The sequence below is a fragment of the Paracoccus sp. 22332 genome (assembly GCF_052045125.1).
Taxonomy (GTDB): Bacteria; Pseudomonadota; Alphaproteobacteria; order Rhodobacterales; family Rhodobacteraceae; genus Paracoccus; species Paracoccus haematequi_A.
In genome coordinates this window covers 1-55,824 of record NZ_JBQEOI010000001.1, presented here as the reverse complement: position 1 = coordinate 55,824, position 55,824 = coordinate 1, and the positions used below count along the sequence as shown (strand labels likewise).

Genomic DNA, 55,824 nt, shown 5'->3' with positions numbered 1-55,824 from the left:
CGTCCTGGATCTGGATCTCGATCCCCGTCCGGGCATGGCCGCAGGTGCCGATGCGGGCGGTGGGGCCGTCTTCGGCCTGATGCAGATGGGCGGGCAGGACGGTGATGTTGCCGGTCACCTCGCCCAGACCGAAATACTGGACCAGCACCGGACCCAGCGTGTTCAGCGCGCGCTGCTGGTCCACCCGGTACATCGGCGCGCCTGCATAGATCACATAGCGCAGCGACGATGTGTCGGCCCCGGCGGTCGAGGGGTGTTCGACCAGCAGCTTCAGGATCGTCGGAACGGTGAACATGGTCGACACACGCCATTCCCGCACCAGATCCCAGACTTGCGCCACGTCGAAACGCTCGGTCGGCAGCAGCACGGTCTTTACCCCCCGTGCCACCTGGGTCAGCTGATGGACCCCCGCGCCGTGCGACAAGGGCGCCACCACCAGCGAGGCGTCCGCCCCTGTCAACCCCGGCATCAGGTCGGCCAAGTGGTTCGTGACGACAAAGGCCATCTGCCCATGCGTCAGGACCGAGGCCTTGGGCCGCCCCGTGGTGCCCGAGGTGAAGAAGAACCAGCAGGGATCGTCGCGGTCCACGGCGGCAACCTGCGGGCGCTGGCCCAGGTGGTCGGCTGTGATCCCATCGACGGACGGCCCGAAATCCGCCGCGCCGAAGGCCAGCGTCGTCACGCCGCAGGCGGCCGCGTGTTCGGGAAAGCTTGCGTTGCAGAACATCAGCGTCGCGCCCGAGGCTTCGGTCAGATAGGCGACCTCATCCGGCGTCTGGCGGAAGTTGGCGGGCACCCAGACGCCGCCCGCGCGCCAGACCGCGAACATGGCCTGCATCATCTCCATGCAGTTCTGCGACTGGCACATCACCCGGTCGCCCTTGCGCAGCCCGAAGCGGGTCTGCAAGGCATGGGCCAAGGCATCGGTACGGGCGTCCCATTCGGCCCAGGTCCAGCGGGCATCGCCCATCACCAGGGCCACGCCATCCGGGTCGCGCCGCGCCGCCTGCGCCAGGAAGGTCGCAAGGTTCATCACGCGGGTGGAGACGGGGGCCAGCCCGCCCACGGGGTCGGTCATCGCGCGCGCTCCAGGATCGAGCAGTAGTTGGCGACCGCCGTGCCGCCCATGTTGAAGACCCCGGCCAGGGTCGCGCCGGGCACCTGCATCCCGCCCGCGTCGCCCATCAGCTGCATCGCGGCCATGACATGCTGGCTGACGCCGGTCGCGCCGATGGGATGGCCGCGCGATTTCAGCCCGCCGGACGGGTTCACCGGCAGCGCGCCGTCGATCCGCGTGGTGCCTTCGCGGATCACGCGCCAGCCCTGGCCGCGCGGGGCAAGGCCCATCGCCTCGTATTCGATCATCTCGGCGGTGGTGAAGCAGTCGTGGGTTTCCACCAGAGACAGATCAGAGATCGCCAGCCCCGCCTGATCCAGCGCCTGCCGCCAGACCCGGTGCGCGCCCGCGAATTCGGTTGGATCGCGGCGCGACAGCGCCAGCATGTCGCCCGCCTGCTGGCGCGCGCGGAAGCGGATGGCGCGGGTCAGCCCCTCGGCCACCTCGGGCGCGGCCAGCACGATCGCCGCCGCGCCGTCCGACACCAGCGAGCAATCGGTGCGCCGCAGCGGCCCGGCGACCAGAGGGTTCTTGTCGGACGGCGTGTTGCAGAAGGCCAGATCGAAGGCCTTCTGCATATGGGAATAGGGATTGCGCGCGCCGTTATCGTGGTTCTTGGCGGCGATCATCGCCAGTTCCTCGGACTTGTCGCCGTTTCGCTGGAAATAAGCGTCGGTGATGCGGCCGAAGACGCCCGCGAAGCCGCCCGGCGTGTCGCCTTCCTCTGCGACGTAACTGGCCGACAGCAGCACGCCCCCCACATCGGCGATGGGAATGGCGGTCATCTTTTCCGCGCCGATCACAAGCGCCACCTTGCCGCGCCCGGATGCGATGAAATCCGCCGCCGCATACAGCGCCGCCGACCCGGTGGCGCAGGCGTTTTCCGTGCGCATGAAGGGCACGCCCGCCAGTTCGGGGCTGCCCATGGCGACAAGCGCGCCCTGAAAGTCCTGGCGCTGGAAGCCGTTGTTGTAGACGCCGGTGAAGATGCCGTCCACGGCATCGGGGGCGATCCCCGCGTGGTCCAGCGCGGGCAGCGCGACCTCGGCCATCAGGGCCATGGTATCGGGCGCCTCGGCCTTGCCGAATTTCGTATGCGCCCAGCCGACGATCAGGGGTTCGTTCATGGCGTGGTCCTTTCGGTGTCAAGATCGGCAAGGCGTCGGGCGATCAGCCCGGCCTCGCGGTGCAGCGCGGCGGCCAGATCGGCCTGCCGCGCCGGGGTCATGCGGTTTTCGATGGCAGCGATGGACAGCGCCCCCGCCGGGCGGCCGTCGGGCCAGGGGATCGCCACGCCCAGGCCCCAGGAACCGGCGACGATCCGGCCGGGGTTCAGCGCGTGGCCCTGGGCGCGGGCATAGGCCAAGTCCTCCAGCAGCACGGGCATCAACTCGCCCACCAGCGGCGCGACGCGGGCCAGCAGCGCCGCCGCTTCAACCTCGGGCAACGCGGCCAGGATCGCCATGGCCCCCGCGCCGACGCCTGCGGGTTTGCGGTCGCCGCGCATCAGGGCATGGGTGCGGACCGGGAAATCGCCCTCGATCCGTTCCAGGCACAGGGTATGGTCGTCCTGCGGCACGGTCAGCAGCACGGTGTCGCCGGTATCCCCCGCCAGCCGGATCATGGCGTCGCGGGCATGGTGCAGGATGCCGTGGCGCTCGGCGGCGAAACCCGCCAGCAGATAGGTTTCCGGCCCCAGGTGATAGCGCCGGGTTTCCCGGTCCTGTTCGACCAGCCGTGCCGCGCCAAGCGCCAGCAGCAGCCGCCGCGCCGTGGGCCGCGCCAGGCCCGAGGCCGCCGCCAGCTGCGACAGCCCCAGGCCCTGTGCCCCGCCCCGCCCCACCAGGGACAGCAGCGACAGCGCACGCGCCACCGCCTGCGTTCCGCCAGTGTCAGCCGGGGCGGGTTCGTCGCGCATCAGGCAAGCTGCCGTCCGATGGCGGCTTCCAGGATGGCCCAGGCCTCGTCGCCATAGGTCTTCTTCCATTCGGCATAGAAGCCCGCCTCGCGCAGCTTGTCCTCGAAAGCCTTGGGATCGGCGTCGTTGAAGACGAAGCCCTGGGTTTCCAGGTCGGTCTTCAGCGTCGCGTTCATCGCGGCGATGTCCTCGCGCTGTTTCAGGGCGGCGGCGTTGAAGTTGTCGGCAACGGCGGCCTGAACGTCCTCGGGCAGGGCGTTCCAGGCGCGGCGGTTGCCCAGCATCCAGAAGCCGTCCCACATGTGGTTGGTCATCGAGCAGTATTTCTGCACCTCCCACAGCTTCGCGACCTTCATGATCGCCAGCGGGTTTTCCTGCCCGTCCACGATGCCGGTCTGAAGCGCCGTATAGACCTCGGCGAAGTTGATCGACGCGGGGGCCGACCCGAAGGCCGTGAACAGCGAGGTCCACAGCGGCGACACCGGCACGCGGATCTTGAAGCCCTCCAGGTCGGCGGGCGCGGTGATGGGCTTCGTGGAGGAGGTGATCTGCCGGAAGCCGTTGTCCCAGATCTTCTCCATCACCACGAGGCCCGCGCCCTCGATCTGGCCGCGCTCATAGGCGCCCAACTCGCCGTCCATGGCCTTCCACACGGTGTCGTAATCGGGGAAGGCAAAGCCCACGCCGTTGATGGATGCGTTCGGGACCAGCGTGGACAGGATGATCGGCGACAGCTGGAAGAATTCCACCCCGCCCGACCGCAGCTGTCCCAGAACGTCGGTATCCGCGCCCAGCTGGTTCGACGGGAAGATCTGCAAATCGAAGCGTCCGCCGGTGGCTTCCAGGATGGCCTTCTGCGCCTCGGCCAGGCGGACGTTGCTGGGATGGTCCAGCGGCTGGTTGTTCGCCACCTTGTAGCTGAATTCGGCGGCCATCGCCGGGCGGACCCGGATGAAGGGCGTGGCAAGCGCGCCTGCGGCGGCGCCCAGCATGATGGTGCGGCGGGTGATGGTCATTGGGGTTTCCTCCCTCCCAGAAGGTTCAGTTTGAAAGCAACGCGGTCGAGAACCAGGGCACGGCGGCGATGGCCAGCAGGCCCACCATCAGCGCGGCCAGATAGGGCCAGATCTTCGCCATCACCTGTTCGGCGGGCACGTTGGCGATCTTGCAGGCGATATAGAAGCCGATGCCGATGGGCGGGGCCATCAGGCCGATGTTCATCGCCGTGACGATCACCATGGCATAATGGATGTCGTGGATCCCCAGGCCGCGCGCGATGGGGAACATGATCGGCGCCAGCAGCACGATGGCGGGCAGGCCTTCCAGCACGCAGCCCAGCACCAGGAAGATCAGGATCGAGGCGCCCATGAACACCGCCCAGCCGCCCGGCAGGCCCGTCACCAGCACCATCAGGTCGCGCGCGAAGCCCGATTGCGTCAGCGCCCAGGCCATGGCGGACGCCGCGCCCAGGATCAGCAGGATCGCCCCCGACATGGCGGCGGTTTCCACCAGCATCGTGCCGGTGCGCCGCAGCGGGATGCCGCCATACAGCACCGCGCCGATGATGAAGGCGTAAAGCGTGGCGATGGTGCTGACCTCGGTCGCGGTGGCGACGCCGCCGCCGACCAGGCTGCGGATCATGAAGGGCAGCACCAAGGCGGGCGCGGCGATCAGGGCGGTCCTGCCGATCACGGACAGGGGCGCGCGGCGCACGCCCTCCATCCGTTCGCCACGGGCCTTCCAGCGGGCCAGCACGGCCAGCACGACCAGCAGCACCATGGCGATGGCGAAGCCGCTGGTGAACAGCCCGGCGATGGACACGCCCGCCACCGATCCCAGCACGATCAGCACGATCGAGGGCGGCACGGTATCGGCCATCGCCGCCCCGGTCGCCAGCAGCGCAGTCATTTCCGGCGCGGAATGGCCCCGGCGGCGCATTTCGGGAAACAGCGCGGGCGCGACCGTCGCCATGTCGGACACCTTGGACCCGGAAATCCCCGACACCAAGAACATGGATCCCAGCAGCACATAGCTCATCCCCGCCTTCACATGGCCGAACATGGATGCCAGGAAGCTGACGATGGCGCGGCCCATGCCGGTCGCGTCCAGGATGCAGCCCAGCAGCACGAAGACCGGCACCGACAGCAGGATCAGCGACGACATGCCTTCGTCGATTCGGCCCATCATCACGAAGACGGGCGCGTGGCTGGCGAAGGTCAGATATCCCAGCGTGGCCAGCGCGAAGCAGAAGGCGATGGGCACCCCCACCGCCAGCAGCCCGCCCGCGAACAGGCCCAGGAACAGCGGCAGGTTCCAGTTGCCAAGCGCCAGCACGGCGGGTTTCGCCCACCACAGCCCGGCCACGATGGCGCCCGCCACCAGCAGCGTGCCCAGGATCGTGCCCCATTCGCGGGTGCGGACCACGGACAGCACCATCAGCAAGGCCATCAGCCCGATCCCGGCGGGCAGGGCGGATGCGCGCCAGGACATCGGGATCTGCAAGGCGGGCGAGGTGACGAAGGATTCCTCGTAGGCGTATTCGACCGCGACCGGGAACAGCCGCACCAGCAGCACGCAGACCAGCACGCTGCCCGCGATCTCCAGCACGCGGGACAGCCGGTCGGGCAGCAGCGGCAGGAACACCGTCAACCGCATGTGTTCGTGCCGGTCCACGGCCAAGGCCGCGCCCAGCATCGCCATCCAGATGAAGGTGATCGAGGCGACCTCGTCCCCCCAGATCAGCGGCTTGTGCAGGACATATCGGAAGAAGACATTGGCCAGCACCATCACGATCATCACGACCAGCAGCCCGGCGGCGGCGATCTCGACCGGGCGCATCCAGGTCTCGGCGCGCTTGGGTTCGCTCAGCGCCTCGATGCCGCCAAGCGCCAGTTCGGCGTCCTGCGCCTCGGTATGGTGCATCTGTCGTCCCCCCTTCGCGGCGGTCGCAGCCCCTCCCGGCTGCATGGGAGTCCATATTGTGGACAGCCCTCGCCTTGTCTTTCATCAGGAAATAAGCAGGGTCCGCGGCGGCGGGCAACCATTATCTTGCGAAAGCCGCTGAAATTCCGACGCGCCATTCCATCACGTGGATATCCGCGGCGGCGTTCCTGTCCTGATGCGGAACGATATGGCGGATCAAGGCCTTATATGACCACCCCCCGGACCCTGGCGATCCAGTGAAGAGAGATTGATGACACACGGAAACCACCCTCCTGCCGAGCCGAAATGGAACCTTGTCGGCCCCGGCCTGGTCGTCGCCGCGACCGGCGTGGGCGCGGCGGATCTGATCGCCACCACCGTTGCGGGCAGCAAATACGGCTATGCCCTGCTGTGGGCGGTGGTCGCGGGCTGCATCATGAAGGTGATCCTGGTCGAGGGCGCGGGCCGTTACACCCTTGCCACCGGCAACACCATCTTTGAAGGCTGGTCCAGCCTGGGCCGTTGGACCCATTGGTATTTCGGACCCTATATCGTCATCTGGGGCTTCGTCTACGGCGCCGCCGCAATGGCGGGGACAGGGCTTGCGCTGTATTCGCTGCTGCCCTTCGGCAGCGTGGCGGCCTGGGGGATCGTGTCCGGCCTGCTGGGCCTGGCCCTGGTCTGGTCCGGCCGCTACGACCTGTTCGAGAAGGTGCTGACCGCCATGGTGATCCTGATGTTCATCACCATGCTGCTGGCCGCCATGCTGACCCTGCCGAACCTGGCCGAGATCGCGGCAGGCCTGGTCCCCGTGATCCCCGAGGGCGCGATGATCAACGTGTTGTCGGTGGCGGGCGGCGTCGGCGGCACGATCACGCTGGCGGCCTATGGCTATTGGCTGCGCGAAAAGGGCTGGACCACGCCGCGCTTCATGAGGGTGATGCGGCTGGACAATGGCATCGCCTATCTGGTGACGGGGATCTTCGTCATCTCGACCCTGATCGTCGGGGCCGAGCTTCTGTATTCCGCGCAGATCGCCATCGGCAGCGGCGACCAAGGCATGGTCGATCTGGCAGGCGTGCTGGCCGACCGTTACGGCGCCTGGATGGGCAAGCTGTTCCTGGTGGGCTTCTGGGCGGCGTCGATGTCGTCGCTGGTGGGCGTCTGGAACGGTGTCAGTCTGATGTTCGCGGATTTCTTCGGCCATGTGCAGGGCAAGCCGCATGACCATCCCGACCGGCTGTCGGGCGGGCGATACTATAAGTTCTATATCGTCTGGCTGACGATCCCGCCGATGGTCATGCTGTTTTTGGGCCAGCCGGTCTATCTGATCCTGGCCTATGGCGTGCTGGGCGCGCTGTTCATGCCCTTCATGGCAATCACGCTTCTGTGGATCCTGAACACCGCCCGAACCCCCGCCGAATGGCGCAACGGGCTGGTGGTCAACATCATGATGGGCCTTTGCGCACTGACCTTCGCCGCCTTGGCGGTAGACCAGCTGCGCGGCGCCATCATGCGGGTTCTGTAAGGGCTTGCCCCGGCGCGCGGGCGGCCGCGCGCCGGGGTTTCTCAGCCGTCGATGCGGGCCAGGGGGGCGCCGAAGCCCAGCACCTCGCCCGCCTTGGCGGTCTGGCTGATGCGGCCCGCGCGATGCGCCTCGACGCGGGTCTCCATCTTCATCGCCTCCATCACTGCGATCACCTGGCCCGGCTCGACCTCCGCGCCGTCCTCGACCTGCCAGGCGGTCAGGGTGCCGGGGACCGGGGCGGTCACGACGGCGGCGTCGGCCTGGGGCGCGGCGGCTGGCGCGGGATCGGTTGCGCGGGGGGCGGCGGCCATGATTCCGGCGGGCAGGCCCAGTTCATGGCGCTTGCCGTCGATCTCGATGGCGACGCGCAGCAGCGCCGGGGCCTGTGCGGGCGTCACGCGCCCATGGGGGGCCAGGGTGTCGGCGAAGTCGGTCTCGATCCAGCGGGTATGGACGGCGAAGCGGTCATCCTCGGCGCGGAAATCGGACGCTTCCAGCACGGCGCGGTGGAAGGGCAGGACCGTCGCCACGCCCTCGATGCGGAACTCGGCCAGGGCGCGGCGGGCGCGGGCGATGGCTTCGGCGCGGGTGGCGCCGGTCACGATCAGCTTGGCCATCATCGAATCGAAGCTGCCGGGGATGACGGACCCGGCGGCCACGCCGCTGTCCAGCCGGATGCCCGGCCCCGAGGGCGGATCGAAGCGGTCCACCGGGCCGGGCGTGGGCAGGAAGCCGCGCGCCACATCCTCGGCATTGATGCGGAATTCGATGCTGTGCCCGCGCGTGTCCGGCACGCCGTCATTGGCCAGCCTGGCCCCGCGCGCCACCGCGATCATGCCGCGCACCAGGTCGATGCCGGTGGTTTCCTCGGTCACGGGATGTTCGACCTGAAGGCGGGTGTTCACTTCCAGGAAGGAAATCGTGCCGTTGGCCGACAGCAGGTATTCCACGGTCCCCGCGCCGCTGTAGCCCGCATGGGCGCAGATCGCGCGGGCGCTGTCATGGATGCGCTGGCGCTGTTCGTCGGTCAGGAACGGGGCGGGCGCTTCCTCGACCAGCTTCTGGTTGCGGCGTTGCAGGGAACAGTCGCGGGTGCCAATCACCTTGACGGTGCCGTGGCGGTCGGCCAGCACCTGCGCCTCGATATGGCGGGGGCGGTCCAGGAACTGCTCGATGAAGCATTCGCCGCGGCCGAAGGCGGTCAGCGCCTCGCGCGTGGCCGAGGCGAACAGTTCCTCGACTTCCTCCAGCCGCCAGGCGACCTTCATGCCGCGCCCGCCGCCGCCGAAGGCCGCCTTGATGGCGATGGGCAGGCCGTGCCGGCGGGCGAAGGCCAGCGCATCGGCGGGCGTTTCGACCGGGCCGGGCGTGCCCGCGACCAGCGGCGCGCCGACCGCTTCCGCGATGCGCCGGGCTTCGATCTTGTCACCCAGGGCGGTGATGACGGCAGGGTCGGGCCCGATCCAGATCAGGCCCGCATCCTGCACCGCCTGCGCGAAACCGGCGTTTTCGGACAGGAAGCCATAGCCCGGATGGATCGCGTCCGCGCCGGCGCGCCGGGCGATGGCAATGATCTTGTCCCCGTCCAGATAGGTGTCCGCCGGGCTGTCGCCGCCAAGCGCGAAGGCCTGGTCGGCCATCCCGACGAAGGGGGCGTCGCGGTCGGCATCGGCATAGACGGCGACCGTTTCGATTCCCTCGTCGCGGCAGGCGCGGATGACGCGGACGGCGATTTCCCCCCGGTTGGCGATCAGCAGACGGCTCAGGGGCAGGGTCGGGCCGGTGGCGAAGATGGTCATGGCGTTGCCTCGATGTCCTGGAAGGGGGCGGCGGCGGTGAATCGGATCCGCGCGCCGGGGGGGATCTGGCCTGCCAGATCCAGCGCGGACGGCAGCAGGGTCGCGATCACCGGATAGCCGCCGGTCAGCGGATGGTCGGCCAGGAACAGCACCGGCTGGCCGGAATGGGGGATCTGGATGGCGCCTGTCTCGGTGCCCTCGGACGGCAGTTCGCGCGCATCGTTGCGGGTGACGGCGGTGCCCTCCAACCGGATGCCGACGCGGGACGATTGGGGCGTGACCAGCCAGTCCTGGGACAGGAACTGCGCGATCATGTCCGGGGTGAACCAGTCGGCGCGGGGGCCGAGGGTGACAGGCAACTCAACCGTGTCGCCGGGCTTCGGCAGCGCAGGCTGATCCTCGGGCGCGCCGATGGCGGCGGCGGAACGGTTCGCGGCATAGAGCCGCGCCCCGGCGGTCAGCGCCTGGGGACCGACGAAGGCCAGCGTGTCGGTCGCCGCCGACCCCAGAACCGGGGCCACGTCGAACCCGCCGCGCAGCGCCAGATAGCTGCGCATTCCAGAGGCGGGAGGCGGGATCAGCACCTCGTCCTCCGCATCCAGCGCGAAGGCCGTGGGCAGGGCCTGCCCGTCCAGCGTGGCCCGGCCCGCGCCGGTCAGCGCCAGCGTCACCGGCCGTTCCGCCCGCAGCCGCACGGGGCCCAGCGTGATCTCCAGCACCGGCGCGTCCGAGGGGTTGCCCACAGCGCGGTTCGCCCGGCGCATCGCCCCCATGTCCAGCGCACCGGATGCCGAGACGCCCTGCCCGCCCTGCCCCGGCCGCCCCTCGTCCTGAAAGACGATGGGAAAGGCGGTCTGCACCACGGTCAGCGCGGGTTGACCCTGCGGTTCCGGGATCGCGGCAGAGGGATGCACCTTTGCCGCCCCTTCGACGAAGCGGGCGCGGATGCCGGGGCGCAGCAGGGCGGGCGGGTCGCGGGACAGATCCCACATCGGCACCTTTGTCGTGCCGATCAGCTGCCAGCCGCCGGGCGTGTCCTGCGGATAGACGCCGCAGAACCGCGCGGCCAGCGCCACCGACCCCGCCGGGATCCTGGTGCGCGCCGCGGGGCGGCGGGGCACATCGAAACGCGGATCGTCGCCGGTCATGTAGGCGAAGCCCGGCGCGAAGCCGCAGAAGGCCACCTGCCAGGTGGCGGCCTGATGGGCGGCGATGACCTCGGCCACGGTCAGGTTCATGTGGGCCGCCACATCGGCCAGATCCTCGCCGTCATAACTCATCGGGATCTCGACCGTCTCGACCGGGCCTTCCGCGCGGAGCGTGCCCGGCGCGGGCTGGCGCGCCTGGATCGTCGCCGCCAGGGCGCCATCGGCGGCGAAACCCGGCGCTACGCGAACCATCAGCGTGCGGGCGGCGGGGATGATCTCGGCCACGCCGTCGATGGGATCGCCCAGCAGCGCGTCGAACAGCGCCAGCGTTTCGTCCAGGCCGGCCAGTTCCACCAGCAGCGTGCGCGGTCCCACGGGAAGGAAGCGCATCGTCACACCTGCCACTGGCTGTCGGGGATGTCGGTGACGAACATGTGTCCCGGCGCATGGGTGATGGCGAAGGGCGGTTTCGAGGCCATGACGGCCGCCTGCGGCGTGACCCCGCAGGCCCAGAAGACCGGCACCTCTCCCTCGCGGATCTGGACCGGATCGCCGAAATCGGGGCGCGACAGATCCGGGATGCCCAGGCCGCCGGGGTCGCCGACATGGACCGGGGCGCCGTGGACCGCCGGGAAGCGGCCCGAGATCATCGCGGCCTCGGCCACGCGATCCGCCGGGATCGGGCGCATCGACACGACCATCTGCCCGTGCAGCCGCCCGGCGGGACGGCAGGCGCGACTGGTCAGATACATCGGCACGTTGCAGCCCTGGGCGATATGGCGCACCTCGATCCCGGCCGCCTGCAAGGGCGTCTCGAAGGTGAAAGAGCATCCGATCAGGAAGGTCACCAGATCGGGATGCTCGGCCCAGGCCTCGGTCGCGTCGGCCACCTCATCGGCCAGAAGCCCGCCGCGCCAGATGCGATACAGGGGAATGTCGGTGCGCAGATCGGCGCCGGGCGCCAGCGCGGCCTGGTGGCTGCCGGGATCGGTCACGTCCAGCACCGGGCAGGGCTTGGGGTTGCGCTGCGCGAACAGCAGGAAATCCCAGGCCCAGTCGCGCGGCAGAGAGATCATGTTGCACTGCGTAAAGCCCGGCGCCATCCCGGCGGTGGGCGCGACGGTGCTGCGGCAGGCCAGGCGGGCGGCGGCGGCGCTTGCGGGATCGGGACGCATCAGACCGCCCCCGCGAAGGGGGCGATGGTGACGCCGCCCGCCACCAGCTCCTCTCGGATGCGGCGGGCCATGTCCACCGCGCCCGCGCTGTCGCCATGCACGCAGATGCTGTCGGCGGACAGGCGCAGGGTCGATCCGTCAACGGCCTCGATCACGCCCTCGGTCGCAAGGCGCAGCATCCGCGCGGCCACGGCATCGGCGTCGTGCAGCACCGCGCCCTGTTCCCGGCGCGACACAAGCTGGCCGTCCGGCGTATAGGCGCGGTCGCCGAAAGCCTCGGCCACCGTCGCCAGCCCGGCATCGGTGGCGCGCGACAGGATCGGCGCCCCGGCCAGCGCCATCAGCACCAGCGAATCGTCGATCTCGCGGATCGCGGCGATCACCGCATCGGCCTGGCGCGCGTCGTTGGCAATGGTGTTATACAGCGCCCCGTGCGGCTTCACATAGCTGACCCGCGTTCCCGCCGCCTGTGCTATCCCCTGCAAGGCGCCGATCTGATAGATGACATCGGCGGTCAGTTCCGCCGAGGTCACGTCCATGGGGCGGCGCCCGAAGCCCACCCGGTCGGGATAGGACACATGCGCCCCGACCGCCACGCCCCGCGCCGCCGCCTGCGCCACCGTGGCGCGGATGGTCAGCGGGTCGCCCGCGTGAAAGCCGCAGGCGACGTTGGCGGAACTGACGATGCCCAGCATCGCTGCGTCGTCGCCCATGGTCCAGGCGCCATAGCCCTCGCCCAGGTCGCTGTTCAGGTCGATGGTTCGCATGTGTTTCCCCCTTTTACAGGCCCAGGAAGGCGAAGATCGCGCCGAAGGACCGATAGCCCATGTACCAGGTCAGCGCGCAGACGATGGCGCTGAGGATCAGCAGCGGCCGGTTGTAGCGGTGCCCGCCCATCAGGTCGGATCGCGCGAAGCCGACATAGGTGAAGATCGTCAGGCCGATGGGCAGGATCAGGCCGTTGAAGCCGCCCACGAAGACCAGCAGCGCGGCGGGCGCGGTGCCGATGGCCACGAACACCGCCAGCGACACGCCGATGAAGATCACCGTGGCGATGTTGCGGCTGCGCTCGGTCATCTCCATGAAGGCCACCAGGAAGCTGACCGAGGTATAGGCCGCGCCGATGACCGAGGTGATGGCCGCCGCCCACAGCACCACGCCGAAGATCCGCATCCCCCAGTCGCCAAGCGCCGCGGCGAAGGCCTGCGCCGCCGGGTTCGCGGCCTGGCTGGACAGATCCAGCGTCACGCCCGAGGCGACGACGCCCAGGATCGCCAGGAACAGCACGAAGCGCATCACGCCGGTGACGGCGATCCCGGTCAGGGAGGCGCGGGTGACGGCGGCCAGGTGCTGTTCGCCGACCAGCCCCTTGTCCAGCAGCCGGTGCGCGCCGGAATAGGTGATATAGCCGCCCACGGTGCCGCCGACGATGGTGGTGATGGTCGGAAAGTCGATCACCGCCGGAAACACGGTCTGGCGCAGCGCCTCGCCCACCGGCGGGTTCGAGGTGACGGCGACGATCACCGTCATCACGATCATCAGGATGCCCAGCCCGATCAGCGATCGGTCCAGCAGCAGCCCGGCGCGCTTCGACAGGAACACCCCGATCGCCAGCAGGGCCGAGATGGCGCCGCCGATCTTCGGATCCAGGCCGAACATGGCGTTCATTCCCAGGCCCGCGCCCGCGATGTTGCCGACGTTGAAGGCCAGCCCGCCGATCATCACCAGCACCGCCAGCAGATAGCCCGATCCGGGGATCGCGGCATTCGCGGTCTCGGAGGCGTTCTTCCGGGTGAGCGCGGTGATGCGCCAGATGTTCAGCTGCACCACGAAGTCGATCAGGATCGAGGCTAGGATCGCAAAGGCGAAGGCCGCGCCCAGCTTGCCGGTGAAGGTCGCGGTCTGGGTGATGAAGCCCGGCCCGATGGCCGAGGTCGCCATCAGGAAGATCGCCGCCAGGAACCCGCCCCGCAGGGTGGCATTGGCGGCCGTGGGAACGGCGGTGGCACTCATCAGTCATGCTCCTGCTGCAAGGAAGGGTGGCGTTTTCGGAATGACTGAAAAGTGAAGCCAGGATGACAGGCTGTCAACGATTATCTGACATATCTGCCGTGATTGTTGAACAAAAGAACGGGAAAGAGCCTTCGAAATAAGCATCTGAACTGCCGGAGGGGCGGAATCTGTTCGCGGAACAGGCTTTGAAAAGCCCCCGATTCGGGCCGCATCGCCTTGCCTGTCCTGCCGGGGGCGTCCATCCTGCGTCTTGGGATATTGGGGCGGAAGATGACGACGGATCTGACCGGGCTTGCCGAGGAAACGGCCTCGCGGCTGCGCAACGACATCACCGGCGGCGCCCTGCCGCCGGGTCAGCGGCTGTCGGAAACCCGGCTGGCCGCCGAACTGGGCGTGTCGCGCAATACCCTGCGCGAGGTGTTCCGCCTGCTGACGCGCGAGGGCCTGTTGCGGCACGAACCCAATCGCGGCGTGTTCGTCGCGGTGCCGTCGATGGCCAGCATCGTCGACATCTACCGCGTGCGGCGGCTGATCGAGGTGCCCGCGCTTGCCCATGCCTGGCCCCGGCACGAGGCCGTGGCGCAGATGCGCCTTGCCGTCGAAAAGGCCCGCGCCGCGCGCGAGATCCAGGACTGGCGCATGGTCGGCAGCGCCAACATGGAATTCCATGCCGCCATCGTCGCGCTGACCGACAGCGCCCGGTTGCAGGGTTTCTTTGCGCAGATCATCGCGGAATTGCGGCTGGCCTTCGGACTGCTGGACAGTCCGGAACGGCTGCACGAACCCTATATCGATCGCAACGCCCGGATCCTGGACTTGTTGGTCGAGGGGCAACAGGACCAGGCAGCGGCCATGCTGGCGGGGTATCTGGACGAATCCGAACGCGTGGTGCTGGCCGCCTTCGCCCGGCTGGGCTGAGGCGCGTCAACCCGCGCTTGCCAGCATCGCCTTGTCGTCCGCCAGGGTTGCGGCGGCGGGGTCGGGCAGGCGAAAGCGCACCATCTGCCGCCCGGCGCCCAGCTTCGTGACCGCCCAGCCCAGCAACTGCCCCTGCGGCCCCGCCATCAGGCCGGTGTCGCGCAGTCCCGTCTCGGCCTGGGTCAGCCGCGCGCCCAGGGCCGCGACACCCGATCCCGCCTCGGCCCCGGCCTGCCAGCAGGCCAGCGCCTCGGGCAGGCTTTCGGCGCCGGGCCACAGCTCGCGATAGGGGCGGTTCGACATGATCACCTGCCCATCCTGGCCGAACACCGCCACCGCGTCGCCCAGGCCGTCCAGGATGCTGTGGCCCAGCGTCATTTCGGCTCGGAAGCGGCGCGTCAGGCTCATTTCCGAGGTGATGTCCTCGAACAAAAAGGCCACGGCGCCGTCGGGATGCGGCCTGCCGGTCACGCGATAGGTCTGGCCGCCCGGCAGGGACCATTCCTCGACATGGTGGCCGGTGGCGGCGGCGCTTTCCAGATCGCTCATCTGCTGGCGCCAGCTTCGGAAATCCTTGGGCTCGGGGACCATCCGCAATTCGCGCAGCTTGTCCAGGAGGTCGAACAGCGTCGGCCGCGCGGTCAGGAAGCCGGTGGGCAGGTTGGTCAGGTCGATCAGCGCCGGGTTGAACAGTTGCAGATGCCGCTGCCGGTCGAAGATCGCCAGTCCGATGGGCAGGTCGGCGAAGGTCTTGGTCAGCGTCTGCACGAATTCCCGCAGGGATCGTTCGGCGCGCACGGCGGCATCGGCGGGCAGCGCGAACATCATCGTCTGATCGCCGGCCGGGTGGCTGTGGCAGTCGTACCAGAACACCGCCCCGTTCTGGGTCAGCGAGGCGCGCCGCGTCCGCGTCCCGGCGCCCGGCACCGGGCGCGGCGAATCCAGCAGGCGCGGCAGTGGCCAGCCGATGGGCTCGTCCGCCTGCGCCTCGGCCTTGCGCAGATAGGCGGCGTTGGCCCAGGTCACGCGTTCCTCGGCATCCTGGCGCCAGACCAGCATCGGCGTCTGGTCCAGCGACCGGCGCAACAGGTCCAGCTCCTCCTCCATCGCCTGCTGGGACATCGAATCGACGACGATTCCCGCATATTCCGCCTGGGGGTCGGTGATGGTGACGCGCAGCAGATCCGAATCGATCTGTTCGACCAGCAGCCTCAGGGTGGCGCTGCCGGTGCCGGATTGGCCCAGGCATTCGAAGCGGCCTGCCCGGCCGATGCGCGACAGCCCGTCGATGGCGTCGGGAAAGCGCGGGCCGATCCATTGCAGCAGCCGCGTCCATTCGCTTTCCGGCGCCGAGATGCGGTCCAGAAGCGCGCGGGCGGGCGGCGTCGCGTCCATCAGGCGCTGGCCCCGGAACAGCAGCACCATCGGCTTCAGGCTGCCGTCCAGGCCCTGCGGCAGGCGCGCCCCGCGCCGCCCCGGACCCCTGTCCCACCACCGCAGCAGCGCGACCGCCAGCAGGACCGAGGCGGTGCCCGTCAACACCGCCAGAAAGACCAGCCCGATACCGTGCAGGGACATCAGAAGCTCCTTCGCGTTTGGACAACCTTAAAGCGAAGGGGCTTAACGAACAGTTAAAAACGTCATGTCATCCGGGGATTGTCGCCCAGGGCCACGCGCGCGTCGGCGGCGATCCGGTCCAGCGGCCAGCGGACGGTCACGACGGCGCCCGGCCCGCCATTGTCGAAATCCAGCCGCGCGCCCGACCGTTCCAGCAGCGTCTTGGCGATGAACAGGCCCAGGCCCATGCCGTCATAGCCCTCGCGCTGCGGCCCGCCGCGCTTGCTGGTCAGGTAGGGATCGCCGATCCGCGCCAGCAGCGCGGGCGGATAGCCGGGGCCGTCGTCGCGGATCGTCACCGCCAGCCAGCCGTCCCCGGCCTGCGATTCGATCACCACGCGGGCGGCGGCAAAATCGACGGCGTTCTGGATCAGGTTGCGCAGCGCGTGGATGACGGCGGGGTCGCGGCGGATCTGGGGCCCGTCGGCGCGGATCTCGACCACGGGGCCGCGTCCGGCATGAGGTTCGGCGGCGTCCTCCAGCACGGTGCGCAGGGGCGCGCTGCGCAGGTGCAGGTCGTCCTTGCCCGCCCGGCCCATGCTGCGCAAGATGTCGCCGCAGCGCACGGCGGAATCGCGCAGCGCGATGGCGTCGGCTTGCAGGTCGGGGCGGTCGTCCAGTTCGTCCGCAAGTTCGGCCGCGATCAGCTTGATGGTGGCCAGGGGGGTGCCCATCTCGTGCGCGGCGGCCGCCACGACACCGCCCAGATGTTGCAGCCGCTGTTCGCGCGCCAGGGCCATCTGCGTCGCGAACAGCGCGTTCGAGGTCGCCTGAAGTTCCGCCGTCACCCGATGCGCATAGCCCGCGAAGAACACCACCCCGATCATCAGCGCCGCCCAGTGCCCCAACGCCAGGACCGGCGCCAGGGCCAGTTCGGTCCCGTCCGCGTCGTGCAGGGGCAGCGCGAATCGCGACGCCAGCGACACTAGGATCATCGTCGCCAGGCCCAGGGCCACTGTCTGGCGGGTGTCCAGCGATGTCGCGGCCACCGTCACCGGCGCCAGGACCAGCAGGGCGAAGGGATTGGCCAGCCCGCCGGTCAGCGCCATCAGGGCGGAAATCTGGATCACGTCGAAGGCCAGATGCACCACCGCCAGCCGGGCCGAGGTGCGGCGCCGGGGCCACAGCCCCTGCCATAGGTTCAGGGCCGCGGCGGCGGCGATCAGCGCCAGGACGGGACCGATGGCGAAGCCGATGCCCATCAGATGCGCCACCACCACCGCCGCCGTCTGCCCGGCGATCGCGAACCACCGCAGCAGAATCAGGGTCCGCATGCGGATCGGCTCGGCCTGGGTGGCGGGACCGGAGGGAGGGGCGATGGGGCGGGGCATGGGGTCCAAGGGGGTGCGGCGTTGCGGACCTTGATACGCGCGGCGGGATGGGCGATCAATGCGCCGCTTCGGGCGCAATGAAGGAGTTAGATCATGGCCGACCGCAAGATCCTGCTGATCGGTTGCGTTGCAGCCCTTGCCCTGCTGGGCGCGGGCGGCGCCTGGCTGGCAAGCCGCGACGGCGGTGATCGCTTTGCCCAATGCAACGCCGGGGCGGTGGCGGGCGGCATGGACAGTTTCGGCACCGACTTCACCCTGACCCGCCAGGACGGGCAGCGCGTCACGGCGGAACAGGTTTTCACCAAACCCTCGCTGCTGTATTTCGGCTATACCTTCTGCCCCGATGTCTGCCCCCTGGACAGCGCGCGGAATGCCGAGGCCGCGGCCTTGCTGGCCGAACAGGGCAAGGACGTGCAGACGGTCTTCATCACCGTCGATCCGCGCCGCGACACGCCCGAGGTGGTGGCCGATTTCACCAGCCTGTTTTCCGACGACATGATCGGCCTGACCGGATCCGAGGATGAAATCGCCGCCGTCAACAAGGGCTGGCGGAATTACTACAAGGCCAATGACGAGGAGGACCAGGAATATTACCTGGTCGATCACATGACCAATACCTATCTGGTTCTGCCCGGAAACCAGACCGTCGCCTTCTTCCCCCGCGACACCTCGCCCGAGGCGATGGCCGAGCGCGTCGGCTGCTTCGTGGATGCCCTTGGCTGAGAAGTGATTGCCCCCGACCCGTCCTTGCGGCAGTGTTGCTGATCACGCAAGGTCGGTTAGGCATCTTATGGAAGACGATACCCTGTCCCGGACGAATCCCGGTTCCGATCCATCACTGCTGCTGGTGGACGACGATGAAATCTTCGTGACGCGGCTGGCCCGCGCGATGGAAAAGCGCGGCTTTGCCACGCGAACAGCCCTGAGTGTTGCGGACGCCCTGACGATGATCCACCAGGCGCCGCCCGCCTATGCCGTGGTCGATCTGCGGCTGGAGGACGGCAACGGGCTGGATGTGGTCGAGGCGCTGCGCGAGCTGCGGGCCGACGCGCGCATCATCGTGCTGACCGGATACGGGGCCATCGCGACCGCCGTGGCGGCGGTGAAAATGGGCGCGACGGATTATCTCGCAAAGCCCGCCGACGCGAATGACGTAACGTCTGCGTTACTGTCCAGCGGGGAATCCCTGCCGCCGCCGCCCGACAATCCGATGTCCGCCGATCGGGTCAGATGGGAACATATCCAGCGGGTTTACGAGCAATGCGACCGAAATGTCAGCGAAACCGCGCGGCGTTTGCATATGCATCGGCGCACCCTTCAGCGTATTCTTGCCAAACGCGGACCCCGTTAACAAACGCGGACCCCGTTAAAGATATTAAGCCGTCTTGTAATTGAAACGGACTTGTATCAAATTGCGAATTAGCAATTCAATACGGGTGTAGACGAAATGAACTTTGACCTGGACAAGATGACGCTTAAGGAACTGCGTGATCTTCGGGGGAAACTGGACCGCGCGATTAACTCTTATGAAGATCGGAAACGCCGCGAAGCCCTGGCGGCGGTCGAGGAAGCGGCGCGCGAGCATGGTTTCAACCTGTCCGACCTGACCGGCGCAAAACCCCGGCGGTCGGGCACGGTCGCCCCGAAATACGCAAATCCCAGCGATCCGACGATGACCTGGACCGGCCGTGGCCGCAAACCCCGCTGGGTCCAGGAAAGCCTGGATGGCGGCAAGCAACTGGACGACCTGCTGATCTGAATGCCTTTTCGCCAAGGCCGCCCGCCTTGCGGACGGCCTGGATCAGGCGGGATTGTCTGCCGTTTCCATCAGTGTGTGAAAGCGATCCAGAAACGCCGCCCGCGCCTGCGCCGGGGGGCGCAATTGGATATGCAGGACAGACATAATGGCGTCGTTTTGCAGGGGAAACAGGCGCCGGGCCTCGGCTTCGCTGAAACCGGCGATTTGAACGGCCTCCAGCCGGGCTGAAATCCGGTCGGCGGCCTTGATTTTCGTCTTGATTGCCGGGGGCAGGGCCGCTGGCAGGCCGAAACGGCGGTGAATGGCGGCGGCAAGGCGTTCGTCCATTTGCCCGTATTCGGCGCCAAGTGCCGCCTTGACCGGGGAAATCATGTCGCCGATCACATATTCGGGGGCGTCATGCAAAAGCGCGGCCAGTTTCCAGCGGGTTTCGATCCCCGGATTCAGGCGCCCCAGAATATCTTCCACCAGCAGCGAATGTTCGGCGACCGAATAAGGCCAGTCGCCCTGCGTCTGGCCGTTCCAGCGGGCGACGAAGGCCAGCCCGTGGGCGATGTCGGTGATCTCGATGTCCAGCGGCGTCGGATCCAGCAGATCCAGACGCCGGCCCGACAGCATCCGCTGCCAGGCGCGGCGCGGTCGGGCGGCCATGGCCGGTCAGGACAGCCGCTGATCCGCCGGAGCGCCCGCCTGCTGGGACTGGGCGCGGCGCGCCAGTTCCTGGCGGTACAGCGCCACGAAATCGACCGGGTCCATATTGAAGGGCGGGAAGCCGCCGTCGCGCGTCACGTCCGAAATGATCCGCCGCACGAAGGGGAACAGCAACCGCGGGCATTCGATCATCAGGAATGGGTGCATCTGGTCTTCCGGCACGCCCTCGATCAGGAACACCCCGCCGTAATCCAGTTCGGCCAGGAACAGGGTCGAGTTGTCGCCCTTGTTGGTCGAGGTGACGCGGAACTTCGAGATCACCTCGTACTGGTTGTCGCCCGCGCGCTTGCGGGCGTCCAGGCTGACCTGGACGGTGATCTCGGGCTGGACCTCGCCCTGCGGCGCGCCCTTGGTCGCCACCGCGTTTTCAAAGGACAGGTCGCGGATATATTGCGCCAGGATCTGCATCCGCACTTGCGGGGCTGCGGGCGCCGCGCCGTTCGGGTTGGTTTCGTCGGCCATGGGTCTTTCCTTGAAGGATCGCTGTCGACGGCTTTCTATCAGGCGCGAGTCATGGCCTCAATGCCGCGTCCAGCCGGAATTGCCGCGCGGCGCGGGGCGGCCGTCATCGTCGGCCAGATCCTCGGGCAGGTCCACGGGGGGGCGGCTGCGGGTGGGCGGCACGTCCTCGACCACGTAATCCGCGTCGATCACGCCGTCGGCGTAGGGCGGGCGATGGGTCTCGCGCCGGGTCATGTGGACGGTCGTGACCCGCATCCGCCGCGAGGCCTGGCGCATGATCAGGTCGCGCACCGGCGGGATCAGCAGCAGCAGCCCCACGATGTCGGTGAAAAAGCCCGGCACGATCAGCAGGACGCCCGCCAGGATCCGCATCATCCCATGGGCCAGCGGCCGGGCCGGGTCGCGCAATTCCGCCAGGCTGCGCTGCGCCTGCACCCAGGCCTGGTTGCCCTGGCTGCGGATCACCACCACGCCCAGCACGAAGGCCAGCACCACCAAGGCCAGCGTCGCCCACACCCCGATCAGCCCGCCCACCTGGATGAACAGCGCGATCTCGACGATGGGCAGCAAGATGAACAGCCACAACAACCACATGCGGATTCCCCTTCCGGGCCGGGGATAACTGGACTTGCCCCGCCCTGATCCCTACATAATGGCGCAGATCGCAGATACCAGCCAAGACGGATATGAGGCCAATCGCATGAATAACCCGCTGTTGCAGTTGCTTGTCCTGGCAGGGATCGCGATTTTCCTGATCCTGCGGCTGCGCAATGTCCTGGGCACGCGCGGCGGGTACGAGCCTCCTCAGGTCGATGCCCCCGAAGCGCCGCGCCCCCGCTTCGACGTGATCGAGGGCACCGCGACCGAGGAGGATCATGACATCCTGGACCACGCCCCGGCGGGCAGCGCCACCGCCCACGCCTTGGCCGCGATGAAGGCGGCCGAGCCGTCCTTCGGCGTGACGGATTTCCTGAACGGCGCGAAATCTGCCTATGAGATGATCCTGATGGCCTTCGAACGCGGCGACCTGTCCGAGGTGCGGGCGTTCCTGGCCGAGCCCGTGGCCGAGGCGTTCCAGTCGGTCATCGACGCGCGCGCCGCCAACGGCCAGACGGTGACGGCCCAGTATGTCGGCACGCGCGAAACCGCCCTGGCCGGGGCGGAATACGACCGCGACACCGGCATGGCCGAGATTTCGGTCCGGTTCGTCGGCGAACTGATCGCCTCGACCCGCGACGCCGACGGCAACGTCATCGAGGGCGATCCCAAGGCGCCGCGCAAGCAGCGCGACACCTGGACCTTTGCCCGCCGCATGGGCCAGGACGATCCGAACTGGCAATTGGTCGCGACCGGCTGATGGCCCGGCGCCGGGGCCTGACCCCCGAGGACCGAGAACTGTGGTCGCGCGTCGCCCGCAGCGCCGTGCCGCTGCATCCCGAACGGCCCCGGCCCGCCGCAGAGTCCGACATCCGCCCGGCCCCCAAACCCCCCGCGCCGCCGCCGCGCGCCCCCCTGGCCGATTTCAGCATCGGTCAGGCCGCCCAGTCGCGTCCTGCCGCGTCCCTTACACAGGTTCATTCGCCCGCGCAGCGGCTGTCGCAGCAGCCTTTGCGCATGGATCACAAGGTCCATCGCCGCATGGCCCAGGGCAAGATCGCCCCCGAGGCGCGGCTGGATCTGCATGGCCTGACCCTGGCCGCCGCCCATCCCCAACTGATCGGCTTCATCCTGTCCAGCCATGCCCAGGGGCGGCGGCTGGTGCTGGTCATCACCGGCAAGGGGCGCGGCGATCACGGCCCGCTGCCGACCCGCCCCGGCGCGCTGCGCCATCAGGTGCCGCATTGGCTGCACATGCCGCCGCTGGCGCCGGTGGTCCAGCAGGTGACGGCCGCGCATTACCGGCACGGGGGCGAGGGGGCCTATTACGTCTATCTGCGCCGGGGCGGCTAGAAGGCGGGCGACAGCACCACCTGGACCGCCTGTTCGACCCGGCTGACCGCGCCGCCGATCAGGTCGGGGCCGGACCCGCCCCGGTCGGGCAGGATCCGGTCCAGGTCGCGGGTTTGCGCCAGGATGCTTTGCAGGGCCGGGGAATCGGCCACGTTGAAATGCCCATAGCCGGTGTTGAAGGCGCCGGTATCCACCACGACGACATTCAGGTCGGCCACCGGACGCGCATCGGGGATATTGCCCAGCCGCAGCGGCTCGTCCGAGATCAGCGCCGACAGCTGCAAAGCCCGGTCGCGGGGCGAGGTCATGATGATGAAGGGGTCCGGCAGGCGCCCGATGGCGCGGACCTGGGACCGGAACAGCCGCAGATCCAGGTCGGGCGAGATCAGGATCACCGAATCGATCTGGTCAAGAAGGTCGCGCCGCCCCGACAGCGCCATCTGGCGCAACCCCTCCATCAGCAGCTGCCCGCCCATGGAATGCGCCATCAGCACGATCCGGCCCCGGCCCCGCGCCTGCGCCAGCAGATCGATCACCTGGACCAGCCCGTCGCGCGAATACAGCGCCGCGTCCCGGTCCCCCGAATAGGCATAGGGCTTCATCCGCGACGGCCAGGAAAAATGCGCGTGGATCCCCGGCAGTTGCAGGTCGTGCGCCAATTGGGCGGTGCGATAGACCCCCTCGGCGAAGCTGTAGTTATAGCCATGCACGAACAGGATGATGTCGCGGTCGTCCGGGGCATGGCGGGCCAGGTCGCGTTCGATGGCGCGGCGGAATGCCGTCGCATCGGCCAGGCGGCCGCCGCCGCTGATCAGGAACTGGCTGTCGGGGTCGCCGTCGGGCCGGGGATAGGCCAGATTGCCCGGCCCCCGGTCCACGGGAACCGACACGTCGAGGCGCGAATACCAGGGCTGCGGCATGTGTTCGCCCGACAGGCCGCGTTGCGAGGCGACCCAGATCGTTTCCGCGATGGGCGGCTGGAACCCCTGAGGCGCCATCACCAGGGCGCCGCGCGGCGCGCAGGCCGCCAGGATCAGGACGAAGGACAAAAGAAGATGCCGCACACGCCACCTCTACGGAAACGGTTGCGGCAAACCTGTCAGAGAAATGCGTGCTGGGCCAGTCCCCAAGCGCCTAGCCGTAATTGGCCTTCGGCCCCATGAAGTACCAGATGATCAGCCCGACCACCGGCAGAATGGCGATCAGCGCGATCCACAGGATCTTGGTGCCCAGACTGACATTCGTGTTGATGACCGAGGCGATGGCCCAGACATCCAGCACGAAGATGATGATTCCGAAGACGTAACCCATATCGCCCTGTCCCGTTGTTCCGCTTCGCTAACCCTAGACCGGGGCGCGCGGTTCCGTCAAAGGACGTAACGCGACAGATCCGTGGACCGCGCCAGGTCGCCCAGGTGGCGTTCGACATAGGCCGCGTCGACCTGGACCGTCTCGCCGCCCTTGTCGGGGGCGCTGAAGGACAGTTCCTCGAACACGCGCTCGATCACGGTGTACAGCCTGCGGGCGCCGATGTTTTCCACCGCCGCGTTCACCTCGGCGGCGATGCGGGCCAGGGCCGCGATGCCGTCGTCGGCAAAGCCCACGGTGACGCCCTCGGTCGCCATCAGGGCGGTATACTGGCGGGTCAGGGCGTTGTCGGTCTCGGTCAGGATGCGGATGAAATCGTCCTCGGTCAGGGCGCGCAGTTCGACGCGGATCGGCAAACGGCCCTGCAATTCCGGCAGCAGGTCGCTGGGCTTGGCCACATGGAAGGCGCCGCTGGCGATGAACAGGATATGGTCGGTTTTCACCGGACCGTATTTGGTGCTGACGGTCGTGCCCTCGATCAGCGGCAGCAGGTCGCGCTGCACGCCCTCGCGGCTGACATCGCCGCCGCGCGCATCGGCCCGCGCGCAGACCTTGTCGATCTCGTCGATGAAGACGATGCCGTTCTGCTGCACGGCGTCCAGGGCGGCGGCCTTGACGGCGTCGTCCTCCAGCAGCTTGTCGGCTTCCTCGGCGATCAGCAGGTCATAGCTTTCCGACACGGTGACCTTGCGCCGGACGCGCCGCCCGCCGAAGGCCTTCATCAGCCCCGACAGATCCATCATGCCGCCCAGGCTGGCACCGGGCTGGCCGGGAATCTCCATCGCGCCCAGCGGGTTCGAGGTGTCCTGCACCTCAAGTTCGATCACGGTGTCGTCCAGCTCGCCGCGCTTCAGCTTGTCGCGGAACATCTGCCGGGTGCCCTCGCGCGCGTCCTTGCCTGCCAAGGCCTCGATTACGCGATCCTCGGCGGACTTGTGGGCGCGGGCCTTGACCGCCTCGCGCATCCGTTCGCGGGTGTCGATCATGGCGGCGTCAGTCAGGTCGCGGATGATCTGTTCCACGTCGCGGCCGACATAGCCCACCTCGGTGAACTTGGTCGCCTCGACCTTGATGAAGGGGGCGTTGGCAAGCTTGGCCAGGCGGCGGCTGATTTCCGTCTTGCCGACGCCGGTCGGGCCGATCATCAGGATGTTCTTGGGATAGACCTCGTCGCGCAGGTCGTCGCCCAGCTGCTTGCGGCGCCAGCGGTTGCGCAGCGCCACGGCCACGGCGCGCTTGGCGTCCTTCTGGCCGATGATGAAGCGATCCAGTTCGGATACGATCTCGCGCGGGGTCAGGTCGGTCATGGGTCTGCCTTTGTGGTCTGTCCGGCAGATATAGGTTCAGGCCGGAAATTTGAAGGGCGGCGGAACGGCGCGGCGGCCGACGGGCGGATCAGGACGCCGGATCCGCCTCGTGCCGCATCAGCAGGCAGCCGCCGGTGCGGCCAAGGAATTCCGGGATCGGTCTGAACCCCGCCTTTTCATAGGCCCGCACCGCCCGCAGGTTGGCGGCATCGGGGTCGATCAGGATCGTCCGGTGCCCCTGGGACCGCAGCAGGGCGACGAAGGCCGCCAGCGCGCCAGAGCCGATGCCGCGCGACAGCAGGTCCGCCGGGCCGATGGACAGATCGACCCCCACGGCATCGTCGGGCAGGTCCATCACCCAGGGCGCATCCGTGATCCAGGGGTCCACCCGCGCATCCGCGATGCGCCAGACCTGGACATAGCCCACGGGCTGGCCGTCCAGCCGGAACAAGAACGGCCGCGTGCTGTCGCGGCCCTCGATCATGTCGCGGAGCGAGCCAAGCTCGGTTTCGGCGTCGTCCCGCCACCAGTCGCGCCAATGCGGCTGCGCCAGCCAAGCCGCCAGCAGCGGCAGGTCGGCGGTGGTGACCGGCGTGAAGGAGATGTCAGCCGCCAATGACCTCGACCGTCAGGTTGCCGTTGGTATAGACGCAGATATCCGCCGCGATGGCCATCGCCTTGCGGGCCACGGCCTCTGCGTCGCCGCCGCTTTCCAGCAGCCCGCGCGCGGCGGCCAGGGCGAAGTTGCCGCCCGATCCGATGGCGGCCACGTCATGTTCGGGTTCCAGAACGTCGCCCGCGCCGGTCACGACATACAGTTCGCGCCCGTCGGTGACGATCAGCATGGCTTCGAGGTTGCGCAGGTATTTGTCCATGCGCCAGTCCTTGGCCAGATCGACGCAGGCGCGCTGCAACTGGCCCGGCGCGGCTTCCAGCTTCTTTTCCAGCCGTTCCAGCAGGGTAAAGGCATCCGCCGTCGATCCGGCGAAGCCCACCACCACGTCGCGCCCGCCGGGGCTGAGGCGGCGAACCTTGCGGGCGGTGCCCTTCATCACCGTGGGGCCGACGCTGACCTGTCCGTCGCCCGCGACCACCACCTTGCCGCCGCGCCGCACCGCCAGGATCGTGGTGCCGTGCCAGCCGGGGAATCTGTCATCTGCCATCGGGATCTTCCTTACCGTTCGGCTTGCAGATATGGCCGCGCCCCCGGCTTCGCAAGCCATCGCCCCTTCGCCCGGTGCCGAGAGGATGCCGACGACCGGCCGTCGGAGGCCATGAAAAAGGGCGGCCGGCCCGTGCAAGGCCGCCGCCCCTTCACCGGCAGGGACAGGTCAGATCGATTCGTCGATCCAGCTTTTCAGCGCGGCCTTGGGGGCGGCGCCCATGCGGTTCGACACGACCTCTCCGTCCTTGAACAGGAACAGGGCCGGGATGCCGCGGACGCCCAGGGCGGCGGCCTGTTCGGGGTTTTCATCGACGTTGATCTTCACGATCTTCACGCGGCCCGCATATTCGGCGGACAGTTCTTCCAGAGCCGGGCCGATCTGCTTGCAGGGGCCGCACCATTCCGCCCAGAAATCCACCACGACCGGGGTGTCGGACTGACGGACTTCGCTGTCGAACTGGTTGTCGTTGACATGCACGGTGGCCATGCTTTCGCTCCTTCATGGGTGCCGGCGGGAATGCGGCAAGGCAGGTTCTACAGCTAGGAAGCCATGGCGCGCCGGTCAAGGGCGGCCATGACCTGATCCAGGACCGGGTCGGGGATCGGCATCAGGCTGCGGGCGGCGGTCCACAGCACCGCGATCCGCACCGGCCGTCCGGGCCAGATCATCCGCAGCGCGGCGCGATAGGCGGCCATCTGGCGCAGGATGCCTTCGGGCGTGTCCTCGGGGCGGCCGGGGACGACGGCGTTGGATTTATAGTCCACCGCCAGGATCCGGTCGTCGGTGACGATCAGCCGGTCGATGGCGCCATGGATCATTCCCAGGCCCGGCAGCGGCGCGGTCAGCGCGACCTCGGACAGGATCTGCGCGCCGGGACCGGGCGCCATGATCCCGGCCAGGTCGGGGGCGGTGATGACCGCCGCCGCCTCGGCCAGCAGTTCCGCCAGCTCGGCCGCGTCGGGCAGCCCGCCATCGGCCCCTGCCAGCAGGGCGCGGGCGCGTTGCGGCCAATCGGCGGGCGGCAGGTGCGGCAGGCGCTCCAGCAGAAGATGCAGGCGGGTTCCGCGCAGCATGGCCGCCGTCGGATCGCCGTCCCCGTCCGGGCCGCCGATCACCTTGGCCCCGCCCAGGGCGGTGGCGGCCACGGCCCGCTGGCGCGGCGGCGGCGGCGGGGCGGGGCGGTCGGACCAGTCGGGGCGGCGCATCTGCGGCGGGGTCGCGCGCGCCAGGCTGACCGGCAGATCGGGCCAGTCGCCGAAGGACAGGCGCTGCGCGGTGCCGATGCCCTCGATCTGGATGTCGGCGCGGGGCAGGGCGCAGCGTTCGGCGCCGGTGGCGATCATCGAATGCCAGGACTCCAGCCCCGATCCGCAATCGCCAGCCGCTGCCACGATCAGCCAGCTTTCCGCCCGCGTCATCGCCACATACAGAAGCCGCCGCCGTTCCTGTTCCTGGCGCAGTTCAAGATCGGTGACGGCGTCCGCCACCGGGTCGGGCCGATCGGCGGCGCTGCCGCGCCAGGCGGGCCGGTCGTCCAGGCGGATCAGCGGCTGGCCGCGCCCGGCCCGGCGCTTGCGGGTTTCCGGCAGGATCACCACCGGGCTTTCCAGCCCCTTCGATCCATGGACCGTCATCACCCGGATCAGCCCGCCGCCGCCGCCCGGCAGTTGCCGCTTGACCTGCACGTCGTCGCGGCCTAGCCAGACCAGGAACCCCGTCAACGAGGGCGTTTCCACCGCGTCATAGGCCAGGGCCTGCGACAGCAATTCGTCGATGCCGTCCTCGGCCTCGGGGCCAAGGCGGGCCAGCAGGGCGGCGCGGCCGCCGTGGCGCACCAGCAGCCGCGAGATCAGTTCATAGGGCCGCAACTGGTCGGCCTTCGACATCAGGTCGTTCAGCACCTCGTAGGCCGGGCGATGCGGCGATGCGCGCAGCCGTTGCCACAGGAATTCCCGGCCGCGCCCCGCCGCCAGCCGATACAGGTCGTCCTCGGTCAGCCCGAACAGGGGGGACCGCAGGATCGCGGCCAGGCACAGGTCGTCCTCGGGGGTCGAGACCACCGACAGCGTGGCGGTGATGTCGCGCACGGCCAGTTCGGCGGCCAGCTTCAGCCGGTCGGCGCCCGCCACGGGCAGGCCCGCTGCCTTCAATTCGCGGATCAGATCGTCGAACAGCCCGGCCCGGCGCTGCACCAGGATCTGGATGTCGCCCGGCCCGATGGCGCGGATCTGGCCGGTCTTGGCGTCGGTGATGGGCGTGCCGATGATGGCCCCGACCTCGCGCGCCACCGCACGGGCCAGTTGCGTGTCGGCGGCGTTTTCGGCGGGGGCGTCCACCGGCGTCGTCCAGTCGCCGCGGTCGGGCTTGTCGGGTTCCGGCAGCGGCGGCCAGATGTCCACGCGGCCGGGCAGCCCGTCCCGGAAGGCGATGTGGCGGGGCGGGTCGCCCAAGCCCTCGGCCGCGTCGCCCTGGAACACCGTATCCACCAGCGACAGGATCGCCGGGGACGACCGGAACGAATGGGCCAGCCCGCGCTGCTGCATGGGCTGGGCCACGGCCTCGAAATCCTGGCGAAAGCGGTCGCGCATCGATTCGAAGACCGCGATGTCGGCGCCCTGGAAGGAATAGATCGACTGTTTCGGATCGCCCACCACGAACAGGGTGCGCGGCCGGTCATGCGCGCCCTGACCGCTTGTGAATTCGTCGGTCAGCCGCCGGATCACCCGCCACTGTTCGGGGCTGGTGTCCTGCGCCTCGTCCACTAGGATGTGGTCGATGCCGCCGTCCAGCCGCCACAGAACCCATTGCGCCATGCTGGATTCCTCCAGCAGTTCGGCGGTGCGGCGGATCAGGTCGTCGAAATCCAGCCAGCCCTGCGCGGATTTTTCCACCGCCACCAGCCGGGTGAACCTGTGGGCGAAGCGGTGCAGGGCCAGGGTCTTCTGCGCCAGCGTCAGGCCTAGGGCCAGGGGGCGCGCATCGGCCACGCGGGCCATCAGCGCGTCCAGATCGACCATGAAGGGGGCGCAGGCGCCCTGGCGCAGCGCCTTGGTCGGGATATCGCCGATCTTGGGACCGAAGGGGGACTTGGCGGTCGCGCCGAACAGCAGGCATTTGCACAGCAGATGCAGGTCGGCCAGGCCCGGTTCGCGCCAGTTGCCCTTGGCAAGCTGTTCGGCCAGCTTGCTGTCCTTGGCGCCGCTGCGCGACAGGATCGGGATCAGCGCGCCCAGCAGGTCGCCCTCGGCCCCGTCGAAGGCGCGGGCCAGCAGCGCCGCCTGATCCAGGCCGGGGGGCAGGCCGAAGGACCGCCAGATCGACGCGGGATCGGGATCGCGGGCGAAATCGGCCTCGGACAGGCCGGACAGGAATCCGTCCAGGTCGTCGCCCGAGACAAGCGAGGTCAGGTCGCGGATCGCCGGATCGCCGTCGGCGGCCATCCGGTCCAGGATCTGCGCGCGCAGCACGCGGGCCGAGCGGTCGTCCAGTTCCCGGAACCCCATCGGCACGCCCGCCTCCAGCGGAAAGCGGCGCAGCAGGGCCGCGCAGAAGCTGTGGATGGTCTGGACCTTCAGCCCGCCCGGCGTCTCGATGGCGCGGGCGAACAGGCGGCGCGCTTCGGCCAGGTCGGGCTCGCGGTCCTCGCCCAGTTCGGCCAGTTCGCGGCGCAGAGCGTCCTCGGGCAGCATCGCCCATTGGCCCAGGCGGCGCAGAAGGCGGTTCTGCATCTCGGTGGCGGCGGCCTTGGTATAGGTCAGGCACAGGATGCGTTCGGGCGCCGTCCCCGCCAGCAGCAGCCGCGCCACCCGGTCGGTCAGAACGCGGGTCTTGCCCGACCCGGCATTGGCCGTCAGCCAGGTGGAGCGCAGCGGATCGGCGGCGGCGATCTGGTTCAGGCTGGCCTCATTCATGCCCCATTCCCCTGTTCGGCCCCGACCTTTTCCACATGCGGCGCATCGGCCAGCGACCATTCGCCGAACCGCGCCAGATGATCGTAATCGCCCACATAGCTGGTCTGTTCGGGCGCCCGCATCGAGGTGAAGCCCGTGTCCCCCGCCAGATAGGCCGCGATCAGCCGCACGAAGCCTTCCCAGTTCTCGTCCTCCAGGTCGGGGGAATGCTCGCGGATCTGGGTCTCGCCCTCTCCTCCCAGCTGGATATAGCGGATGCCCGCGACATCGACCGGGCCAATCGCGTCGAAGCCGCCGCGCCGGGCCATCGCGGCTTCCAGGATCAACTGCTTGTCGAAAGCCGCGATCTGCTTGTCGGTGGGCGGCTTGCCGGATTTGTAGTCATAGATCATCACCCGCCCGTCATGCAGCAGGTCGATCCGGTCGGGCTTGGCGGTCAGGGTGAAGTCCATCCCCCCCAGGGACACCTTGCCGCGCGTTTCGACGATCACCGGGCGGCCCTCGGCCAGGCGGACCAGTTCGTCGGCGACGATCCGGTCGGCGATCCGCTCCATCCGCGCGGCCCAGAAGGCGCGGGCGGCGGGCCAGGGCACGTCGCGTTCCAGGATCGCGGCGGTCAGGGCCAGGAACCGGGCCTTCAGCGCCGCGTGGGTCATGCCGGGATCCGGCCTGGTGCCCAGCCAGGCCTCGACGATGGAATGCAGCGTCTGGCCGCGCAGGGCGGCATCGGGTTCGGGACGCAGCGCGGGCAGCGGGCGCAGGCCCAGGACGCGCTTGGCATAGACCGCATAGGGGTCGCGGATCAGCAGCGACACATCCGTCACCGGCAGGTCGCGGAAGGGCGGCGCGGGCGGGATCGGCGCGGGCCGGGGGCAGGGCGGCAGCGCGCGCGCGGGCCGGGACACCGCCGCGGCCAGGGCCAGCCAGGCATCGCCCCGCGCCCGCATCGCCGCAAGCGCCTGCGGCCCGTTGCGTTCGGGCAGCCCGCCCATCAGGTTGGTCAGCCGGTTCAGCCAGCGCGAGGGGATCGTTTCCGCCTCGGCATCGCGGCGGGCGCGGGTCAGGATCACCTGGTCCAGGCCCATCGCCTGCTGGAAGTCATGCGCGGCCAGACCGATCTGGCGTTCCGGCAGCGGCAGCCCGGCGGCCAGCCGCATCTGCCGCGACAGCCAGGGATCGGGCGTCAGTTGCTGGGGCCAGCCGCCTTCGTTCAGGCCCGACAGGATCACCAGGCCGTGGCCGACGATCCGCGCCTCTCGCGGGCCGCGGATATGCAGGTAATGGGCGTCGCCGTCGATCCGCACGGATTGCTGGTGCAGTTCGTCCAGCAGCAGGGCGCAGAAATCCTGCGCGCCCAGATCCGGGCCTTGGGCCGCGTGTTCCGCCAGATGATCCATGGTCGATCGCAGCAGCGCGCCCTCTCGCTCCTGCCACAGCCGGGATGCGGCGGCATCGCCGCCCGGTCCCGCGGCAAGCGCGTCGGCCAGGCGGATCAGGTCGCGCAGCCGGTCGGGCAGGGGACGGGGCGCGCGGTCCTGGGCCAGCGGCGTGATCCGGTCCAGCATGTCGGCCAGCCATTCCGCCCAGGTCTTGCGCAGCGCGTCGCCCCTGGAGGCCCAGTTGCGCAGGCATTCGCCGTCCGGGAAGGCTGGGCCGTTGCGGCGCAGTTCCAGTTCCAGGTCGCGGGCCAGCAGCCGCGCCTCGTTCGCGCCCACCAGGGGCGATCCGGTCAGGGCCAGCGGATGCTTCAGCAGCACCAGCAGGCGGTCGATGCTCAGCGTCTCGCCGAACAGGGCGGCGATCTGGCGCAGGAACAACCCGTGCCCGGTCAGCGACAGGGGCTGGCCCGCGCTTTCGTCCGGGCACAGCCGCCAGCGGTCCAGGGCGGCGCTGACCCGCCGGATCAGGTTGCCGTCCGCCGCGATCAGCGTGGCGGGGGCGTGACGTTCGGCGGCGTCGCGCAGGATCAGGGCGATCACCTCGGCCTCTTGCCCCGGCTGCTCGGTCTCGATCAGGGTCAGCCCCTCGGTCGGCGCGATCAGGTCCGGCAGGCGCGGGCCTTCGGCGATCCACTGGTCGGTGACGGGCGCGGGGCGCAGCGCCAGCGACACCAGCCGGTTGCGCGCGGGCGCCGGCGGCGGGGTGGCGGTCCAGCGGGCCGGACGGCCCAGGGCGCGGATCAGGGGCGCGAAACGAGCCTGGGGATGATCCTCGGACGCATGGTCCAGGCCGTCCCAGACCGATTGGGGCTGGTCGAAATCGAAGCCCGGCAGCACCACCGCGCCCTCGGGCAGGCTGGCCACCGCCTGCATGAACAGCCGCGTGGCGCCGTGCGATCCGGTCGATCCGGCGACGATCACCGGCCCGTCGGGCAGGCCCACGCCCCGCGACCAGTCGTGCAGCAGGGTTTCCGCCGCCAGCCTCTGGCGCGCGGCGCGGTCCATGGGCGGGCCGTCCAGGTGGAATTGCGCGGCGATGCGCAGGAAGACCAGGGCGTTCTGCCAGTGCCGGGCGTGATCGCCGGTGTCGATGCCTTCCAGCGCATCGGGGGCCAGGCCCTCGGACTGCATTTCCTGCATCAGATCGGCCAGCGACCGGGCAAGCGCCGCGATGGAATGGCCCGATGCCAGATCCGGCCGGGTCTTCAGCAGCCCCGCCACCAGCCGGGCCAGTTGCAGCCGCCGGGCCAGGGGCGCGGCCTCGGGCTGGTCCAGCAGCGAAGGGATGTCCAGGTTCGTGACCGGCAGCAGGCGCGGCAGCAGCAGCGGGCCGCGCAGGTCGAAGGCGCATTTCAGTTCCGCAAGCGTGCGCGCGGCATTGGCATAGATGGTGACGCGGGCCATCGCCTCGGGCGGCTGTCCGGCCATGCGGTCCAGGAAGCCCGTCACGAATTCATGGGCGAAATCGACGCCCGGCGGCAGGGCGAAAAGGCCGCGGAAGGCAGGCTCACGCATCCAGCATCGCCTCGGCCAGGGGGATCGCTTGGGGATAGCCCACGTCGCACCAGCCGCCGGGATGGGCGATGCCGAAAGCCCGACCCTCGGCGATCAGCAGATCCCACAGCCGGTTCAGCGAAAAGACGGTATCGGGGATCCGGGCCAGCCGGTCGGGGCGGATGATCTGCGCGCCGCCATAGACGAAATCGCCCCGTCGGCTGATCCGGCCCGCCGCATCCAGGCTGAAATCGCCGGCCCCCTGCCGCCCCGTGGCCCGGTCCAGCGGCACCAGCATCAGCAGCGCCTCCATCTCGTCGCGCCAGGCGGCGTTCAGGGCGGCCAGCGGGTTCGGCCCGGTCCAGACCACATCGGGGTTCAGCGTCATCACCGGGCCTTGTCCCAGCAGAGGCAGCGCCTGGCGCAGACCGCCGCCGGTGTCCAGGATCGCGCCCGGTTCGTCGCTGATCGCTACGTCGCGATCCGCCAGATGCGCGGCGATCTGGTCCCCCAGGTAATGCGTGTTCACGACCACCGGCCCGGCCCCGGCGTCCCGGCCCAGATCCAGCGCCCGGTCCAGCAGGGTGCGGCCCGCCACCGGGATCAGCGGCTTGGGCAGGCTGTCGGTCAGCGGCCGCATCCGCGTGCCAAGCCCGGCGGCAAAGATCATCAGCGGGCGCATCGGGCGCGGATCCTTTCGATGACGGCGGCGTCCGGGGCGGGCAGTGCGGCGACCGCCCGCGCCAGGGGCGCAAGCGCCGGATGGGCCAGGTTGCGCTGCACATGGCCCCAGACGCGCGGCATGAAGTCCAGATAGCGCGGCTTGCCATCGCGGATGCACAGCCGGGTGAAAATTCCCAGGATCCGCAGGTTCCGCTGCGCCCCCAGCAGCGCATAGGCGGCGCGGAAGCGGTCCGGATCCAGCCCGGACGCGGCCAGATAGCGGCTGACGCAGGCGGCCTCGATGGCGGGGTCCACGTCGCGCCGCGCGTCTTGCAGCGCCGAAACCAGATCATAGGCGGGATGGCAGGACACCGCGTCCTGATAGTCGATCAGGCCCAGCGGCGCCTCGCTCCGCCAGATCAGGTTCTCGGCATGGAAATCGCGCAGGGCCAGCACCGGGGGGATGTCGGCGGCAAGGTCGGCATGAAGCCGGGCGATCAGGGGGGCGATGTCGTGGCCGCCCGTCGCGCCCGCCGCCTGGGGATACCACTCTGCGAACAGGCCCGCCTGGTCGGCCAGGGTCGGCCCGTCCAGGGCGGCCACGAAATCCGGCACCGGATGGCGGTGCAGGTCGACCAGCAGATCCGCGATCCGATCATAGATCGCGGGCGCCAGCGCCGGGTCGCGTTCCAGCACGCGGGCCACCAGATCGTCGCCCAGATCCTGGACCAGCAGCAGCCCGGCCGGATCCTGCGCCAGGATCGCGGGCGCGCCGAAGCCGTGGCCGCGCAGCCAGCCGGTCATCGCCACGAAGGGCGCGCAGCCGCCCGAGGGATCGTCCATCAGCACCGCGCGGCCCTGCGCCCCCTCCAGCCGGAAATAGCGCCTGGCCGAGGCGTCGCCCGCCAGCGGCAGGATCCGCGCATCCCCCCATCCCGCCTGCGCCACGAACCCCGCGCGGGCGGCAATGCGGGCGGCGTCCGGAGCGATCAGGGTGATGTCGCGCAGATCCGGGTCATCCTGGGTGGCGATGCTGATGGTGATCGCGCCGTCCGGCAGGCGTTCCAGCCGGTCGGGCCATTCGATCAGGCAGACGGCCTCTGTCAGCGCCTCGTCCAGGCCCAGTTCGGCCAGTTCGGACGGATCGGTCAGGCGATACAGGTCGGCGTGCCAGATCTCGGTGCCCAAGGGGTCGTCATAGGTCTGGACCAGCGTGAAGGTCGGGCTGGGCACGTCCTCGGCCGCGCCACCCTGGCGGGCGCGGATGAAGGCGCGGGCGAAATGGGTCTTGCCCGCCCCCACCGGCCCGTCCAGCAGGATCGTGTCGCCGGGCCGCGCCGTGGCGGCCAACATCCGCGCCAGGGCGGCGGTCAGGTCTTGGTCTGCGGTCAGGCGCGTCGTCATGGGGCCGTTCTAGCCGCTTCGGCGGGCGGGGGGAACCATCCGTGAACGGACCCCGGTGGCCTTTGGCGCCGAACCGGCTAGACTGCGCCGGACAGAACGGAGGCCCCGATGTTGCGCACAACCCTTGCCCTGACCCTGGCCCTGGCCGGTCCCGCCGCCGCGACGCAGGAATACATCCTGCCCACCCTGTTCGACGTGGCGGGCGTCGCCACCGGGGATGTCCTGAACATCCGGGCCGAACCGAACGCCCAGGCGACGATCATCGGCACCCTGGCTCCCGACGCCCGGCGGATCGAGGTTGTCGAGGAACGGCGCGGCTGGGGCCGGGTCAACACGGCCGAGGCGTCGGGCTGGGTTTCCATGCGCTATCTGGCCTATCGCACCGATGTCTGGCAGCCGGGCGCGCTGCCCGCCGGTTTCCGCTGCCTGGGGACCGAGCCGTTCTGGGACGCGAGGCCGGAAGCGGGCGACCTGGTCCTGCGCAGCCCAGAGGATCAGGCGGGCGACCGCCGCCCCGTTCAGACCGTGCTGGATACGGGCATCTTCCGCGATCCCGCGCGGGTGGTCGTGGCACGGGACGTGACGCTGTTTGCCCAGCCGCAGATCTGTTCGGACGGCATGTCGGACCGGCTGTTCGGCCTGTCCGCGACGATCGTGCTGCATGGCGACCAGCCCAGGCTGCTGTCGGGCTGCTGCACGATCCAGCCCTGACAGGCCCGCCCTGTCAGGGTTGCGGAGCGTGGCGGGGATGACGGCCTCTGTTCTGGTCGCCGCAAGGCGCTTCGCAGGCTGTTCGCGTCCGATCCCCTGTCGGCGGGCAGGCGGCGCGGTGCGGGACATCCGTCCAGAAGCGCCGGGACGGCAGAGATGTCGGCCTTGTTGCCATCGTGTCGATCTTTGGGCCGTGTCGTCAGCCTGTCCACCCGCAGCCCGCCGGTCGGCGGATGGGCGCGGCAGCCCGGTTTTTTCTTGACCTGGCCCGCAGCCGGTCCATCATTCCCGGACCCAGCGAATGAGGCCAGGGATGACGCGACTTCGTGTGAATGGCCGGGATCACGATCTGGACGTGGATCCCGAAACGCCGCTGCTGTGGGTCCTGCGCGACGAACTGCGCCTGACCGGCACCAAGTTCGGCTGCGGCATCGCCCAATGCGGTGCCTGCACGGTGATGCTGGACGGAATGCCCCGGCGGTCCTGCGTGACCCCCATCGGCATGATCGAGGGCAGCGAGGTCACCACCATCGAGGGCATGGAAGGCCCCGAGGTCGCCGCCGTGCAGGCGGCCTGGACGGCCATCGACGTGCCGCAATGCGGCTGGTGCCAGTCGGGGCAGGTCATGTCGGCCACGGCCCTGCTGCAACAGATCCCGCAGCCCAGCGACGAGGACATCGACAACGCGATGGCGGGAAACATCTGCCGCTGCGCCACCTATGTGCGGATCCGGCAGGCCATCCACGACGCCGCCCGGACGCTGGAGGGCTGACCATGTCCATTCTGACGACGCGCCGGGGATTTCTGGCAGGCGGGGCCGGGCTGCTTCTGGCTGTGACGCTGCCGGTCGGGCGGGGCCGGGCGCAGATGACCGTGGCCGGGCCATTCGCGCCCAATGCCTTTGTCCGCATCGGGACCGACGATCTGGTCACGGTGATGATCAAGCATCTTGAGATGGGGCAGGGGCCCTATACCGGCCTTGCCACCCTGGTGGCCGAGGAACTGGACGCCGACTGGTCGCAGATGCGGGCCGAAGGCGCGCCCGCCGACGACAGGCTGTATGCGAACCTCGCCTTCGGGGCGCAGGGGACCGGGGGGTCCACCGCCATCGCCAACAGCTTCATCCAGATGCGCAAGGCCGGCGCCGCCGCCCGCGCCATGCTGGTCGCCGCTGCGGCCGAGGAATGGGGCGTCCCCGCCTCTGAGATCACCGTCAAGGCGGGGGTCGTCGCGCATGAGGCCTCGGGCCGGTCGTCCGGCTTCGGCGCGCTGTCGACCGCCGCCGCCCGCCAGCCGGTGCCCGAAGACCCGCCGATCAAGGCCCCCGCCGATTTCGTGCTGATCGGCACCGACCGGCCCAAGCTGGACAGCGCGTCGAAATCCACCGGCACCGCGCAGTTCACCCTGGATGTCTATCGCGACGGGATGCTGACCGTGGTGGTGGCGCATCCGCCCCGGTTCGGCGCGACCCTGGCCCGCGTGGACGACAGCGCCGCCCTGGCGGTGAAAGGGGTCGAGATGGTGCGGACCGTGCCCTCGGGCGTGGCGGTCTATGCGACCAACACCTATGCCGCGTTGAAGGGCCGCGACGCGCTGATCCTGGAATGGGACGACAGCAAGGCGGAAACGCGCAGCTCCACCCAGATGTTCGCGGCCTTCGCCGAGGCCGCCGCCCAGGGCGGCGAGACGGTCGAGGAAGAGGGCGACCTGTCAGCCATCGACGGCGCGGCCAGGGTGCTGACGGCCGAATACCGTTTCCCCTATCTGGCCCATGCGCCGATGGAACCCCTGGATGCGGTGATCGAGACCAAGGGCGGCAAGGCCGAGCTGTGGTTCGGCAGCCAGTTCCCGTCCTTTGACAAGCCCACTATCGCGGGCGCCTTGGGCATCGCGCCCGAGGACGTGACGATCAACGTGCTGATGGCGGGCGGATCCTTCGGTCGGCGGGCGCAGGGCTCGGCCCATCTTGCGGCCGAGGTCGGTGCAATCGCCAAGGCCGCCGGGCGCGACGGCGCCTTCAAGCTGGTCTGGACCCGAGAGGACGACGTGAAGGGCGGCTATTACCGCCCGATGACCGTCCACCGCCTGCGCGCCGGCCTGGATGCGGACGGCACCATCGTCGCCTGGGAAAACGTCGTCGCCAACCAGTCGATCATGGCGGGCACGCCGATGGAGGCGATGCTGAAGGGCGGCCCGGACAACAGCTCGTTCGAAGGCTCCACCGGCCTGCCCTACCGCCTGGGCGCGCGGCGCATCGGCTGGGCGCGGATGGAAAGCCCGGTCAGCGTGCTGTGGTGGCGGTCGGTGGGGCATACCCACACCGCCTATGCGGTCGAGACCTTCCTGGACGAGGTTCTGGAGGCCGCCGGAAAGGATCCCGTGCAGGGCCGCCTGGACCTGCTGCCGCCCGAGGCCGCGCGCGAACGCGCTGTGATTGCCGAGGCCGCCCGCATGGCCGATTGGCAGGGACCGCGCCGCGACGGCAAGGGCTATGGCATCGCTTACGCGAAAAGCTTCGGCACCTATGTCGCCGAGGTGGTCGAGGTCGAGGATCGCGGCGGCACCCCGCGTGTCACCCGCGTCTGGTGCGCCGTCGATTGCGGCATCGCCGTCAATCCCAACGTGATCCGCGCGCAGATGGAGGGCGGCATCGGCTATGCGCTGTCCGCCGCGCTGCACAGCCGCATCACCCTGGCGCCGGGCGGCACGGTGGAACAGTCGAATTTCCACGACTATCCGATGCTGCGGATCGCAGAGATGCCCGCGGTCGAGGTCTCGATCATCCGCAGCGCCGCGGATCCGACCGGCGTCGGCGAACCGGGCGTGCCGCCGCTGGCCCCGGCGATGGCCAATGCCTGGCGCGCCTTGAACGGCGCCCGGCAATACCAGCTTCCTTTCGGCGGAGCGATTTCATGAGATCAGTCACGGCCGTTCTTGTTCCGGCGCTGTTCTGCGCCGCGCCGCTTTGGGCGCAGGACGACCTGGAAACCCCCGACGCCTTCGCTGCCATCGCCGACAAGGCCGAAAGGTCCGCAGCCCTGTTTCAGGAAATGGGCAAGGTGCTGACCCATCCGCGCTGCCTGAACTGCCACCCGGTCACCGGCGGGCCGACGCAGGGCGACGACATGCATCCCCACGATCCGCCCGTGGTGCGCGGAGAGGCGGATTTCGGCGCGCCGGGGATGACCTGCAACACCTGCCACGGGGCCGAGAATGTGACCCTGACCGGCGGCCAGGGCAGCATTCCGGGGCACGAGCCCTGGTCGCTGGCCCCGGTCAGCATGGGCTGGGTCGGCCTGTCCCTGGGCGAGATCTGCCAGCAGATCAAGGATCCCCAACGCAACGGCGGCAAGACGCTGGAAGAGCTTCACGAACACAACGCCCATGATGGCTTGGTCGGCTGGGGCTGGCACCCCGGCGCGGGCCGCGAGCCCGCCCCCGGCAGCCAGGAAATCTTCGGCCAGCTGACGCGGGCCTGGATCGACACCGGAGCCGCCTGTCCAGGGTGACGGTTGTCCCTTGACCGCCGCCGCGACGCGCAATCCCCTATCCATGTCGCGGAACTGGCGCTGTTCCTGTTCATCATCGGCCCGGATTGCAGCCCGCGCGCCTGGCGGCCCTGGTCGGGCCGGCTGTCGGATCCCCCGCTTCGGCCTGACCTCGACCGCGATCGTCATCATGGCCTCGTTCCGGGACGGGAATGCGCGGGCGGCAGGGTCTCAGGCTGGCCGATTGCCCGACGCCTGAAGGAAGCGGGCCAGGCGCCGTGCCTCGGTCCACATGTCGTGGTCGCGGGAGGCGCGGATTTGCCCTTGTCGGGCCATGGTCAGGGCGGGCAGCGGCATGGTCAGGCAGTCCCGCATCGCCCGCGCCAGTTGCCGTTCATCCCCGGCCTCGACCAGCCGCCCGGTGACATTGTCCTCGACCAGTTCGGGGATGCCTGCAATGTTGGTGGCGATCACCGGCAGGCCGGACGCCATCGCCTCCATGAGGACGACCGGCAGCCCCTCGGCGAACGAGGGCAGGACGAACAGGTCGGCCTCGGCCATCCGGGCGGCGACCTGCTGCTGGTTCTGGGCGCCGGTAAAGGCGATCCTGCCGTCCAGCCCCAGGCTTGAGGCCATCGCCTCAAGCCCGGCGCGGTCGGGGCCGTCGCCGACGATGGTCAGGACGGCATCGGGACAGTCGCGGGCAATCCGGCCGAACGCCCCGATCAGGACGGATACCCCCTTGACCGGCACCAGGCGGCCGACGAACAAGAGGCGTCGCAGGGGCGGCGTCCGGTCGGCCCGGCGATAGGCGGCGGGGTCGATCCCGCAGCGAACGATCTGCAACTTGGGCCAGTCCCGGCTGTCGCATCGCTGCCGGGCCTGGTCGCGGCAGAACGCGCTGATGCAGGCGACGAAATCCGCCGATGCGATTTTGGCGGCCATCTGCCGCGACGGGCCTTCCAGGAAGTCGTCCGGGCCGTGCAGAGTGAAGCTGAACGGAATCCCCGCAAGAACCGAGGCATAGAGGCTGACCGAGGCCGAGGCCATGCCAAGCTGGTTGTGGATCCGCGTGGCGCCGGATCGGTCCAGAAACCGCGCCAGCACCATCGCCTCGATCAGATAGGCCACTTGCCGGGCATGGCCGCCGATCCCCGTCGCGCCGCTGTGTCGCAAGATGCCTGCGGCCCGCGCCAGCCGCCGGGGCCTGCGGATTGCCCGACCCACGGCGGCCAGCAGGGTCAGCGGCCTGCAAGCGGCGGCCAGCAGATAGAAGGTGGTCCCCGCCGCCGTCCGTTCATCCGGGCCGATCAGATGGGCGGGTTGGGGCCGGTTGACCGAACAGGTCGTCACCCGCAGCCCCATGGCGCGCAGGGCGGCGACCTCGCGCAGAATGAAGGTATGCGACACGGCGGGATAAAGGCCCGTCAGATAAACGATGTGATCCGAAGGCAAACCTTATCCCCAGGCCGAAGCGGCGATTATCAAATGACAGTCGTGTTTTTATTCAATGCCGCCGTTTTTCCAAAGCTGATTTTTGCTGGTTGGTAAATGCGGGTCAGCCGCTGATTTGGTCGGATTTGTCTAGTCAAAACCGTTGTGAGGTTGAGGTCTATAATCACGCCACAACCAAAGCGGAATTAAAAATTGGTTAATTTTTAAGGAACTGTCCAAATGGACAGGTTTTCGGCGAAAGGACTGCCGATAAAGATCGCGTGATTTCCCTGTCGGCGGCCGCATGGCGATCCGGGGACAATAAGAGAAGCATGTTCTGCCGAATATCCGGGCTGTCGTTTTGTTGAGTTTTTTGGAGTGACATGTTATGAATCAGAATATCCGCATTCCGCGCAGCCTGTCGCCGGCCCGCTCCTATGAAGGCAGGGCCGCACCGGATTTCGCCACGACTGTCCGGCATCATGTCCTGCTTGTGGACCTGAACAACTTTTCGACCTTTCCGACCCTTGCCATCGGGCTGCTGATCGCCGCGCTTCGCAACACGGGGCAGACGGTCGAACTGCTGTCGCCGCTTGCCCATGACGTGCCCGCCGCCGCCCGCGAGCGGCAGGAAAACGTCTTCGATCATCTGCGCCGCCGGATCAGCCTGACGGACATGCCGCAGGCCTATGCCCTGCGCGACCTGTTGCGAAAGGCTTACCGCGCCCGGCACGAACGTCCGCATCCGACCGTCCTGAAGCAGGCGGCGCGCGCCATTGCCCGGCGGCCGGACGTGATCCTGATTTCGGCCTATCTGCAACATATGACGACGATCCGCGCCCTGGCCGCGCTGGCCAGGGAGGCCGGCATTCCGGTGATCGTGGGCGGGCCGATGTTCAACCTGACCCATGTCGCCCAGGAATGGCGCCAGGTGCCGGGCATCTCGATGCTGTTCGGGGGAGAGGCCGACCTGGTGCTGCCCGACCTGCTGCGGACCTTCCTGACCAAGGGGGACGTGCTGCAATATCCTGGCGTGACGCTGGCGGATGGCCGCAGCTCGTCCGTCGCGCCTCCTCTGCGGCCGCTGGACGCCACGCCGATCCCGGATTTCACCGATTTTCCCTGGGACCGCTATCCGGTGCGCATCGTGCCCCTGATGACGGGGCGCGGCTGTCAGTGGGACCGCTGCCTGTTCTGTTCGGACGTGATCTCGGCCTCGGGCCGCAAGTTCCGCACCCGCAGCATCGACAGCGTGCTGCTGGAAATGCAGGAACAGGCGCGCCGCCACAACACCGCCAGCTTCCTGTTCCTGGACCTGAAGCTGAATTCCTGGCCCGACATGATCCGCGGCATCGCGGGCCGGATCCAGGATTACGTCCAGGGGGCCGAATGGGTCGGCACCGTCCATGTCGATCAGCGCGACGACAACGGACTGTCGCGCCGCGATCTGATGGCCGCCGTGGACGGCGGGATGCGCCGGGTGTCCTTCGGCCTGGAAACGGGCAGCCAGGCCCTGCTGGACCGGATGCGGAAGGGCAGCAGCGTCGAACGCAATTCGCAGTTCATCCACGACGCCCATGCCGCAGGCCTGTCGATCCGCTGCACCATGTTCAAGGGCTTCCCCGGCGAGACGGCGCAGGACATGGAGGCGACCGAACGGTTCCTGGAAACCCATGGGCACATGCTGGACCGGGTGCGCTTCAACAATTTCAGCCTGTACACCGACACGCCCGTCTGGCGCGACATGGTGGGCACTGCGGAAAGCGGCGCCGAACTGGCGCTGACCACCAGCGATCACGCCCGCGCCCAGTTCGGCTATCGGCGGCTGCGGCCGTTCGGGCGGGATTACCGCCGGTCCAAGGCGCGGGTGCTGTCCATCGTCCACCAGATCAACCGGCGCCCCCTGCGCGATTCGGCACGGCAGTTCGACGGTCTGATGTGATGTGATGGCGCTGTTTCGCGGAGGCTGGCAGCGCGCCGATGCGCTGCACGGAAGCCCCTTGCAGCGACGGCTGCGGCGCCTGTCGGCCCTGGAGAGGAGAGAGGAGGCGCGCGCCTTCCTGGACGCCTTCCATGATGCCATGGGGGCGGGAAAGGCCGCCCGGCAGGCGCGCTGGTCCGCAGTCCGGCGAGAGCTTGCCAGGACCGGCCATTACGAACACACCCCCGACGAGCTGGCCTATGGCGCGCGCCTGGCCTGGCGCAACAACGGGCGCTGCATCGGCCGGCTGCTGTGGGAAAGCCTGGATGTCGTGGACTGCCGCCACCTGACGGATCCCGCGCAGATCGCCCAGCGGGTCTTTGCCCATCTGGACGAGGCGCATGGCGACGGGCGCATTCGATCGATCATCTCGGTCTTCGCGCCGGTCCGGGGGACGGACCTGCCGGCTTGGATCGAAAGCCCCCAGGCGATCCAGTATGCGGCCCATGTCCAGGCCGACGGGCGTGTGACCGGCGACCGGCAGAACCAGGAAATGACGCGCATCGCCATGTCGCTGGGCTGGCGGCCGCCACTGGTGCCGGGGGCGTTCGATCCCCTGCCGCTGATGATCCGGGACCGGGAGGACCGGCGGCACATCGTCGACCTGCCGCCGTCCTGCATCCGCGAGGTGCCGATCACCCATCCGGGCTTTCCCGCCGTCGCCGAATTGGGCCTGCGGTGGTATTCGGTTCCGCTGGTCACCGGCCATATCATGACCATCGGCGGGATCGACTATCCCTGCGCGCCGTTCAACGGCTTCTACATGGGGACCGAGATCGCATCGCGCGATTTCGCAGACAGGAAACGCTATGACGTTCTGGGCCATCTGGCCCAAGCCGTCGGGATCGTGCCCGATCAGCGGGCCGATCCGCTGTGGAAGGACCGGGCGCTGACCGAATTGAACGCGGCGGTCCTGCATTCGTATCGCCAGGCCGGGGTCACGATCCTGGACCATCACAGCGCCTCGGACCAGTTCATGACGTTTCACCGGCGCGAACAGGCGGCGGGCCGCTGCGTCGCGGCCGACTGGCGCTGGATCGTGCCGCCCCAGGCCGCGGCGGCCTGCGATGTCTTCCATCTGAAGATGCGGAATTTCCACCCGGTTCCGAACTTCTATCGCGACCGGGGCGACGAGGGGCTGCGGATGATGCCCTGGTACGGCGACCGGCATCGCCGCCGCAGCCTTGTCTGGCTGGACCGCTTTCACCGCCGCTGGAAAATCTGGAAGCGGATGGCGGGTTAAGGCCCGCCGCCCGCGTCGGCGGGAGGCGACGATCTCCCGGACCGCCCCGCTCCCCCCGGCTTGGACGGCGGGTTGCAGATCCAGGCCCAAGGCGCGTGTCGCGACCTTTAGCTTGGCGCGGGTCTTGGAACCGCGTTCGCGCAGGACCAGCGGATGACCGGAACGCTGATCCAGCCGCAACTGCCCGGCGCCCGCCAGATCGTGCGTGCGCGCCACAAAGGCGATGATGGGGACGAACCGAGAAGCTGGCAGTCGAAGCTCCTCAGGGTCGGCATCTGGCCCAGAGCGCCCAGGTCGGCCTCTCCTGCGCTGGTCGCGTCACCTGCTTGCGCATCCGGTTGAACAACAGAACGTCGTATTCTTCTTCCAGCTTGCGGACCTGATCGGAAATGTCAGGCTGGGTCGGCAGCAATTCCTGGGCCGCGCGGGAAAAGCCCCAGGGGTGGCGACGCAACTGGATACAGCGCCTCGCAGCCTCGGGAAATTCTATGATACCATCGGAAGTAACGATTTGATTTGTAAAACGCCGTGCGGCTTTCGTGAAGGTCCATACGCGGAGACCACGCCATGCATCCCATCCTGATCCTGATCCATCTGGCCGCCGCCGTCATGCTGTTGCTGTGGGCGGTCAGGATGGTGCGGACCGGGGTGGAACGTGCCTGGGGGCTGTCCCTGCGCCGCACCCTGCGACAGGCGAGGGGCGGATCGGCGGGTATCGCCATGGCCGGGATGATCCTGGCCGTCGTGCTGCAAAGCTCGACCGCGGTGGGGGTGCTGGCGGTGGGTTTTGCCGCATCGGGGATGCTGGGGGTGACGGCGGGCATCGCGGCGATGCTGGGGGCGGATCTGGGATCGGCCTTGGTCGTGAAGCTGCTGTCCTTCGACCTGTCCGAACTGATCCCGATCCTGCTGCTGGCCGGGGCGACGATGTTCCTGAAGTTCGAGAACCGCCAGATCCGCCAGATCGGCCGCATCGTCCTTGGCATCGGCTTCATCCTGCTGTCGCTGGGCATGGTGGCCGAGGCGACCGAGCCGCTGCGCGACAGCGCGGTGCTGCCGCAGGTCGCGGCCTATCTGCGCGGCGATCCGCTGACGGCCTTTGCGCTGGCGGCGCTGCTGGCCTGGGGGCTGCATTCCTCGGTCGCGGCGCTGCTGCTGTTTGCCAGCTTCGCCTCGGGTGGGCTGCTGCCGGCCCAGGCGGCCGCGCCGATGGTTCTGGGTGCCAATCTGGGCGGCGCGCTGATCGCGGCCTGGCTGACGCGCGGGACGGCGCTGCCCGAACGCCGCATCCCGATGGGCAACCTGATCTTTCGCGGCACGGGCGCGGTCGCCGCGCTGATCCTGCTGCAAGTCGTGCCGCAGCCGTTGCAATACCTGGGCGGCGATGCCGGGGTGCAGCTTGTCAATTTCCACGTGCTGTTCAACGCCGCGCTGCTGATCGTGGCATTGCCCCTGGCGGGGACGATGGACCGGCTGACCGCGCGCCTGTGGCCCAAGCCCGATGGCGCCGAGGCGATGCCCGGCTATCGCAGTTCGCTGGACCCGTCCTCGCTGTCCCAGCCCCGGCTGGCGCTTGCCAGTGTGCAGCGCGAACTGCTGCGCATGGCCGAGGCGGTCGAGGCGATGCTGCGTCCGGTCGCCGACGTGCTGGAGGGCGGCGACGCCCGCCGGATCGCCCAGCTTCGCGCCATGGATGACGAGGTGAACCAGCGTCACACGGACATCAAGCTGTTCATTGCCCGGATCAATCGCGGCGACCTGACCGAGGACGAGGCGAAGCGCAGTCTGGAACTGGCCGCCATGGCCATCGACTTCGAGGCGATCGGTGATCTGATCGCCAAGAACCTGCTGGCCCAGGCGGACGAGAAGCTTCAGCGGCAGCTGCGGTTTTCGGCGGAAGGATGGGAGGAGTTGTCCCGGATGCACGCCCGTGTCCTGGCCAACATGCAGCTTGCCCTGCATGTGATGGTCAGCGGCGACCTGTCCGCCGCCCGCCAGCTTGTGGCCGAGAAATCGGTGCTGCGCCGTCTGGAACGGGAAAGCCACGACCGCCATCTGGCGCGGCTGCGCAGCGGCCAGGCCGAAAGCATGGAAACCAGCGACCTGCACCTTGAGGTGGTCAGATCCCTGAAGGAAATCAATTCTTTGTTGGTGAAGGTGGCCTATCCCATCCTGACCCGGAACGGCGATCTGCTGGAATCCCGGCTGACGCGCGAAGAAACATCGAAGAATCTTATGATCTGATCCCTGGGACGGTGCGAGGCTTCGTCGTGGCAAACGATCAACGACCGCCGCCACGGCTGCCTTCCCGGACGCAGCGGTGGCCGGTGCGATGGCGTCGGCCATCCCACGGGTTGCGCCATGGCCCCCAAGCGCGCAGACTGGACCCGTCATGAAGGGGGGAGACGGGGATGAAATATCCGGCACTTGCCATCGCGCTGCTTCTGGGCAGCGTTGCCATGGGACAGGCCCAGCAGGCGACCGATGCCGTCGCGCCCGAAGGCGCGACCGAGGCGCCCGGCCGGGGCGACGCCTTCGGTCCCCTGACCGAGGCGGCGCGCGCGGCCCTGACCGCCAAGGCCGAGGGCAGGCCCGTCGCCGGCCAGGACTGGATGGTCAGCGCGGCCCATCCCCTGGCGGTCCAGGCAGGCGCCAGGATCCTGGCGGCCGGGGGCAGCGCGGCGGATGCGATGATTGCGGTGCAGGCGGTGCTGGGTCTGGTGGAACCGCAAAGCTCGGGCCTGGGGGGCGGGGCCTTCCTGGTCTGGTATGACGCCGAGACCGGCGAGCTGACGACGCTGGACGGGCGCGAGACCGCCCCCCTGGCCGCGACGCCCACGCTGTTTCTGGACGATGCCGGGCAGCCGATGGAGTTCATGGACGCCGTGGTCGGCGGCCGTTCGGTCGGCACCCCCGGCACCCCCGCCCTGCTGGAGGCCGCGCATCGCAGATGGGGCCGGGCGAATTGGGCGGGCCTGTTCGACGACGCCCTGCGGCTGGCCGAGGAAGGCTTCACCGTCTCGCCCCGCCTGGCCGATCTGGTCGCGGCCGAGGGTGACGCCCTGCAACCCGATCCGGCAACGGCGGCCTATTTCTTTCCCGGCGGAAAGCCGGTCGCGGCAGGGGCATTGCTGAAAAACCCGGCCTATGCCGAAACGCTGCGCAGGTTGGCGGACCAGGGCGCCGACGGGTTCTATCGGGGCGAGGTCGCCGAGGGCATCGTTGCCGCCGTGCGGGGCGCGGACAATCCCGGCCTGCTGGCCCTGGGCGATCTGGCCGCCTATCGCGTGGTCGAACGCCCCGCCGTCTGCGTGGAATACCGCGCCCACGATGTCTGCGGCATGGGGCCGCCCTCGTCCGGGGGGCTGACCGTGGGGCAGATCCTGGGGATGCTGGGCGGGTACGATCTGGCGGCACTGGGGGCGGAAAACCCGGACAGCTGGCGGCTGATCGGCGACGCCTCGCGGCTGGCCTTTGCCGACCGGGGCCGCTTCATGGCCGACAGCGACCATGTGCCGATGCCGACCGAGGGGCTGATCGATCCCGCCTATCTGGCCGAACGGGCCAAGCTGCTGGCGGGCGACGACAGCCTGCCCGAGGTCGCGCCGGGCCAGCCCGGCTGGTCCCACGCGGCGCTGTGGGGGCAGGACAGGTCTCTGGAACTGCCCTCGACCACGCATATCTCGATCGTGGACCGGCAGGGCAATGCGCTGTCGATGACCACCACCATCGAGAACGGCTTCGGGTCGCGGGTGATGGCGCATGGCTTCCTGCTGAACAACGAACTGACCGATTTCAGCTTCGAGACCCATGACGCCGACGGCTGGCCCATCGCCAATGCGCTGGCGCCGGGCAAGCGGCCCCGGTCGTCCATGGCGCCGACCATCGTGCTGAAGGACGGCAAGCCCGCGATGGTGATCGGATCGCCGGGCGGCAGCCGCATCCTCGGCTATGTCGCACGGGCGATCATCGCCCATCTGGACTGGGGCATGGACATCCAGAAAGCCGTGGCCGCGCCCAATCTGGTGAACCGCTTCGGTCCCATGGATGTCGAACCGGGCCTGCCCGCCGCCCTGGCCGACGGCCTGACCGCCCTGGGATTCGAGCTGAAGGAGACCGAGCTGACCTCGGGCCTGCAAGGCATCGTGATCGGCCCCGAGGGCCTGTCGGGGGGCGCCGATCCCCGGCGCGAAGGCATTGCCCTGGGCGGCTGAGCATGAAAAAGGGCGCGCCTGACGCGCGCCCTTTCCGTCGTGGGAATGCCGCCGCTTATTCGTCAGCCCAGGCGAATTCCGGGGCGTTTTCCAAGGCCGCGCGGTTAGCGGTGAAGACGATGAAATACTCGTTTTCCGAATCGCCGTCGCGGATGGTGCGCAGGTCGTCCATGGACACCGCCACCGTCCGTTCGCCCAAGCCCAGGAAGCCGCCGATATCGACCAGCACGGCCTTGACCTGGCCGTCCTGGCTCAGCACCAGGTCGCTGATCTCGCCGATGTCGTTCCAGTTCTGGTCGACCTCGGTATAGGTCGCGCCCACGTCCACCTCGGTTTCCGAGCTGTAGAGGCGCTTGCCGATGAAGGTTTCGGCCGACATGTCGCCCGCCATGGCGGTATAGCCGAAGCCATCGTCCGTGGCCGCGGTGGTCGTCGCGTCCGCGGCAGGCGCGGTGGTCGCGGTATCCGCCGCGGGGGCGGTGGTCGTGGTGGCATCGGCGGCAGGGGCGGTGGTGGCGTCGGTCGCCGTCTGCGCCATCACGGGCGAGGCAAGCATGGCGACAAGGGCGGTGGAAGCAAGCAGCTTGGTCATGGGCAATGGTCCTTCTTGTCTGCGTCTGTACGGGTCCGGCTGGGCCGGCTGTCCAGTCAACAGCCGGGACGGGACAGGGTTCCCACACGATTTGGCAAACTGAATGTGAAGCGGGGCGGTGGGCTGCGAAACCGTGGCTTTCTTTGCGTTCGATCAACGACGCCCCGGCCCGGCCGGGGAATTCTGAACGTCAGGATTTTGGGGAACGGACATGCTGGGCAAGGCGCTTTCCAGATGGACATTGGCGTGGTTCGCCTCGGCGCTGGCATTTCTGCTGGCGGCCCTGGTGCTGGCTTGCCTGGGCCTTGCCGGACCCGGCCGCTGGTCGGGGGCAGGGGCCCTGGCCGCCGTGCATCTGTTCGCGCTTGGATGGCTGAGCCAGATGATGCTGGGTTCGCTGATCCAGTTCGTGCCGGTGCTGACCGCGCGCGCGCTGATCCTGCCCCGGCTGGCGCTGCCCGCGCTGATCCTGTGCGGCCTGGGGACGCTGGAGCTGGCGGCGGGTTTGCTGACGCTGGAGGGCTGGCCCACGGGCACGCTGCTGGCGGCGGGGCCGGTGCTGCTGGGGCTGGGCTTCGCGCTGGCCTTGGCGATGCTGGGCGGGACGCTGGTCGCCGCGCGGGCCTGGCGCACCCAGGACGGCGCGACGGTGCTGACGGCGCTGCTGGCGCTGCCGGTCCTGTGGGGAACCGGGACGGGCATGGCCTGGGCCTTCGAGGGGGCGGGCTGGGCCGCCGCGCTGCTGCCCGACGGGCTGGCGCCGCATATCCTGCTGGGCGGGGGCTTCTGGCTGACCCTGGCGGCGATGGGCGTCAGCTATCGGCTGTTTCCGATGTTCCTGATCGCCCCGGATGGGGGCAGCCGCCTGCGCCGCGCGGCGCTGATCGCGGCGGGGGTGGCGCTGGCGCTGCTGCTGGCCGCGCTTGGCACCCTGCTGGCGGGCGGCGATCCCTGGCCCCTGGCCTGGGGCTGCGCCGCCGTCTGCGCCCTGGCGACGGGCCTGTATCTGGCTGAAATCCGCCGCATCTGGCGCAGCCGCCGCGCCCCCCGCCCCGAGGTCAACATGCTGTGGAGCCGCGCCGCCCTGGGCTTCCTGGCCCTTGCCGCCCTGCTGGCGATTCCCGCGCTGACCCTGGGCGGTGCCTGGGCCGAGGCGGCGGTCTTTGCCGCCCTGGCCGGGTGGCTGTCCACGCTGACGCTGGCGCAGATGGTCAAGATCACCAGCTTCCTGACCTGGATTCAGGTCTTCGCGCCCCGGATCGGGCGCGCGCCGGTGCCGATGGTCCACGACCTGACCGATGCCCGGACGGCCGGGCGGTCCTTGGCGTTGTGGGTCGCGGGCGCCCTGGGCGGCACCCTGGCGCTGGCCGTGCAAAGCCCGGCGGCCTTCGAGATCTCGGCCCTTGCGCTTTTGCTGGCGGCGCTGCTGCATGGGCACGAACTGATCGCCATCCGCCGCCTGCGCCACCTGCCCGGCCACCTGCGTCCCGACGCGCTGCCGCCGATGATCCTTCCCCCTTCCGACCGGAGTTTCGACTATGACAACCCCCGCCCCGCATCGGCTTGATGTCCGCCCCTCGCTTGCGCAGGGCCAGGATCCCTTTTCCCAGATCATGCAGGCCGTGGACGGCTTGCAGCCGGGTCAGCCGCTGCTGCTGATCGCGCCGTTCCGCCCGGTGCCCCTGTTCAACGTGATGGCCAATCGCGGCTTTTCGGCCAGCGACCGGCAATTGCCCGATGGCGGCTGGCAGGTGGAGTTCACCCCCATCGCGGGCGAGGCGGTCGAGGAGGGGCTGGCCCCCGGATCCGCGCCCGGCGCCGCGCTGTGGCCCGACCCGGCCCGCACGCTGGATCTGTCGGGGCTGATGCCGCCTGAGCCGATGGTCCGCATCCTGGAAACCGTCGACCGCATGGCGCCGGGCGAGGTGCTGTTCGCCACGCTGGACCGCGAGCCGATGTTCCTGTTCCCCGAACTGGCGATGCGCCATCACGAATGGGCGGGCAATTTCGCGGCCGACGGGGCGACCTATCGTCTGCTGGTGCGGCGCGGGAACTGAGGGGAAACGGCCATGGCCGACTTGCAGGACAGGGTCCGCGACAGGCTGCGGACCGTGCTGGACCCGGAAACCGGCCGCGATCTGCTGGCCATGGGCATGATCTATGGCATCCAGGCGGACGACCGCGGCCATGTCGGGATCCAGATGACCACCACCACGCGTGGCTGTCCGCTGGCGGATTTCCTGCGCCTGGGCGTGGAAACCGCGCTGCAATCGCTGGAGGGCGTGGCCTCGGTCGATGTGCGTCTGGTCTGGGAGCCGGCCTGGACGCCGGACCGGATGGCGCCGCTCTGATCGGAGAAGTTCCGACGGGGCCGGTTCCCGGCAGGATACTCGGCTTGGCACGGGCGGGATCGGGAAACGCACTGCGTTTCCCCGCCCTTCGCGCCGCATCGCGATCAAAGACGGCGCAGCCCCGAACCACGGAAGGCCCGGCGGTTCAGGTAGGGAGGTCGCGACGTGGCGAAGGCGATGGCCTTCGCCAATCAAAGGCCATCCTTCTTGCCGTCACCGCGCTACGCCCCCGCCTGCGCCCCGGCGGGCTGGCGGCGGCGCAGGATCAGCATCGCGCCATGCTCGGCCACGAACAGCCCGAAGGCCCCCATCCACAGGATGCCCGCGGCCTCCATCAGGCGGGGTGATCCGGCCAGATCGGCCAGGGGACGGGCCAGGGCCGCGGCGAACAGGAACAGATAGGACAGCGTGGTCAGCCGCGACGCGGCAAGCGCCCGTCCGGTATGGCCACGCGTGGCCCGCGTCATGACCGCCAGCATCATCGCCCCGATCACGCCCACCGTCAGCACATGCAGCGCCGAGACCGGCTGCACGACCCCCGCGACCGATGCCGCGACCGCCAGGAAACCCAGCGGCACGAAGCCATAGGACAGGTGCAGCACCCACAGCAGCGGCTCTGACATGATCGCCCAGCCGCGCCAGCGGGCCAGCCGGGCGGCGTTCAGCAGCGCCGCCGCCGCGCAGGCCAGGGCGGCGGCGCGTGATTCAGGAGCCAGGGTCCAGGCGGCAAGCGCCAGGGCCGACAGAGCGATCACCCCCATGTCGAAGCGGTTATAGGGAACCGGCATCGCCGCCGCGCCCTGCCGGTTCAGCCAGTTGCGGGTGAAGCTGGGGATGATGCGCCCGCCGATGATCAGCACCAGGACGACATAGCCCGCCACCGCCGCCCGCAGCCACAGGCCCGGATCGCCGCCCAGCAGCACCGCGCCGTGAAAGCCCAGGTTGCCCGCCATGACCGCCGTCACTCCGGCCAGCACCTTGAGGTCGTTCCACTTGCGCCCTGCGACGATTTCCCGCGCCGCGATGGCCAGCAGCAGGGGCAGGAAGGCGGCGTCGATCGCGGCGGCCGCCCACGGCCCGGTCAGCGCGGCGGCCGCCATCGCCGCCCGGCCCGCCGCCCAGACCGAAAACAGGCCGATCAGCGCCGGACCCGAGACCGGCAGGCTGCCGGTCCAGTTGGGGATCGCCGTCAGCAGGAACCCCGCCAGCACCGCCGGGGCGAAGCCGAACACCATCTCGTGCGCGTGCCACAGCGCCGGGCCGTAATCGCCGCCCAGCGGCAGGCCGTGGATCAGCGCGGCGATCCACAGCGCCATGGCGGCCACCGCCCACAGCGCGCCGCCCAGGAAGAACGGCCGGAAGCCATAGGACCACAGCGCGGCGCCGTCGGCGCGCAGGCCGCGGGGGATTCGGGGACGTTTCGCATCAGACATGGCGCGTTCCTTTCGTAATCGTCACCCTGACCGATAGGCCGGAAAAACGCCCGCTCTTTGCGTTGCCGCAAGCATCGGTGCGAAAGGCCCGCACTTGGTTGATCCAGCACAACGTTTGCCGCGACGCGGCGTGGCATTGTTCCCTCAACCGGAATGAACCGGGACCGATCCTGTCACCGAGTATGAAGGAACAAGCCATGACCAACCTGTCCGTCAGTCGCCGCACGATCCTTGCAGGCGCAGCCATCGCGGGCGCGCTGAGCCAGGTCCGCGTCGCCGCCGCCGAAACCGCCGAGGCCGCCAAGGTGCTGACCCCGGCCGCCGCCACCGACGTGGACAGCCTGCCGCGCGTCAAGGTGGATCTGGTCGATCCGCCCTTCGTCCACGCCCATGAACAGGTCGCGACCGGCGGTCCCAAGGTCGTCGAATTCGAGATGACCATCGTCGAGAAGAAGATCACGCTGGACGACAGCGGCGCGGAATACTGGGCCTCGACCTTCAACGGCACCGTGCCGGGACCGCTGATGGTGGTCCACGAGGGCGATTATGTGGAACTGACCCTGATCAACCCCGACACCAACGAACTGATGCACAACATCGACTTCCACAGCTCGACCGGGGCGCTTGGCGGCGGCGGCCTGACCCAGGTGAACCCCGGCGAACGCTGCGTGCTGCGCTGGAAGGCCACGAAACCGGGCGTCTTCGTGTATCACTGCGCCCCTCCGGGCATGGTGGCCTGGCACGTCGTGTCCGGCATGAACGGCGCCGTCATGGTGCTGCCGCGCGACGGGCTGAAGGACCGCAACGGCAAGCTGGTCAGCTATGACAAGGTCTATTACGTCGGCGAACAGGATTTCTATGTCCCGCGCGACGAGGCGGGCAACTGGAAGACCTATGACAGCCCCGGCGAAAGCTACGAGGATGTGGTGGCTGTCATGAAGACCCTGACGCCGACGCATGTGGTCTTCAACGGCGCGGTGGGTGCGCTGACCGGCGACAACGCCATGAAGTCCAAGGTCGGCGAGACGGTGGCCTTCGTCCACAGCCAGGCCAACCGCGACACCCGGCCCCACCTGATCGGCGGGCACGGCAACTATGTCTGGGCGACCGGCAAGTTCAACAACCCGCCCGAGGAAGGCCTGGAAACCTGGTTCATTCCCGGCGGCACGGCGGGGCTGATGATCTATACCTTCGAACAGCCGGGCGTCTATGCCTATGTGAACCACAACCTGATCGAGGCTTTCGAGCTTGGCGCCGCCGCCCATGTGATCGTCGAGGGCGAGTGGAACGATGACCTGATGAAGCAGGTCGTGGCCCCCGCCGCCGTCGTCTGATCCGGCCGTGATCCCCGCCGTCCCCGCGCCTTCCCGCGCGGGAACGGCCCATCCCCTTTCCCCAAAATCCCGGAGCGAAGGACATGCACGCCACCGTTGTTCTGCTGGCCGGGGCCGTCGCCGGCGCGCTTGGCCTGTCGCTGTGGCCACTGGATCATCGCCCCGCGCCCGACCTGCCCCGCATGGTGCGGCTGGATCCCCAGCCCTTCGAACACCGCCTGGACGGCGACTGGCGCCAGGCGGGCCGGTCCTCGGATGCGCCGGTGCAGATGACCCGGATCCCCGCCCCCGTCGAGATCATGGAAACCGCCGTAAGCACCGGCCAATGGCTGGATTGCGTGGCGGCGGGCGCCTGTCTTGCGCCGGGCGGCCCGGTCGACCGCCCCGACCTGCCGGTGACGGGGGTCAGTTGGCTGGACGCGGTGGCCTATGCCGAATGGCTGTCTGCCGAAACCGGCCAGGTCTGGCGCCTGCCCGCCGATGTCGAATGGGCCTATGCCGCGGCCGAAATGTTTCGCGACGACGCCCTGGGCGTGCGCAGCGATCCCGACAACCCTGCGGTCCGCTGGCTGGCGGAATATGCCGCCGATGCGGCCCGCAGCCGCGAACTGGACCGCGAAATCCGGCCGGTGGGCAGCCTGAACGTCAACTCGAAAGGCATCCGCGACATCGGCGGCGCGGTCTGGGAATGGACCTCGACCTGTTTGCGCCGGGTCGACCAGGACGCCTCGGGCGCGATCCTGCGCCAAGACGACATCTGCGGCATCTATATCGTCGAGGGGCTGCACCGCGCCGCGGTCGCCGATTTCGTGCGCGATCCCAAATCCGGCGGCTGCTCGGTGGGGGTGCCTCCCGCCAACCTGGGTTTCCGCCTGGTCCGAGAGGTCGCCGACTGACCGAACGTCCCCGGCCCTCCGAAGGCTTTGCGTCCCCCTTCGTTTTGCGGCACTAACAAAGGAACCCAAGGTGAAGGCGCAAGACGTGGCAATCGACGTATCCCAGGTGCGCAACCTGCCCCTGTTCCGGCAAATGGAACCGACGGCCCNCGCCACGCCGCGCCGGGTGGCGCAGGGGGGGCTGGTCTTCGAACAGGGGGCCGAGGCGGTCGCGTTCTATCTGCTGCTGCACGGGCGGCTGAAGGTGACGCAGGTGACGCCCGACGGCCAGCAGGTGATGGTCCGCGTGGTCCATCCGGGCGACCTGTTCGGCTTTGCGCGCGCCCTGGCCCGGCCCGACTATCCCGGCACCGCGCGCGCCGCCGTCGAATCCATCGTGGTGGGCTGGCCGATGGCCGACTGGGACGCGGTGGTGGAAAACAACCCCCGTCTGGCGATCAACGCCATGCAGACCATCGGCCAGCGCCTGGACGAAGCCCATACCCGTCTGCGCGAGATGTCCACCCAAGAGGTCGAGCGCCGCGTGGCCCATGCCGTCCTGCGGCTGGCCGAAAAGGCGGGCCGGATCGAAGCGGCGGGCACCCGCATCGACTTTCCCATCACCCGCCAGGACATCGCGGAAATGACCGGCACCACGCTGCATACCGTCTCGCGACTCTTGTCGTCGTGGGAAAGCCAGGGCCTGGTCGAGGGCGGGCGCCAGAAGCTGACCGTGGTGGATGCCGAGGGCCTGGCCCGCATCGCCGACCCCGAGGATTAAACGGCCCCTTGTTTGCGTTTTCGCAAAGTGCAGGGGGGTGCGGGGGCCTAGATCCCTGATCAACGGACCGTTCCCGGTCCGCGACTTCAGGAGAAAGACCCATGAAACGCGCCCTCTTCCTTGCCCCTGCCTTGGCCCTGACCTTCGCCCTGTCCGGCACGGCCTTCGCCGCCGAGCACGAAGTCCACATGATGAACAAGGGCGAGGCCGGGATGATGGTGTTCGAACCCGCCTTCGTGAAGGCCGAACCCGGCGACGTGATCCACT

Annotated in this window: 50 protein-coding genes and 1 pseudogene (1 of these 51 only partly in view); 22 read left to right on the top strand and 29 right to left on the bottom strand. The window is 69.1% G+C overall.

The genetic code is table 11. The annotated features are described in order from the left end of the window. The 5 genes in view from ACTJI6_RS00255 to ACTJI6_RS00235 are tightly spaced (at most 25 nt apart) and all read right to left on the bottom strand, a layout consistent with a single transcriptional unit that may run on beyond the window. On the bottom strand, positions 1-1,078 hold the 5' portion of the coding sequence (locus ACTJI6_RS00255; RefSeq protein ID WP_440796799.1) for an acyl-CoA synthetase. The gene continues 512 nt to the left of window position 1, outside the view; only the first 1,078 of its 1,590 coding nucleotides appear in the window; it begins with the start codon at positions 1,076-1,078; the stop codon falls past the left edge of the window. Then, positions 1,075-2,244: an acetyl-CoA acetyltransferase gene (locus ACTJI6_RS00250; protein WP_440796798.1), complete on the bottom strand. Its 1,170-nt coding sequence runs from the start codon at positions 2,242-2,244 to the stop codon at positions 1,075-1,077. Before ACTJI6_RS00250 ends, ACTJI6_RS00255 begins: the two co-directional genes overlap by 4 nt. Further along, complete coding sequence (locus tag ACTJI6_RS00245) at positions 2,241-3,035, bottom strand: IclR family transcriptional regulator (RefSeq protein ID WP_440796796.1); 795 nt, start codon at positions 3,033-3,035, stop codon at positions 2,241-2,243. Before ACTJI6_RS00245 ends, ACTJI6_RS00250 begins: the two co-directional genes overlap by 4 nt. Next, the gene (locus tag ACTJI6_RS00240) at positions 3,035-4,051 is read right to left on the bottom strand and encodes a TRAP transporter substrate-binding protein (protein ID WP_440796794.1); all 1,017 of its coding nucleotides are present in this window, start codon (positions 4,049-4,051) and stop codon (positions 3,035-3,037) included. The genes ACTJI6_RS00245 and ACTJI6_RS00240 overlap by 1 nt, the downstream gene beginning before the upstream one ends. Before the next feature lie 25 nt (positions 4,052-4,076). Continuing rightward, entirely contained in the window at positions 4,077-5,957 is a 1,881-nt protein-coding gene (locus ACTJI6_RS00235) for a TRAP transporter large permease subunit (protein WP_440796792.1), read from the bottom strand. A 271-nt stretch (positions 5,958-6,228) separates the two neighbouring features. Between ACTJI6_RS00235 and ACTJI6_RS00230 the strand changes: the two genes are divergently transcribed. Further along, complete coding sequence (locus ACTJI6_RS00230) at positions 6,229-7,485, top strand: Nramp family divalent metal transporter (RefSeq protein ID WP_440796790.1); 1,257 nt, start codon at positions 6,229-6,231, stop codon at positions 7,483-7,485. Positions 7,486-7,526: 41 nt separating this feature from the next. Here the strand turns inward: ACTJI6_RS00230 and ACTJI6_RS00225 are convergent, their stop codons facing one another. From ACTJI6_RS00225 to ACTJI6_RS00205, 5 genes are read right to left on the bottom strand one after another with little or no spacing between them, the layout of a single operon-like run. Beyond that, positions 7,527-9,284, bottom strand: a complete 1,758-nt coding sequence (locus ACTJI6_RS00225) for an acetyl/propionyl/methylcrotonyl-CoA carboxylase subunit alpha (protein ID WP_440796788.1) — start codon at positions 9,282-9,284, stop codon at positions 7,527-7,529. Continuing rightward, positions 9,281-10,822 carry a carboxyltransferase domain-containing protein gene (locus ACTJI6_RS00220; RefSeq protein WP_440796786.1) on the bottom strand — a complete coding sequence of 514 codons (1,542 nt, stop codon included), beginning with the start codon at positions 10,820-10,822 and terminating at the stop codon, positions 9,281-9,283. The genes ACTJI6_RS00225 and ACTJI6_RS00220 overlap by 4 nt, the downstream gene beginning before the upstream one ends. Before the next feature lie 2 nt (positions 10,823-10,824). Beyond that, positions 10,825-11,607, bottom strand: coding sequence for a putative hydro-lyase (locus ACTJI6_RS00215; RefSeq protein ID WP_440796784.1), 783 nt, complete (start codon positions 11,605-11,607; stop codon positions 10,825-10,827). After that, positions 11,607-12,374 carry a LamB/YcsF family protein gene (locus ACTJI6_RS00210; protein ID WP_440796782.1) on the bottom strand — a complete coding sequence of 256 codons (768 nt, stop codon included), beginning with the start codon at positions 12,372-12,374 and terminating at the stop codon, positions 11,607-11,609. The genes ACTJI6_RS00215 and ACTJI6_RS00210 overlap by 1 nt, the downstream gene beginning before the upstream one ends. Before the next feature lie 13 nt (positions 12,375-12,387). Next, on the bottom strand, positions 12,388-13,620 hold the full coding sequence (locus ACTJI6_RS00205; protein ID WP_440796780.1) for an NRAMP family divalent metal transporter: 1,233 nt from the start codon (positions 13,618-13,620) through the stop codon (positions 12,388-12,390). A 270-nt stretch (positions 13,621-13,890) separates the two neighbouring features. Here ACTJI6_RS00205 and ACTJI6_RS00200 point away from each other — a divergent pair, with 270 nt between their 5' ends. Then, on the top strand, positions 13,891-14,538 hold the full coding sequence (locus tag ACTJI6_RS00200; RefSeq protein ID WP_440796778.1) for a GntR family transcriptional regulator: 648 nt from the start codon (positions 13,891-13,893) through the stop codon (positions 14,536-14,538). A 6-nt stretch (positions 14,539-14,544) separates the two neighbouring features. Here the strand turns inward: ACTJI6_RS00200 and ACTJI6_RS00195 are convergent, their stop codons facing one another. Further along, the gene (locus tag ACTJI6_RS00195) at positions 14,545-16,116 is read right to left on the bottom strand and encodes a PAS-domain containing protein (protein WP_440796776.1); all 1,572 of its coding nucleotides are present in this window, start codon (positions 16,114-16,116) and stop codon (positions 14,545-14,547) included. A 62-nt stretch (positions 16,117-16,178) separates the two neighbouring features. Then, positions 16,179-17,486, bottom strand: a complete 1,308-nt coding sequence (locus ACTJI6_RS00190; protein ID WP_440796774.1) for an ActS/PrrB/RegB family redox-sensitive histidine kinase — start codon at positions 17,484-17,486, stop codon at positions 16,179-16,181. Positions 17,487-17,579: 93 nt separating this feature from the next. Between ACTJI6_RS00190 and ACTJI6_RS00185 the strand changes: the two genes are divergently transcribed. The 3 genes from ACTJI6_RS00185 (at position 17,580) to ACTJI6_RS00175 (ending at position 19,245) form a co-directional block, all read left to right on the top strand. After that, complete coding sequence (locus ACTJI6_RS00185) at positions 17,580-18,209, top strand: SCO family protein (RefSeq protein WP_126152667.1); 630 nt, start codon at positions 17,580-17,582, stop codon at positions 18,207-18,209. A 67-nt stretch (positions 18,210-18,276) separates the two neighbouring features. Beyond that, positions 18,277-18,837 (top strand): ActR/PrrA/RegA family redox response regulator transcription factor, encoded by a 561-nt coding sequence (locus ACTJI6_RS00180; RefSeq protein ID WP_440796772.1) that lies wholly within the window; start codon positions 18,277-18,279, stop codon positions 18,835-18,837. Positions 18,838-18,933: 96 nt separating this feature from the next. Next, the gene (locus ACTJI6_RS00175) at positions 18,934-19,245 is read left to right on the top strand and encodes an H-NS histone family protein (protein ID WP_126152669.1); all 312 of its coding nucleotides are present in this window, start codon (positions 18,934-18,936) and stop codon (positions 19,243-19,245) included. 42 nt (positions 19,246-19,287) lie between these two features. Here ACTJI6_RS00175 and ACTJI6_RS00170 read toward each other — a convergent pair whose 3' ends face one another. Genes ACTJI6_RS00170 through ACTJI6_RS00160 form a run of 3 tightly spaced genes read right to left on the bottom strand, consistent with a single transcriptional unit; the run spans position 19,288 to position 21,012 of the window. Continuing rightward, positions 19,288-19,896, bottom strand: a complete 609-nt coding sequence (locus tag ACTJI6_RS00170) for an HD domain-containing protein (RefSeq protein WP_440796770.1) — start codon at positions 19,894-19,896, stop codon at positions 19,288-19,290. A gap of 6 nt (positions 19,897-19,902) precedes the next feature. Continuing rightward, entirely contained in the window at positions 19,903-20,418 is a 516-nt protein-coding gene (gene secB / locus ACTJI6_RS00165; protein WP_126152671.1) for a protein-export chaperone SecB, read from the bottom strand. Between the two features lie 57 nt (positions 20,419-20,475). Then, positions 20,476-21,012 (bottom strand): FxsA family protein, encoded by a 537-nt coding sequence (locus ACTJI6_RS00160; protein WP_440796768.1) that lies wholly within the window; start codon positions 21,010-21,012, stop codon positions 20,476-20,478. Positions 21,013-21,118: 106 nt separating this feature from the next. On the opposite strand from ACTJI6_RS00160, the gene ACTJI6_RS00155 reads away from it, so the two are divergent. Further along, on the top strand, positions 21,119-21,775 hold the full coding sequence (locus ACTJI6_RS00155; protein ID WP_440796766.1) for a Tim44/TimA family putative adaptor protein: 657 nt from the start codon (positions 21,119-21,121) through the stop codon (positions 21,773-21,775). Further along, complete coding sequence (locus ACTJI6_RS00150) at positions 21,775-22,368, top strand: Smr/MutS family protein (protein WP_126152674.1); 594 nt, start codon at positions 21,775-21,777, stop codon at positions 22,366-22,368. Before ACTJI6_RS00155 ends, ACTJI6_RS00150 begins: the two co-directional genes overlap by 1 nt. Here the strand turns inward: ACTJI6_RS00150 and ACTJI6_RS00145 are convergent. From ACTJI6_RS00145 to tsaE, 10 genes are all read right to left on the bottom strand, one after another. Beyond that, on the bottom strand, positions 22,365-23,432 hold the full coding sequence (locus ACTJI6_RS00145) for an alpha/beta hydrolase (protein WP_440796765.1): 1,068 nt from the start codon (positions 23,430-23,432) through the stop codon (positions 22,365-22,367). The two genes, ACTJI6_RS00150 and ACTJI6_RS00145, sit on opposite strands and share 4 nt — an antisense overlap. Positions 23,433-23,502: 70 nt before the next feature. Then, positions 23,503-23,679, bottom strand: a complete 177-nt coding sequence (locus ACTJI6_RS00140; protein ID WP_126152675.1) for a PLD nuclease N-terminal domain-containing protein — start codon at positions 23,677-23,679, stop codon at positions 23,503-23,505. A gap of 56 nt (positions 23,680-23,735) precedes the next feature. Further along, positions 23,736-25,043, bottom strand: a complete 1,308-nt coding sequence (hslU, locus tag ACTJI6_RS00135) for an ATP-dependent protease ATPase subunit HslU (RefSeq protein WP_126152676.1) — start codon at positions 25,041-25,043, stop codon at positions 23,736-23,738. Between the two features lie 88 nt (positions 25,044-25,131). Further along, complete coding sequence (locus tag ACTJI6_RS00130; protein WP_440796763.1) at positions 25,132-25,659, bottom strand: GNAT family N-acetyltransferase; 528 nt, start codon at positions 25,657-25,659, stop codon at positions 25,132-25,134. Beyond that, a complete protein-coding gene (gene hslV, locus ACTJI6_RS00125; RefSeq protein ID WP_440796761.1) occupies positions 25,649-26,206 on the bottom strand; it encodes an ATP-dependent protease subunit HslV in 558 nt (185 codons plus the stop codon). Before hslV ends, ACTJI6_RS00130 begins: the two co-directional genes overlap by 11 nt. 168 nt (positions 26,207-26,374) lie before the next feature. Further along, positions 26,375-26,695 carry a thioredoxin gene (gene trxA, locus ACTJI6_RS00120; protein ID WP_440796759.1) on the bottom strand — a complete coding sequence of 107 codons (321 nt, stop codon included), beginning with the start codon at positions 26,693-26,695 and terminating at the stop codon, positions 26,375-26,377. 53 nt (positions 26,696-26,748) lie between these two features. Next, positions 26,749-30,120, bottom strand: a complete 3,372-nt coding sequence (gene addA, locus ACTJI6_RS00115) for a double-strand break repair helicase AddA (protein WP_440796757.1) — start codon at positions 30,118-30,120, stop codon at positions 26,749-26,751. Continuing rightward, positions 30,117-33,074 carry a double-strand break repair protein AddB gene (gene addB / locus ACTJI6_RS00110; protein ID WP_440796755.1) on the bottom strand — a complete coding sequence of 986 codons (2,958 nt, stop codon included), beginning with the start codon at positions 33,072-33,074 and terminating at the stop codon, positions 30,117-30,119. The genes addA and addB overlap by 4 nt, the downstream gene beginning before the upstream one ends. Beyond that, positions 33,067-33,735 (bottom strand): nucleotidyltransferase family protein, encoded by a 669-nt coding sequence (locus ACTJI6_RS00105; protein WP_440796753.1) that lies wholly within the window; start codon positions 33,733-33,735, stop codon positions 33,067-33,069. The genes addB and ACTJI6_RS00105 overlap by 8 nt, the downstream gene beginning before the upstream one ends. Beyond that, the gene (tsaE, locus tag ACTJI6_RS00100) at positions 33,723-35,120 is read right to left on the bottom strand and encodes a tRNA (adenosine(37)-N6)-threonylcarbamoyltransferase complex ATPase subunit type 1 TsaE (protein ID WP_440796751.1); all 1,398 of its coding nucleotides are present in this window, start codon (positions 35,118-35,120) and stop codon (positions 33,723-33,725) included. The genes ACTJI6_RS00105 and tsaE overlap by 13 nt, the downstream gene beginning before the upstream one ends. Before the next feature lie 108 nt (positions 35,121-35,228). On the opposite strand from tsaE, the gene ACTJI6_RS00095 reads away from it, so the two are divergent. From ACTJI6_RS00095 to ACTJI6_RS00080, 4 genes are all read left to right on the top strand, one after another. Next, positions 35,229-35,831 (top strand): COG3650 family protein, encoded by a 603-nt coding sequence (locus ACTJI6_RS00095; protein WP_126152683.1) that lies wholly within the window; start codon positions 35,229-35,231, stop codon positions 35,829-35,831. 313 nt (positions 35,832-36,144) lie between these two features. Then, the gene (locus tag ACTJI6_RS00090; protein ID WP_080620214.1) at positions 36,145-36,603 is read left to right on the top strand and encodes a (2Fe-2S)-binding protein; all 459 of its coding nucleotides are present in this window, start codon (positions 36,145-36,147) and stop codon (positions 36,601-36,603) included. A gap of 2 nt (positions 36,604-36,605) precedes the next feature. Next, the gene (locus tag ACTJI6_RS00085; RefSeq protein WP_440796749.1) at positions 36,606-38,747 is read left to right on the top strand and encodes a molybdopterin cofactor-binding domain-containing protein; all 2,142 of its coding nucleotides are present in this window, start codon (positions 36,606-36,608) and stop codon (positions 38,745-38,747) included. After that, positions 38,744-39,340 (top strand): Isoquinoline 1-oxidoreductase subunit, encoded by a 597-nt coding sequence (locus tag ACTJI6_RS00080; RefSeq protein ID WP_440796747.1) that lies wholly within the window; start codon positions 38,744-38,746, stop codon positions 39,338-39,340. Before ACTJI6_RS00085 ends, ACTJI6_RS00080 begins: the two co-directional genes overlap by 4 nt. Positions 39,341-39,550: 210 nt before the next feature. Here the strand turns inward: ACTJI6_RS00080 and ACTJI6_RS00075 are convergent, their stop codons facing one another. Then, complete coding sequence (locus ACTJI6_RS00075; protein ID WP_440796745.1) at positions 39,551-40,774, bottom strand: glycosyltransferase; 1,224 nt, start codon at positions 40,772-40,774, stop codon at positions 39,551-39,553. Between the two features lie 367 nt (positions 40,775-41,141). On the opposite strand from ACTJI6_RS00075, the gene ACTJI6_RS00070 reads away from it, so the two are divergent. Further along, the gene (locus tag ACTJI6_RS00070; RefSeq protein WP_440796743.1) at positions 41,142-42,695 is read left to right on the top strand and encodes a B12-binding domain-containing radical SAM protein; all 1,554 of its coding nucleotides are present in this window, start codon (positions 41,142-41,144) and stop codon (positions 42,693-42,695) included. Between the two features lie 4 nt (positions 42,696-42,699). Further along, positions 42,700-43,977 (top strand): nitric oxide synthase oxygenase, encoded by a 1,278-nt coding sequence (locus ACTJI6_RS00065; protein WP_440796741.1) that lies wholly within the window; start codon positions 42,700-42,702, stop codon positions 43,975-43,977. Between the two features lie 262 nt (positions 43,978-44,239). On the opposite strand, the gene ACTJI6_RS00060 is transcribed toward ACTJI6_RS00065, so the two are convergent. After that, positions 44,240-44,431, bottom strand: a complete 192-nt coding sequence (locus tag ACTJI6_RS00060; RefSeq protein WP_440796739.1) for a LysR family transcriptional regulator — start codon at positions 44,429-44,431, stop codon at positions 44,240-44,242. 113 nt (positions 44,432-44,544) lie between these two features. On the opposite strand from ACTJI6_RS00060, the gene ACTJI6_RS00055 reads away from it, so the two are divergent. Next, positions 44,545-46,221, top strand: coding sequence for a Na/Pi cotransporter family protein (locus tag ACTJI6_RS00055; protein WP_440796737.1), 1,677 nt, complete (start codon positions 44,545-44,547; stop codon positions 46,219-46,221). Between the two features lie 167 nt (positions 46,222-46,388). Further along, positions 46,389-48,191 carry a gamma-glutamyltransferase gene (ggt, locus tag ACTJI6_RS00050; protein WP_440796735.1) on the top strand — a complete coding sequence of 601 codons (1,803 nt, stop codon included), beginning with the start codon at positions 46,389-46,391 and terminating at the stop codon, positions 48,189-48,191. Between the two features lie 55 nt (positions 48,192-48,246). Here the strand turns inward: ggt and ACTJI6_RS00045 are convergent, their stop codons facing one another. Beyond that, the gene (locus tag ACTJI6_RS00045) at positions 48,247-48,783 is read right to left on the bottom strand and encodes a PRC-barrel domain-containing protein (protein WP_440796733.1); all 537 of its coding nucleotides are present in this window, start codon (positions 48,781-48,783) and stop codon (positions 48,247-48,249) included. Between the two features lie 211 nt (positions 48,784-48,994). Between ACTJI6_RS00045 and ACTJI6_RS00040 the strand changes: the two genes are divergently transcribed. Genes ACTJI6_RS00040 through ACTJI6_RS00030 form a run of 3 tightly spaced genes read left to right on the top strand, consistent with a single transcriptional unit; the run spans position 48,995 to position 51,134 of the window. Then, the gene (locus ACTJI6_RS00040) at positions 48,995-50,350 is read left to right on the top strand and encodes a hypothetical protein (RefSeq protein WP_440796731.1); all 1,356 of its coding nucleotides are present in this window, start codon (positions 48,995-48,997) and stop codon (positions 50,348-50,350) included. Further along, on the top strand, positions 50,322-50,840 hold the full coding sequence (locus tag ACTJI6_RS00035) for a DUF2249 domain-containing protein (protein ID WP_126152693.1): 519 nt from the start codon (positions 50,322-50,324) through the stop codon (positions 50,838-50,840). Before ACTJI6_RS00040 ends, ACTJI6_RS00035 begins: the two co-directional genes overlap by 29 nt. Before the next feature lie 12 nt (positions 50,841-50,852). Next, a complete protein-coding gene (locus tag ACTJI6_RS00030; protein WP_126152694.1) occupies positions 50,853-51,134 on the top strand; it encodes a metal-sulfur cluster assembly factor in 282 nt (93 codons plus the stop codon). A gap of 221 nt (positions 51,135-51,355) precedes the next feature. Here the strand turns inward: ACTJI6_RS00030 and ACTJI6_RS00025 are convergent, their stop codons facing one another. Further along, positions 51,356-52,567, bottom strand: coding sequence for an NnrS family protein (locus ACTJI6_RS00025; protein ID WP_440796728.1), 1,212 nt, complete (start codon positions 52,565-52,567; stop codon positions 51,356-51,358). Between the two features lie 197 nt (positions 52,568-52,764). On the opposite strand from ACTJI6_RS00025, the gene nirK reads away from it, so the two are divergent. From nirK to ACTJI6_RS00005, 4 genes and pseudogenes are all read left to right on the top strand, one after another. Further along, entirely contained in the window at positions 52,765-53,901 is a 1,137-nt protein-coding gene (gene nirK / locus ACTJI6_RS00020) for a copper-containing nitrite reductase (RefSeq protein WP_440796726.1), read from the top strand. An 83-nt stretch (positions 53,902-53,984) separates the two neighbouring features. Beyond that, on the top strand, positions 53,985-54,797 hold the full coding sequence (locus tag ACTJI6_RS00015; RefSeq protein ID WP_126152697.1) for an SUMF1/EgtB/PvdO family nonheme iron enzyme: 813 nt from the start codon (positions 53,985-53,987) through the stop codon (positions 54,795-54,797). Positions 54,798-54,930: 133 nt separating this feature from the next. Further along, positions 54,931-55,557 (top strand): Crp/Fnr family transcriptional regulator, encoded by a 627-nt coding sequence (locus ACTJI6_RS00010; RefSeq protein WP_440797316.1) that lies wholly within the window; start codon positions 54,931-54,933, stop codon positions 55,555-55,557. Positions 55,558-55,658: 101 nt separating this feature from the next. Continuing rightward, positions 55,659-55,824: pseudogene (locus ACTJI6_RS00005) on the top strand (pseudoazurin); the annotation flags it as partial.

Bases quoted from the DNA above. Each gene is read 5' to 3' on its own strand.
- ACTJI6_RS00250 (WP_440796798.1), bottom strand. From the start codon at position 2,244: ATGAACGAACCCCTGATCGTCGGCTGGGCGCATACGAAATTCGGCAAG.
- ACTJI6_RS00245 (WP_440796796.1), bottom strand. From the start codon at position 3,035: ATGCGCGACGAACCCGCCCCGGCTGACACTGGCGGAACGCAGGCGGTG.
- ACTJI6_RS00240 (WP_440796794.1), bottom strand. From the start codon at position 4,051: ATGACCATCACCCGCCGCACCATCATGCTGGGCGCCGCCGCAGGCGCG.
- ACTJI6_RS00235 (WP_440796792.1), bottom strand. From the start codon at position 5,957: ATGCACCATACCGAGGCGCAGGACGCCGAACTGGCGCTTGGCGGCATC.
- ACTJI6_RS00230 (WP_440796790.1), top strand. From the start codon at position 6,229: ATGACACACGGAAACCACCCTCCTGCCGAGCCGAAATGGAACCTTGTC.
- ACTJI6_RS00225 (WP_440796788.1), bottom strand. From the start codon at position 9,284: ATGACCATCTTCGCCACCGGCCCGACCCTGCCCCTGAGCCGTCTGCTG.
- ACTJI6_RS00220 (WP_440796786.1), bottom strand. From the start codon at position 10,822: ATGCGCTTCCTTCCCGTGGGACCGCGCACGCTGCTGGTGGAACTGGCC.
- ACTJI6_RS00215 (WP_440796784.1), bottom strand. From the start codon at position 11,607: ATGCGTCCCGATCCCGCAAGCGCCGCCGCCGCCCGCCTGGCCTGCCGC.
- ACTJI6_RS00210 (WP_440796782.1), bottom strand. From the start codon at position 12,374: ATGCGAACCATCGACCTGAACAGCGACCTGGGCGAGGGCTATGGCGCC.
- ACTJI6_RS00205 (WP_440796780.1), bottom strand. From the start codon at position 13,620: ATGAGTGCCACCGCCGTTCCCACGGCCGCCAATGCCACCCTGCGGGGC.
- ACTJI6_RS00200 (WP_440796778.1), top strand. From the start codon at position 13,891: ATGACGACGGATCTGACCGGGCTTGCCGAGGAAACGGCCTCGCGGCTG.
- ACTJI6_RS00195 (WP_440796776.1), bottom strand. From the start codon at position 16,116: ATGTCCCTGCACGGTATCGGGCTGGTCTTTCTGGCGGTGTTGACGGGC.
- ACTJI6_RS00190 (WP_440796774.1), bottom strand. From the start codon at position 17,486: ATGCCCCGCCCCATCGCCCCTCCCTCCGGTCCCGCCACCCAGGCCGAG.
- ACTJI6_RS00185 (WP_126152667.1), top strand. From the start codon at position 17,580: ATGGCCGACCGCAAGATCCTGCTGATCGGTTGCGTTGCAGCCCTTGCC.
- ACTJI6_RS00180 (WP_440796772.1), top strand. From the start codon at position 18,277: ATGGAAGACGATACCCTGTCCCGGACGAATCCCGGTTCCGATCCATCA.
- ACTJI6_RS00175 (WP_126152669.1), top strand. From the start codon at position 18,934: ATGAACTTTGACCTGGACAAGATGACGCTTAAGGAACTGCGTGATCTT.
- ACTJI6_RS00170 (WP_440796770.1), bottom strand. From the start codon at position 19,896: ATGGCCGCCCGACCGCGCCGCGCCTGGCAGCGGATGCTGTCGGGCCGG.
- secB (WP_126152671.1), bottom strand. From the start codon at position 20,418: ATGGCCGACGAAACCAACCCGAACGGCGCGGCGCCCGCAGCCCCGCAA.
- ACTJI6_RS00160 (WP_440796768.1), bottom strand. From the start codon at position 21,012: ATGTGGTTGTTGTGGCTGTTCATCTTGCTGCCCATCGTCGAGATCGCG.
- ACTJI6_RS00155 (WP_440796766.1), top strand. From the start codon at position 21,119: ATGAATAACCCGCTGTTGCAGTTGCTTGTCCTGGCAGGGATCGCGATT.
- ACTJI6_RS00150 (WP_126152674.1), top strand. From the start codon at position 21,775: ATGGCCCGGCGCCGGGGCCTGACCCCCGAGGACCGAGAACTGTGGTCG.
- ACTJI6_RS00140 (WP_126152675.1), bottom strand. From the start codon at position 23,679: ATGGGTTACGTCTTCGGAATCATCATCTTCGTGCTGGATGTCTGGGCC.
- hslU (WP_126152676.1), bottom strand. From the start codon at position 25,043: ATGACCGACCTGACCCCGCGCGAGATCGTATCCGAACTGGATCGCTTC.
- hslV (WP_440796761.1), bottom strand. From the start codon at position 26,206: ATGGCAGATGACAGATTCCCCGGCTGGCACGGCACCACGATCCTGGCG.
- trxA (WP_440796759.1), bottom strand. From the start codon at position 26,695: ATGGCCACCGTGCATGTCAACGACAACCAGTTCGACAGCGAAGTCCGT.
- addA (WP_440796757.1), bottom strand. From the start codon at position 30,120: ATGAATGAGGCCAGCCTGAACCAGATCGCCGCCGCCGATCCGCTGCGC.
- addB (WP_440796755.1), bottom strand. From the start codon at position 33,074: ATGCGTGAGCCTGCCTTCCGCGGCCTTTTCGCCCTGCCGCCGGGCGTC.
- ACTJI6_RS00105 (WP_440796753.1), bottom strand. From the start codon at position 33,735: ATGCGCCCGCTGATGATCTTTGCCGCCGGGCTTGGCACGCGGATGCGG.
- tsaE (WP_440796751.1), bottom strand. From the start codon at position 35,120: ATGACGACGCGCCTGACCGCAGACCAAGACCTGACCGCCGCCCTGGCG.
- ACTJI6_RS00095 (WP_126152683.1), top strand. From the start codon at position 35,229: ATGTTGCGCACAACCCTTGCCCTGACCCTGGCCCTGGCCGGTCCCGCC.
- ACTJI6_RS00090 (WP_080620214.1), top strand. From the start codon at position 36,145: ATGACGCGACTTCGTGTGAATGGCCGGGATCACGATCTGGACGTGGAT.
- ACTJI6_RS00085 (WP_440796749.1), top strand. From the start codon at position 36,606: ATGTCCATTCTGACGACGCGCCGGGGATTTCTGGCAGGCGGGGCCGGG.
- ACTJI6_RS00080 (WP_440796747.1), top strand. From the start codon at position 38,744: ATGAGATCAGTCACGGCCGTTCTTGTTCCGGCGCTGTTCTGCGCCGCG.
- ACTJI6_RS00070 (WP_440796743.1), top strand. From the start codon at position 41,142: ATGAATCAGAATATCCGCATTCCGCGCAGCCTGTCGCCGGCCCGCTCC.
- ACTJI6_RS00065 (WP_440796741.1), top strand. From the start codon at position 42,700: ATGGCGCTGTTTCGCGGAGGCTGGCAGCGCGCCGATGCGCTGCACGGA.
- ACTJI6_RS00055 (WP_440796737.1), top strand. From the start codon at position 44,545: ATGCATCCCATCCTGATCCTGATCCATCTGGCCGCCGCCGTCATGCTG.
- ggt (WP_440796735.1), top strand. From the start codon at position 46,389: ATGAAATATCCGGCACTTGCCATCGCGCTGCTTCTGGGCAGCGTTGCC.
- ACTJI6_RS00045 (WP_440796733.1), bottom strand. From the start codon at position 48,783: ATGACCAAGCTGCTTGCTTCCACCGCCCTTGTCGCCATGCTTGCCTCG.
- ACTJI6_RS00040 (WP_440796731.1), top strand. From the start codon at position 48,995: ATGCTGGGCAAGGCGCTTTCCAGATGGACATTGGCGTGGTTCGCCTCG.
- ACTJI6_RS00035 (WP_126152693.1), top strand. From the start codon at position 50,322: ATGACAACCCCCGCCCCGCATCGGCTTGATGTCCGCCCCTCGCTTGCG.
- ACTJI6_RS00030 (WP_126152694.1), top strand. From the start codon at position 50,853: ATGGCCGACTTGCAGGACAGGGTCCGCGACAGGCTGCGGACCGTGCTG.
- ACTJI6_RS00025 (WP_440796728.1), bottom strand. From the start codon at position 52,567: ATGTCTGATGCGAAACGTCCCCGAATCCCCCGCGGCCTGCGCGCCGAC.
- nirK (WP_440796726.1), top strand. From the start codon at position 52,765: ATGACCAACCTGTCCGTCAGTCGCCGCACGATCCTTGCAGGCGCAGCC.
- ACTJI6_RS00015 (WP_126152697.1), top strand. From the start codon at position 53,985: ATGCACGCCACCGTTGTTCTGCTGGCCGGGGCCGTCGCCGGCGCGCTT.